This window comes from Sphingomonas sp. CCH15-F11 (assembly GCF_001557005.1).
GTDB lineage: Bacteria > Pseudomonadota > Alphaproteobacteria > Sphingomonadales > Sphingomonadaceae > Sphingomonas.
The window spans coordinates 1-50,974 of sequence record NZ_LSKG01000085.1; the positions used below are offsets into that span (position 1 = coordinate 1).

Genomic DNA, 50,974 nt, shown 5'->3' on the forward strand with positions numbered 1-50,974 from the left:
GCCCTTGCTAGCCCCGGGCGTCGGAGATCGCATAGAAGCGCTGGAGGAGCGCCTGCTCCTGCGGCGTCAGGTGCGGGTTCCAGACGTCGAAGATCAGGACGATCCGGCGTTCGGCGCTGTCATTCCAGGCTTCATGCTCGATCGTGTCGTCGAATGCGAACGCCTCGCCCTCACGCCAATCGCGCGTTTCGCCGCCGACCCGGAAACGGCATCCGGCGGGCACGACGACCGGCAGGTGGATGATCGCGCGGGTGTTGGTCACGCCGGTGTGCGCCGGGATGTGCGCCCCGGGTGCCAGGATCGAGAAGAATGCCGATGGCGCCTTGCCGGGGATGTGGTTGCGGGGCAGCGCGTCGAGCGCGGCTGCGGTTTCAGGACAGCGCGCGCAGACCGCTTCGTTGCGGACGCCATATTCCCACAGGAAGCACGCGCTCCAGTCGAGCGAGTGATCGAGCGCCGACCATTTGTTCTCCGGCGTCCCGGCATCCTGCCGGACATAGGGTCGGATATCCGCGCCGCCCTCGCTCAGCAGCGCCAGCGCCTCGGCCCGGATCGCATCGGTGCGCGCCTCGATTTGGTCCAGCCACGGAAACATGGCGCGATCGAAAAACTCGTCGGCAGGCAGGAAGGGATAATGGATGCCGTGGCACTGGTTGGTATAGATCGCGCGGCGGCCAAGCACATGGTCGATACACGCATTGAATCGGCGGGCCGCTTGCCCCATTGCTGCCAGCTCGGCGCTTAGCTCCGCGTCCAGGCGATCGGCGAGCTGGGCATTGTGCGCAGCCAGGAAGGCCTGACCGCGGGCGAGCGCATCCGCAACCCGCGGCGGGCGTTCGGGGAGCGCGAGCGCCATCTGGACCACGCCGCTCCAGCCCTGCGCCGCATCGGCCAGCCGCCCGCGCCGCTCGTTCAATTCGGCCATGCGCAACGTCGCCATGAAATGAAGCCGGTCGATCGACAGCGCGCGGTCCAGCGCCGCAGCCTCACCGTCGTCATCGCCGATCTGGCGATTGGCGGTGGCCAGGTTCATCCACAGCGCGGGTTCGCCCGGATCGGCCGCGGTGGCGGTGGCAAAGCACCGGCGCGCCAGTTCGGCGTCGCCATCGGCAAGCGCCCGCATCCCGCGCGCATTCGCTGCTCTCGGGTCATCGGGGGCAATGGCGAACGCGGCATCGAGCTGGCGCAGTTCCTCGGCCGCGTTCCCGGCCTGGCGAGCATTCGCGGCGGCGTTCAGGGCAGCCGTCAAACGGGGATCAAGGGTGGTCATTGCGTGTCTAGATCACAGGCTTTGCGGTGCGGCAACCGTTGCGGCGGCCATGCCGGGTAAGGTCTTGCCCGCCAACAAAAAGGGGAGCGGCCATTGGCCGCTCCCCCCATTTTGGTCGAAGTCACCTGTAATTAGAAGGTCAGGCGACCCGTGATGCTGAAGCGGCGACCGATGACGTCATACGTCGCCGGGAAGGTGTTGCCGCTATTTGCGCCGGTGGAGCCGACGTTGCTGCCGGTCAGCGGCGGATCACGATCGAACAGGTTGGTTACCGTACCGATCAACTCGAAATTCTCGTTCATACGGAAGCGGGTCGACAAATCGAAATAGTGATACGCTCCGATCGTGTTGAAGTTCTCCGTGGTGCCGACGAGCGGCGTGGTGCCCGTGATCGTGCCGCTGAACAGCGGCGTCAGACCCGGCTCGTACTCGACCGGGTGAATATAACGCCACAGCAGCGACACATCAGCCGGTCCGAACGACACCGTGGTGCGCTGCTGGAACGAGAACTCCGGTGCGATCTGACCGTTGTCCGGGCTGCAGTTCACGCTGAAAAAGCCGACGCACTGGCGGTTCACCGACGTCGGCAAGCTGCGGAAGCGCAGATTATTGGTCCAGTTGCCGATGAAGGTGAGGTTGAGGCCGATATCGCCAAAGGTCCGAGTGTAGTTGGCCGTCAGGTCGATGCCGTCGGTGGCCAAGCGTCCCGTGTTCGACAGCAGCAGCGGCAGACCGAACGTGTTGGTCGGCGAGCCCGAAAGGCTCCCGTCCGCCGGGCTGCGGCGGATGTTGGTGCACGCCGCCGTCTGAGCGGCAGCCGCCGACACGGTTGCGGGCGTGGCCCCGAAACATGCGTTGATGGCATCGGCGGGCGTGGGGGCCGTGATCGCATCGTTCACGATGATATTGTAGTAATCGATCGACAGCGTGAACCCTTCGAACAGAGCGCCGGGGCTGATGACCGCGCCGATGGTAAACGTATCGGCGGTTTCAGGCTGGATGTTGACATCGCCACCCTGCTGCGACTGGGCTTGCCCGGCGGTCGGCGCAGGAATTCGGCCGATCGTAGCAGCCGGGGCGCCCTGTGCGAGACAGACCGCCGTGAGTCCGGCGTTGCCGACCGGTCGCGTGCCCTGACACGGATCAATCGCGAGGTTGGTCAGCAGGATGTTTCGCGGCGAGAACAGCTCATTGATGTTCGGCGCGCGAACCGCCCGCTGATAATTGCCGCGCAGCTTAATGTCCTGAACGGGCTCCCAGCTCAGGCCTGCCTTCCAGGTGACGGAATCGAAGCTGGGGCTGCTCGCCGCTTCCACATTGTAGGACGAATAGCGGATGCCAGCCTCAAGCGTCAGCGAGTGGAAGAATGGCGTATCAGCGATGATCGGCGCAATAACTTCGCCGAACACTTCCTTGACGTCATAGCTGCCAGCGAAGCGCGGCACCGCGCCGCCCGCGCCACCGAGCTCGCCCGGGATTGCCGCCAGGACGTCGGGAAGGCGTTCATAACCGTAATCGCGATACTCTGCGCCAATTGCGTAGGAAACGGATTCCGCTCCCGACGAGAAAATGCTGCCGACATCGCCGGTCAGGATCGCGCGGACCTGCGACAGCTGGTTCTTGATCGTGATCGTGCTCTCACCCGCGATGAACGCAGCCTGCTCGGGCAGAATGCTGCCCTGCGCACCAAACAGGTTCAGCGGCACACAGCCATTTGCAGTGTTGGTGCAGGTCGTGGTGTTGTTCGCGTTCAGCGCCTGCTGCACACGCGAGCGCAGCACATAGCCCGACTGAATCTGAACAAGATCACTCTCGCCGTACGATGCCGAGACATCCAAGCGCGTGGTGTCGGAGATGTTGATTCGAGCACCGGCGCGATAGTCGAAGAACGTCGTGGTATAGTCCGAAATGCGCGGCCCGAGCTCGACCGTGCGACGGAACACCGCAGACAGCGGGATCGCCGCGTTGGTGTTACAAGCAGTGCCAAGGGCAATACCCGCGGAGGTGCAGAGCTGATCGCGCACGCCAGCCGGCAGGTAGGGATTGTTGCCCGGGATCGTCAGCGCCTCGCCGAAGATACCCGACGGCGCGATGATCGTCGCGACCTCGTTCTTCGAGAACGCGGCGCGCGTGTAGAGCTCGATCGTGTCGGAAACTTCATAATTGGCGGCCGCATAGATATTGAACCGCTTGAAAGGCGTCTGGAAAATGTTGAACGGGTTGAAATTGAACCCGGCATATTCCGGTACCAGCAGCGTGCCGGCGGGGTTGAGCTGGCTGCGGACACCGCCAATCGTCACCGTCGTCGGAACCGACGTCGCCGATGAACCGGCACCGCGCCCGCTCAAGCCGTTGATCTCAAAGATCGAGATGTCGCGCGCGCCCTGATAGATCGGGTCTGCTTCCTGATAGCCGAGGCTCAGCACCGCATTGCCGCGGCCATCGTCGAAATTCGCGCCGATCGTCAGGTCGGCAGTGAAGATATTGCCGTCACCCTGTTCGGTGATCTGGTTCGTGGCCTGCGCGAGCACGCCGGCGAAATCCTTGCGCGTAATGAAGTTCACGACGCCCGAAACCGCGTCTGCGCCGTAGGTGGTCGACGCGCCGCCCGTCAGCACTTCGGCGCGCTGCACCAGCGCGACCGGAATGTTGTTCGGGTCGACGGTGCCAAGTTGGTTCGCGGTGACGAGGCGGTCGCCGTCGAGCAGCACCAGGTTGCGCTGTGCGCCCAAACCGCGAAGGTTGACGGTTGCGAAGCCACCATTGCCATTGTTCGTTTGCGAACCAACTCCAGGAACGACGCCCGGAAGCTCCCGAAGCACTTGTTCGGAGCTGGTGATCGAGCGCAGCTGAAGCTCGGTCTCGCTCACGACGTTGATTGGGCTCGAGGCCTCGAGATTGGGATTGCGGATCAGCGACCCGGTGACGATGATGTCGCCCGACTCGGGCGATTCTTCTTCCGTCGCGGGCGTCGCATCCTGCGCATGGGCGACCGGCGCCAGCGCAGTCAGGCCGATAAGCACGGTCGAAGCAAGCAGATGCTTACGAATATTGAGAGACATTTTTGTTCCCCTTGACCGCGCCGGGGCTGCCGGCGCGCACCAGCGGCTCCGTAATGAAGCCGCAATGGTGTCGCCAATACGCGAAGCATGATTGCGCAGACAACGGCCATCCCGCACGAACCCAAAATCTCCGCTAATCTGTCGCAAATTTGACACAGCCGCCGCGTGCAGTTGCCACACCCGCGCGACCCGTTTTACAGTGATAAAACACAGGAGAGGCCGAGCCCATGACGTTCGAATTGCTGGTTCCGTTGATATTGATGCAGGCAGCAGCAGACGAGCCGAGCGCGTCGGGCGCGGTGGCGTCCTTGCGACGATGCCAGGCGATTGCGGTCGATGCGGAACGGCTGCGCTGCTTCGACGCTGCGGCGGCGGCGCTCGTCACATCGGTCGAGCGCAAGGACGTGATCGTGACGGATCGGCAGGAAATTCGTCGCACCAAGCGGTCGCTGTTCGGCTTTTCGCTGCCGCGGATCGGCCTGTTCAGCCAGCAACCCGACGAGCGCGATGCCGAGGGTGTCGCCAAGCTGACCGGTCCGCTCAAGTCCGTAGGCGTGCTGCGCGGCGGCTTGCTGCGCTTCGTGGTGGAGGAAGGCGCGGTGTGGGAAACCACCGAAATGGTGCCATTTCCGCCCAAGGTCGGGTCGGAGGCAACGATCCGCCGCGCCGCGCTGGGCAGCTATCTGGTGCGCTTCTCAAGCGGACGGACGTTTCGCGCGCGACGTGTCGAATAAAGGAAACCACCGAGTTAAGGCCGGCTGGAGCGGCAAAAGAGCGATCGAGGATAACCATCGATGGTAGCGAAGCGCCGCCGATGCCGCGCGTTACATAATCTCTTACAGAGCGGACCGCAGCCGACGCATTGTCAAAAAAATGGGCCACCTCTCATTAGAGAGGCGGCCCCGAATTTTGCTGCCAAGCGCCTTAGAAATTCACGCCGAGCTGCAACCGCACCGAGCGCGGTGCCTGATAAACCGTCACCTGCTGGTAATCCGCCCGAGGCGCGCCCGATGTCAGCGTGCCACGCTCTTCGAAATCAAGCTCTTGGCTGAGATTGAGTACGTTGAGCACCGAAACGCGGATAAACGCATCTGCTATCTCGGTGGGGAGAGTGAAGACAGCGTCGAGGTTCAGATTGTACAGCCAATCCGACTGGAAAGCCGTGCCGCGGCGTACGATTTGACGCGGCGGCAGAACCTCGCCAGCTGCGGCGGGCGCGGTGCGGACCGATCCGTCTGCGTTCAGATTACAATAGGTACCGTTCGCGCCATAGAAACGTGCCGCATCCGGGTCACGCGACGACGGCACGGTTCCGAGGCAGCCAAAACGACGCGGCGAGGTGATCTGCGCGTTGGCACCCAGAGTTAGCCACGAGAACGGGGCATAGGTCCCGAACAGCTTGAAGTTGTGACGCCGGTGGTTGGGGCCGAAGCCGAAGGTGCCGTCAGCCAGGCCGGGAAGATCGAAATCGACCGTGGCACCGGTATCGGTTTGGCCGTTGTCAGACCGCACGCCCCCTTCGGTATTCCCCTTCAGGTCGGACCAGGTGTACGAGAACTCACCGCCCCACTTGCCGTCGAACTCACGCTGAATCTGCAGCGTGACCGCACGATAGTAACGAACCGCGCGGGGATAGCCCAGCGCATCGGCCGACAGCTCGACCGTCCGCAGCGTGCTTTCGCCATTCACCGGGTCGCTGAGGGTGACGACCGCATTGTTGCCAGGGTTGATCAGCACATACTGGTGCGTGCCATTGAAGATCGTCTGGCAGGTTTCGCCGTCGGCATTCGGGCCGTTCAGGTTGTTCGCGGTACAATAGGCGCGGATCGCCGGGTCGACCGCCGAATCCTCCAGGCTGGCATTGAGATCGCGCCACGTACCAAAGAGGTTGACGCGGAACTTGCCGAAACGGCGTTCGACACCGAGGATATATTCGTCGACGGACTGCGACTGAAGGTTACCCGCGATCAGCGACCGCGGATCCGCGGCCTGGCCATCGGAGCGAACGATACAGGTGCCGGTCAGTCCGTTGAGGCAGGCGCTGCCCCCCAGCGGCACGAGCTGCTGGCCCAGAATAGGCGTATTGTTGGCATCGAGGCCGTTAAAGCGGAAGAAGCGATCCTGATCCAGCTCCGCGCCACCGAGACGATTGTTGGTGTTGGCTGCAATCGGCAGAAAATAGCGGCCAAACGATCCGTACAGTTTTGTCGTATTATCACCAAACACGTCGCCACTAAAGCCCAAGCGCGGGCCCCACTGATCGCCCGAGTCATAATAGACAGTACCGTCGAGCGTCTGGTTCGAGAACTTGTCGTTCCGAATACCAAGCTGAAGCGTCACACGATTGCTGAACAATGACCAGTTGTCCTGCAAATAATAGGCCTCATTGGTCGAACGGAATTCCCCACCATTGATGAACTGTCGAACCGTCGCATACTGGCCGTCGACGATACCAAATTCATCCGTCGGAGATCCATTGCTCAACGTGATCTGACCAATCCCGTTCGCCTCCGTGGTAATATTCGTCGTCAGATTTTCACGATCATATCCACCGCGGATATGGTGGGATCCGAACAGGTTGAAAAAGATATCGACATCGCCGCGGTAGAATTCGCGACGATCGAAGTTGAGTGAAGAATTGGGGGTCGCGTTGCCGATCGACACACTCGTGCCGCCACGCTGATCGATCACCGACGAGACGCCGGGATTGGTCGGCTCGGTCGTATCGCGATCCTCATTCACGCCGTACGCGCCCGAAATGGTGAGCCAAGGCGTGAAAGTGCCGGTGTATCGGCCAACATAGTTGATCCCGCCGGTACGAAACACCGATGTCGACGCATAATTGCCTGGGTCGTTGGTCGTCGGGTTGTAACGACGACCGCTGGCCGCGGTGCCGAAGATGTCGCGTGTGACAACGTTGCGCGTGTCGAAGAACGTCCCTTCCAGACGGTGTCCATCGGTGACGATGACGTCGAGCTTGCCCCCGTAGAACGGGCTGTCTTGGCTGTCGATCCGGTACTGCGTGCCAAGCAGCCGGGGGTCAGCGGGCGTGCCGCCGGTGCCCAGCGCCGTGAACGCGCGGGTTTCCTTCACGTCGCGCGAATTATAAAGCGCGTAGAAGAACACGCGGTCCTTAATGATCGGCCCCGAAAGCTGAACGATCGCATCCGTGCGTTCAAAGCCACGCGCATCGTTGTCTTCAAACAGCGTGTTGGGCGCGTCTGAGCGGAGGTCATCGGCCTCCCAGTTGAACAGTACGCCGCCCTTGAACTCGTTGGACCCCGACTTGGTTGTCGCGTTGACGATACCACCCGTGGCGCGTCCAAACTCGGCCTGGAAACCGCCATTCTTGACTTCGACGGTTTCATAGAAGTCGAACGGAACCGTCACAGCGCCCAGCTGGGTGCGGAAATTGGTGATGTTCAGACCGTTGATGTAAAAGATGTTCTCCGCCACCGAAGAGCCAGAGATATTTGGGAGGTTTCCGAACGCAGTATCACCTGCGGTAGTGCCCGGAGAAAGCTGGACGACCGAGCTGATGTCGCGCGCGACCGGAACTCGGGTGGCGAGATCGCCTAGATTCACCACTGTGCCGACCGTCGTGCGGTCGAAATCGGCGACCTGAACGCGACCCGCGGTCACGATGATGTCGTCGCCGCTCGCGCCTTCGGGCGACACCGTGAACTGGTTTGCGGCCGACTGCTGCGTGATCAACACGCCCGCTTCGGAATAGGGATCAAAACCCGGCGCGCTTACCGTAACCGTGTAACGGCCCGGCGGAAGCTGAGACAGACGGAAGTTGCCGCTGCGATCCGTGGTGGTGGTGCGCTCGAAGCCCTGGGCCTCGGATTTGAGCACGATCGTTGCGCCGGCAACCGGATCGCCATTCGTGCTCTGTACACGGCCGCTGGTCGTAACGTTGGTATAATCCTGCGCCGCCGCCGGCAAGGCCAGCACCGCGCTACCCATCATCCCGGCGCCAAGCAGCGCCAGCGCCTGAAGTGCGCCGCCGGCCCGGAATGCGGAGCGCATGGTCGAATTGGCTTTGATCATTTTCTTACCCTTCACTTTGGCCCAGGCAACGCGAAGAGCCACCCCCCATGAGCCGATCGGACGCCGCATACTCAACTTCGCAACGCGCGGACGTCCCCGACGCAATGGGATGGTCGGAGGGGGCAGGCCTGTAAAGATCGGGCATCGCGATGGCGTCGCTTTGCGCACGACTGTGCCATATCGGCAACAAAAGAATTCGCGAGCGTAACGACTTAGTCGTCTCAGAAACTCGCACGCACCCCGTCGATCACGAACTGGATCGCGAGCGCGGCGAGCAGGACGCCGAGGAGGCGGGTGATGACCGCTTCGATCTTCGCGCCAAGCACCCGCATGATCGGCGCCGCGGCAATCAGCGCGAGCAGGGTGAGCAGCAGGTTGAGCGCCAGCGCGGCGAGGACGACCAACGATTCCGCGGTGCCGTTGGAGCGGCTCATCAGCAACATGATCGATGCGATCGACCCCGGCCCCGCGATCATCGGCATTGCCATGGGAAAGACCGAAACATCCTCGATCTCGGGGGTGTCCATGATCTTCTGCGCACGATCCTCGCGCCGCTGGGTGCGCTTTTCGAACACCATTTCGAGCGCGATCAGGAACAGCATGATGCCGCCCGCGATGCGGAAGCTGTCGAGGCTGATGCCCAGCACGCGCAGCAAGTCTTCGCCGAACAGGGCAAAGACGACCAGGATGAGCGCGGCGATGCCGACCGCACGCACCGCCATCGACCGGCGCTGCGCCGCGCCCGCCCCCGTGGTCAGCCCGGCATAGATCGGCGCGCATCCCGGGGGATCGATGATCACGAACAGCGTGATGAACGCCGATACGAACAATTCGGTCATCGCCCGATGCCCCCGCCCGCGCTCAGGCCGCGCCGACGTCGACGGCGGCCAGGTCGAGCGCGACTCCCGCCCGCCGGTGCGCCGCGATCAACGTGTTGCGCAGCAGGCACGCGATCGTCATCGGGCCGACGCCGCCCGGCACCGGCGTGATCGCGGCTGCGACCGATGCCGCCCCGTCGAAATCGACATCGCCCGTCAGCCGCCCGTCGACGCGATTGATGCCGACGTCGATCACCGTCGCGCCGGGCTTGATCCACTCGCCACGCACGAAATGCGCGCGGCCGACCGCCGCAACCACGATGTCGGCCTGGGCGACGTGATGGGCAAGGTTGCGGGTGCGCGAATGCGCGAGCGTGACCGTCGCATCGGCCGCGGTCAGCAACGCGGCCATCGGACGGCCGACGATCGTCGATCGGCCGATCACGATCGCATCCAGCCCCGCCAGGCTGCCAAGCCGGTCCTGCAGCAGCATCAGGCAGCCCTGTGGCGTGCACGGCACGAAGCCGGGCATGCCCGTTGCCAGCCGCCCGGCATTGACCGGGTGAAAGCCGTCGACATCCTTGGCCGGGTCGATCGCGAGCAGCACCGCCTGCGCATCGATATGCGCCGGCAGGGGCAGCTGGACGAGGATGCCGTCGACTGCTGGGTCGGCGTTGAGCCGGGTGATCAACGCGATCAGATCGGCCTCGGCGATGTCCGCGGTCAGCCGGTGCTCAAAGCTCGCCATGCCTGCGGCGAGCGTCGCCTTGCCCTTGGCACGGACATAAACGCCGGACGCGGGATCCTCGCCGACCAGCACCACCGCCAGCCCCGGCACGCGCCCGCCCGATGCCGCCGAAAAGGCGGGGACATGCGCAGCAATCCGGTTGCGCAGGCCCAGCGCAAACGCCTTGCCATCAATGAGAGCGGCGGTCATGGCGACGCCCCTTAGCCGCTGGCGCGGCCGCACGCCACCCGCGTTCAGGCGACGCCGGTCATCAGCGCCGCCGCGATGCGCGGGATGATGATGTCGCCGACGATCGAGATCGCGATCAGCACGACGAAGGGCGACAGGTCGAGCGGCCCCAGATCGGGCAGGATCCGGCGGATCGGGCGATAGACCGGCTCGGTCAGCGTGTTGAGCCCGCGCCACAGCCCCGCGACGAAATCATTATAGGTGTTGATGACGTTGAACGCGATCAGGATCGACAGGATCGCCTGGATGATGATGATCCACCACACGACGTTGAGCAGCACCTGAATGATGTCGAACAGGATCAGTAGGAAGGTGGTCAAGCCCGGTCTCCAGCGACTGTGTTAGGACCGCGATACAGGAAAGGCTCGACCCGAAACAAGCCCGGCCGGACCGCGCCGCGCGCTGCCGCCGTCGCGCGTGGATTCGCCTATCGCCGCACCAGCGTGCCCGCCCCGCGCCGGGTGAAGACCTCCAGCAGCATGATGTGCGGGACCCGCCCGTCCAGGATGACTGCGGCGTCCACCCCGCCCGCGACAGCGGTGACACAGGTTTCGAGCTTGGGGATCATGCCCCCGGTGATCGTCCCGTCGGCGCGCAGCGCGGCGACGCCGTCCGGATCGAGGTCGGTCAGCAGCTCGCCCGATTTGTCGAGCACGCCGGCGACATCGGTCAGCAGGAACAGCCGCTCGGCCCCCAGCGCGGCGGCGATCGCGCCCGCCATCGTGTCGGCGTTGATGTTATAGGTCTGGCCATCGGCGCCGATGCCGATCGGCGCGATCACCGGAATCATGCCCGCCGCGGTCAGCGTGTCGATCACCGTACGGTCGATCGACTCCGGTTCGCCGACAAAGCCCAGATCGACGACGCTTTCGATATTGCTGTCCGGGTCCCGCGTCGTGCGCGTCACCTTCGCCGCGCGCACGAAACCGCCGTCCTTGCCGGAAATGCCGACCGCCTTGCCGCCCGCCGCGCCGATCCAGGCGACGATTTCCTTGTTGATCGCACCCGACAGCACCATTTCCGCGACACGCGCGGTTTCGGAATCGGTGACCCGCAAGCCGTCGACGAAGCGCGATTCGACGCCCAGTTGCTTCAGCATCGCACCGATCTGCGGGCCGCCGCCATGGACGACGACCGGGTTGATGCCCACCGCCTTCATCAGCACGACGTCCTCGGCGAAATCGCGTGCCAGCTCGGCATCGCCCATCGCGTGGCCGCCATATTTCACGACAAAGGTCGCGCCGGCATAACGCTGCATATAGGGCAGCGCCTCGGTCAGCGTTTCGGCCTTGGCGAGCATCGCCGGATCGGGGCTGTGATTGGTCATGCGCGCGCCCTTAGCGTGGAATGCGGCGGGCGGGAACCGTCGCGCGCACCGGGCTCAGCTGCGCGCCGCCGCCGCATAGAGCGCGATCGCGGCGGCATTCGACACGTTGAGGCTCTCGACCTTCGGCCCGATCGGCAGCCGGGCGAGCGTATCGCAATGCGCCTGGGTGTTGTGGCGCATCCCTTCGCCCTCCGCGCCCAGCACCAGGCAGACCTTGCCCGGCCCCAGCGCCTGGGCGAGCGTCGTGTCGACCGCGCCCGTCAGCCCGATCCGCCAATAGCCGGCCTCCGCAATCTCGTCGAGCGCGCGGGCGAGGTTGACGACGCGCACCCACGGCACGACCTCCAGTGCGCCCGATGCCGACCGCGCGACCGTGCCCGATTCGGGTGGCGAATGCCGGTCCTGGGTGACGATGCCCAGTGCGTCGAACGCGGCCGCCGAACGCAGGATCGCGCCGACATTGTGCGGATCAGTCACCTGGTCGAGCATCAGGATCGGCCGCGTGTCGTTCACCCCCTGCTCCAGCAGGTCGCCGAGCCACATGTCCTCCAACGGCTCGACCTCCGCCACCAGGCCCTGGTGGGGGGCGTCGCCCGGCACCAGCCGGGCGAGGTCGGCCACGTCGGCATAGGTGATCTGCAGCACCGGCGGCAGATCGAGCGCCGCCAAGGCTTCGCGCGTGCCCCACAATTTGCGCACCGTCCGCTCCGGATTGGCCAGCGCCGCCAGCACGGCGTGGCGGCCCCAGAAGCGGGGGCGGCCCGAATGAGGTTGCGAGGGGCGATGGCCGCGCCTTGCCATGGAAACAGGGTCCTTTCGTGCCGAAGATGATCGAGCGTGACGCTAGGGTCGGTGCCGGCGGCGTGCAAGGCGTTGACAGGGGGTGCCCGCTTCGGCATTGGCACCCGCTCGCTTGACAAGGCGGCCCAATGGACAGGTGGCCGAGTGGTTAAAGGCAGCAGACTGTAAATCTGCCCGCGTGAGCGTACGCTGGTTCGAATCCAGCCCTGTCCACCACCAACCTTTCCGCCGACGTTCACCGAAGTCCCTAGAAGTCCCGGAAAACCTAGCGTATCATCCCGAAATCGTCCCCCTTCGTCCGCTATCGTTCGCATGCAGCCGGAGCGAAGTGTGGGGGAAGTGTGGGGGGAAATTGGCTTTCCCCCACACATTGGCCTCTCGAAATGGGGCGTGAAAGTGTGGGGGAAATGCGATGGGCAAGCTTACGGCGCTGGCGGTCAAGGCAGCTTTGGCGAATCCGGGCACCTATCAGGACGGGGAAGGGCTGTTCCTGAAGGTGGATAAACGAGGCGGTGCGTCATGGACCTTGCGACTCCAGCGTGACGGCAAGCGGCAGGATATTGGGCTGGGCAGTGCCAAGTTGCTGTCGCTGGCGGAAGCGCGTGAGAAGGCCAGCGGGTATCGCAAGGCGGTCAAGATCGACCGGCGCGACGTTCTGGCCGAGAAGAAGGGCGAAACCGCTGCCAAGGTGACCTTCCGCGACGCCGCCCGCCAATATCACTCCGAGAACGAAGCGGGCTGGAAAAGCGCTGTCTATGCGCGTCAGTGGCTCGCCAGTCTGGAAAACTACGCCTTCCCGAAGCTGGGCGAGATACCCACCGGGGGAATCACTGCCGCCGATATTATCACCGTGCTGACGCCGATCTGGCAGGAGATTCCCGAAACCGCCCGGCAAGTGCGCAACCGGATTTGCGCTGTGCTCGACTATGCCCACGCCAAGGGCTGGCGTTCACGCGAAGCGCCTTCGGGGAATAGCAGCCTGAAAGCTGGGCGCGGTCTTCCCCGGCAGGTGAAGGCGCGGGAAAACCGCAAGGCCATGCCCTATGTCGCGTTGCCCGGTTTCTTCACCGCGTTGCGCCGCAAGCCATCCTTTGGGCGGCTGGCGCTGGACCTGCTCATCCTGACCGGCGCGCGCTCGCAAGAGGTCCGGCTAGCGACATGGGCCGAATTTGACCTTGAAGGGCGTATGTGGACGATTCCCGCCGATCACATGAAGCGAGGCAAGGCGCACATGGTTCCGCTGTCCGACGCGGCTCTAGCGGTACTGGCTAAGGCCGATGCCTTGCGGCTGGTGGATACCAATGTCGTTTTCCCCGGCGCGATGGGCAAGCCGATGTCGGACATGACGCTTCTGAAGGTGCTGCGCGACATGAGCGAGCCTTATCATGTCCACGGCTTTCGCTCTGCGCTGACCGATTGGGCCGCGAACGAAGGCTTCCCCGATGCCGTGGTGGAAGCCGCGCTAGCGCACAAGACGCCCGACGCGGTGCAGGCCGCCTATCGCCGCACGACGTACCTCGGCACGCCCGGCCAGCCGGGCGCGCGGGTGAAGCTAATGGAAGCGTGGGGGCGGTTCTGTGCGAGCGGAGCCGCTGGCTCAGGCAAAGTCGTGCCGCTGACAGGGAAGAAGGCGGTGTGAACATCCGCCCGCTGTTGCCTGATCTTTCGGTGCCTATTTTCCCCGATATTATGGTGCTCTCCAGGCGTTGCGTATTGAATATTCCCGGTCTGTTCTCCTATGCTGCAATCCGGGGATAGGCAGGCCAGCCGATAAGCACGCATCCCACGTGTTTCCCCGCTTCAACATGGGTGCCGCGAGGGAAGCGGATTGGGCAACGATACCAAGAGAATCAATCCTCTGACGGAGGCAATGCGCGCAGACCCACTGGGTCGAGCGCAAAAGCAGTTGATCGAACTGCGCGAGCATTGGGCGAAACATGGCGTTTCAAACTCGCCCATTCCTTTGTCCCCGAAAGACCCCGAGAAGCCCGGCCGCGACTGGCTTCCTGAGCCTAAGTGGATCAGCGGCGGCGATGCCTTTGAGATACTGCGACTGCAAACCGAGCCGTATGAATACGCGCCGCCCATTGCGCGCATATGCCAGATCATTGCCGACCAATGGGATCGCGAAGAGGCTGGCTTGAACTATGCTTTCGCGACCCTTCCGCCAAGTCATGATCTACTCCAAGATTTTGCTATCGGTTCTGTTCATTGGTTCCGGGCGCTCTACAGCTTGCTGAAATTGGAAGGTGCAGAAGAGATCGACGGGTGGGAAGGGCTGGTCAGCGATCTTTACGAATGGATCGCAATGTATGACTGCCTCCGAATCCGCACGCGCTATGTGTTAGAAAATGCGCTTACGCTCGACTGGGCCTGGCACGAAATATCGCTCCCCGAGGCGAAACAGGAGCCGATCTGGACTTTTCCGAAGGCGTTGGCCTGGATTGCGACCCGAGACTACCTTGCTTTGGCCAGAATGGGCTATTTTCGCCGCGCAGAAGGCGACGACGAACCGGTCGCGACCGATGGAGTTTGCAGATACAACACGCAGGCTTTGGGTTGGCTGCACACCGCGATTACCTACGCGAAGTGCGATTGCGGTGCGGTGCGCGATTTCAGACTGGCCGCGCTGAAGCATTGCACCTGTATCTCTGTCGCCTGGGAGGAACTGGTGCGCTTCAGGGGTGGCCTGTCGCCAGACACACCGGAACTTGTGTTCAATCTCCAAGAGGGCTGGCTATCTATGACGTGGCCTGATGGGGCAGACGAGATTCGCTTTCTTCGCCGCGACATTCTTGATCGCTGGCCTGCGCCGCCTGCCGATCAGCAGATGGCACCCGCAATCGAACAATCGACGACGACCGGCGAGCGGGATTGCCGAGGGTGGCTAGTTCAGGAGTTCGCAGCCGACCCAGAGAAGCGGCGCTCAAAAGCAGATTTCCGCAAGGCGGCGCTGGCAAAATTCGCAGGTCGGCTCAGTGAACGTGGGTTCAACCTGAGGGTTTGGCCCGACCTAGCGCGCGAGCACGGGCGCGATGGCGCCGGGGCAAAGCGAAAATCGTAACGCCGATTCGATTCGCCAGTTTTTCGCGCCGGCTATCCGCTCGATTTTCGACTGCCGATGTTTGGCCTCGTTCAATCCGCAACGAGGTGTTTCCATGCCGTCCGAAAAGCCCGAACTTCCCAAGCTCGCTTATAGCATCCGCGAAGCCTGCCACGTTTCCAGCCTGGGCCGAACCACGATCTACAATCACATCGCGGCTGGCCGGCTCCGCGCCAAACGCATCGGTGGCCGCGTCGTCATCCCGGCGGACAGCCTCCACGCCCTGATCGACGGGCAGGCCTGAGCGTCATGCCCGCCCGCCGGGCCAGTCCCAATCGAGTGAAGCAGCATCGAAGCTACAGTGTCGATGAACTCGCCCGCTGCTGCGACGTACACAAGAACACGGTGCGCAACTGGCAGCGGGATGGCCTCAAGCCGATCGACAACGCCTGGCCGACCCTGTTCCAAGGTGCGGCCGTTCGCGACTTCCTCGTCCGCCGCAACGCTGGCCGGAAGCGTCCGTGCCGGCCTGGCACCCTCTATTGCTTCCGCTGCCGCTGCCCACGTCGCCCCGCGCTGGGCATGGTGGATTTCGTCCCCATGCGGCCTGGAAGCGGTAACCTGCGCGCCCTGTGCGAGAGCTGCGAAGCAATCATGCACCGGCGAGTTCGCGAGGCCGACATTGCCAAGGTGATGCCCGGTTGCACCGTCCAATTCGCGGAAGGCCGGGCAAGCCTAAGTGGGCAGGCTGATCCTTCCTTTGATTGTGACTCCGAAAGGCCGAGCTAGACCATGGCAAAACACAACGCATCGAACGAACGGGTGAAGCGCGACTATTTCCGCTTCCTGGCCGAAGCCAAGGGGCGGGACACGGCGACGGTCGATCGCGTTGCAGCTTCGCTCGCCCGCTTCGAAGCCAGCACCGGGCACAAGGACTTCAAGCGGTTTCACCGCGAACAGGCCGTGGCCTTCAAGCGCCGGCTGGGCGAGAGCATCAACGCTCGTTCCGGCGAGAAGCTGAGCAAGGCGACGGTGCAATCCACCCTGCGCGACCTGAAGGCGTTTTTCGAATGGCTCGCGCGCGAACCGGGCTTCCGATCGCATCTGGACTATGCCGATGCCGACTATTTCAACCTGAGCGAGAAGGATGCTTCGATCGCCCGTGCCAGGCGTGAGAAGGCCGTGCCGACGCTCGATCAGGTCCGCCATGTCCTCGCAGCCATGCCCGTCGCCACCGTGCTGGAACGGCGCGACCGGGCGCTAGTGGCCTTCGCCGCGATTACGGGCGCGCGAGTCATGGCACTGGCGACCTTCCGGCTGGGTCACGTCAATCTCGATGGCGGCTTCGTCGAACAGGATGCCCGCACCGTCGCGACGAAGTTCGCCAAGTCGTTCCGCACCGTGTTCATGCCGGTCTGCGACGGCGCGCTGGGCATCGTGACGGACTGGATCGGCGAACTGCGCGAGCAACATCTGTGGGGGCCGGATGATCCGCTGTTTCCGGCGACCGCCATGGGCCTGGATGGAACCGGCGGGTTCCAGCCGCAAGGCCTGGCCCGCCACGGTTGGGCATCGAGCGGCCCGATCCGCGATCTGTTCCGGCGGGCCTTCGAAGGCGCGGGTCTGCCCTACTACAACCCGCACAGCTTCCGCGACATGCTGGTGCGCCACGCTATGACGCTGGACCTCACGCCCGAGGAAATGAAGGCCTGGAGCCAGAACCTGGGCCATAGCGACGTGCTGACGACATTCACCAGTTACGGCACCGTGCCGCTTCACCGGCAGGCCGAATTGATCCGTGCCAGTCGTCCGGCGGCCGACCGAGATATTTTGGACGATCCCGACATTCTAGAACTGCTGGCCAAGATCAGGCGCAAGGCCGCGTGATCCCCGCTTGTCGCCGTTCCCAAACCGCTGCTACCTCTCGCCACATGTTCGAACAGACCTTCAAGAACCTCGACGATATTCTTCGCAAGGAAGCCGGCTGCGCTTCTGAGCTGGACTACACCGAACAGACCAGCTGGCTGCTGTTCCTGAAATACCTCGACGATCTGGAGACCAGCCGCGCCACGGAAGCGGAACTGCGCGGGCAGGTCTACACCCCGATCATCGACGCCGCGCATCGCTGGGGCCTGTGGGCGGCGCCGAAGGATGCCGCCGGCAAGCTCGATCACAACCGCGCCAAGTCCGGGCCGGACCTGATCGGCTATGTGAACCGCGAGCTGTTCCCCTATCTGGAAGGGTTTAAGGGTCGCGCGACCAGCGCCGATACCATCGAATACAAGATCGGCGAGATTTTCGGCGAAATCCGCAACAAGTTCCAATCCGGCTACTCGCTGCGCGACGCGATCGACGCGATCGACGAACTGTCCTTCGGCAGCCAGAACCAGAAGCACGAGCTTTCGGAGCTGTACGAAGCCAAGATCAAGAACATGGGCAACGCCGGGCGCAATGGGGGGGAATATTACACCCCGCGCCCGCTGATCCGCGCGATGATCAAGGTGGTGAAGCCGACGCTGAACGATACCGTCTATGACGGCGCGGCGGGCTCCTGCGGCTTCCTGTGCGAAGCCTATGACTACCTCCGACCGCTGGCGAAGACCGCCGGCGACCTCGAAAAGCTCCAGAAGCGCACCTTCTTCGCCAAGGAGAAGAAGAGCCTCGCCTACGTCATCGGCACGATGAACATGATCCTGCACGGGATCGAAGCGCCCAATATCGTCCACACCAACACCCTGGCCGAGCAGGTGCTGGACATTCAGGAGAAGGACCGCTTCGATGTCATCCTGGCCAACCCGCCCTTTGGTGGCAAGGAGCGGCCGGAAATCCAGCAGAACTTCCCGATCAAGACCGGGGAGACCGCCTATCTGTTCCTCCAGCACTTCATCAAATCGCTGCGCGCGGGTGGATCGGCGGCGGTGGTGATCAAGAACACCTTCCTGTCGAACACCGACAACGCCAGCGTGGCGCTGCGCCGTGAACTGCTGGAAAGCTGCAACCTGCACACCGTGCTCGACATGCCCGGCGGCACGTTTCAGGGCGCGGGGGTCAAGACCGTGGTGCTGTTCTTCGACAAGGGCGAGCCGACCCGCCGCGTCTGGTATTACCGGCTCGATCCCGGCCGCAATATGGGCAAGACCAACCCGCTGAACGATGCCGACATGGCGGATTTCATCGAACGGCAGGCGAGCTTCGCTGACGGCCCGAACGCGTGGAGCGTGGCGGCGGATACGCTCGATCCCGTGAACCTCGACTTGACCGTGCGAAACCCCAATGTGCCCGAAACCGAGACGCTGCGCAGCCCGCAGGAGATTCTCGACGAGATCGCCATGCTGGATGCCGAGAGTGCTGAGATTTTGGCGCGCGTGAGGGAACTGCTGTGAGCAGCTGGCCTCGCGTGTCGCTTCAGGATGTCTGCCAGACAATCACGGACGGCAGCCACTATTCGCCAGCCACGACAACTGAGGGTTTCCCTTACATCACTGTTCGGGATTTGGATGGTGGAGTGATCGACTTTGTTGGATGCAAGTTCGTTGCGGATGCAGACTACGCGGACCTGAAGCGCAATGGCTGCGCCCCGCGTAAGGGCGACGTATTGTTCTCAAAGGATGGAACCGTAGGAAAGGTAGCATTGGTCAGCACCGATGAGGCTTTTGTTGTTCTTTCCTCGCTTGCCATTCTACGCCCGGACCCCTCGATTATCGATTCCGGTTTCTTGGCGTATTGTCTTCAGTCACCGGACTTTTTGGCCGAGGTGATTGGTCGAAAGACGGGTGTCGCCATACGCCGCGTGATCCTGAAGAATCTGAAATCCATGAGGTTCGCTCTGCCCGCGCTCGATGAACAGCGGCGGATTGTGGCGGTGCTGGATGAGGCCTTCGCCGCCATCGCCACCGCAACCTCCAACGCCGAAAAGAACCTTGCCAATGCGCGGAAGCTGTTGGACGATTTTCTGTCGGCCACTTTTGACGGCACAACCAACGACTGGGATGTTTCCACCATTGGCGAAGTCTGCACTTTGCGAAGCGGAACGACCGTTAGAGCCGAGTTGGAACAGCCATCTGGCGAAATCCCGTATGTCAAGGTTGCCGACATGTCGCACCCGGACAATCTTGATAGAATCACGACCTCATCACGATTTCTGAGGCGCAGCGATGTAGGGCGCAATGCCCTTATTCCGGCCGGTGCGACGATTTTCCCCAAGCGGGGAGGCGCGATCATGACCAACAAGAAGCGATTGGTTGCCACGCCCATGGCGGCCGATTTGAATATTATGTCTGTCATACCGGGGCCGCGACTGACAGCAAGATTTCTGAACTACTATTTCCAGAATGTGGACATGCGTCTTCTTGGAAGCGGATCATCGATACCGCAGATCAATAATTATGACATCGAGCCTTTGAAAATCGCTATCCCGGATGAGGCGACACAATTGGATTTCGTTGCAAAAGCCGACGCTGTGAAATCTGAAATTTTGAAATTGTCGGCGATTTATAGCCGTAAGCTGGAGCAGTTCTCTAAACTGAAGCAATCCCTCCTACATTGCGCCTTCACTGGTGAACTCACCGCCGCCATGCCTGAAACCATCGCTGCATGAAAAACGCCGCGCCGACCCCGGAACGCCAACCTCCTTGCACGTTGGCACCGGAGCGCGTTGCCTACTGGTATTTTCGCCTGAACGGATTCCTTCAGATCGAAAACTTTGTGGTCCATCCGAAGCTCTATGGCGGGCAACGAACTGACGCCGACCTGATTGGAGTGCGCTTTCCCTTCCGCGCTGAGCGCCTAATCGATGATCCAACAGATTTGATGCAGGATGATGCTGAACGGCTTCAATTGCTCGCTGACCGGACCGATATTGTCATCGTTGAGATCAAGACTGGTCGCTGCGCCTTAAACGGCCCTTGGACGAGCGAGGAGAGTCAAAACATCCATCGCGTGCTCGCGGCTATCGGAAGTCTGCCGACCACCATCGTAGCCGATGCGGCCAACGCACTATACTCGGCAGGATCATTCAATGATCCAAATTACCCGCGCATTCGGCTGATATTGGTGGGCCGCGAGACCGATTCGGAGATCGCGAAGAAATATGCAGGCATAACCCAACTGACTTGGACCGAAGTTTTGTCATTTATCTGGCAGCGATTTGATCGATACAAACGGCAAAAGGCGCAGGTCGACCAGTGGGACGGCGTGGGCCGTTCGCTTAAGAAAATTGCGATGCGGGAGGATCACGACGGGTTCGTCGACAAGGTTCGCGACATGATGGGCGTGCGCGCTGATCAGCCGAAGTCTGCCGCATGAACGAAGCCGAGACCCGCGCCGAATTGATCGACCCTGCGCTGCGCGAGGCCGGTTGGGGCGTGGTCGATGGCAGCCGCACCCGGCGCGAGGTGATCGCGCCCGGGCGGATCATGGGCAAGGGTAAGCGCGCTCGTGCGCTCTCCTGCGATTATGTGCTGGTCTATCGCAACACCAAGCTGGCGACGCTCGAAGCCAAGGCCGCGACCAAGAGCTATACCGAGGGCGTCGGGCAGGCGAAGGACTATGCCGCCCGCCTGCAATGCCGCTTCGCTTATGCCAGCAACGGCAAGCAGATTTACCGCATCGACATGCAGACCGGCGCGGAAGCACTGGTCGATCGTTACCCCACGCCGCAGGAATTGTGGGAGGCCACCTTTGCCGAGGCAAACCTCTGGCGTGACCGCTTTGCCGCCGTCGCCTATGAAACCGGCGGCGGGCGCTTCGAGCCGCGCTATTACCAGCACAATGCCATTGAGCGCGTGCTGGAGGCGATAACCGAAGACCGCAGCCGTGTGCTGCTGACGCTCGCCACCGGAACCGGCAAGACTGCCATCGCCTTCCAGATCGCCTGGAAGCTGTTCCATGCCCGCTGGAATCTGTCAGACTGGAAGGCGGCAGGCGAGCCGCAGCGGTATCCGCGCATCCTGTTCCTGGCCGATCGCAACATCCTCGCCGATCAGGCCTATAACAGCTTTTCCGCCTTCGACGATGGCGCGCTGGCGCGGATCACGCCGGGCGACATTCGGAAGAAAGGCGCGGTGCCGAAGAACGCCAGCGTGTTCTTCACCATCTTCCAGACCTTCACCAGCGGCACCGACGCCAACGGCGACCCCGCGCCCTATTTCGGCGATTACCCGCCTGATTTCTTCGACTGCATCATCATCGACGAATGCCATCGCGGCGGCGCGAAGGACGAAAGCGAATGGCGCGCGATCCTCGACTATTTCGCGCCCGCCGTGCAGATCGGCCTGACCGCCACGCCGAAGCGCAAGAACAACGCCGACACCTACGCCTATTTCGGCCAGCCGGTTTACACCTACTCGCTGAAAGAGGGGATCAACGACGGCTATCTGACGCCATTCAAGGTCCGCCAGATCGGGACCACGATCGACGAATATGTCTACACGTCCGATGATGACGTGATCGAAGGCGAGGTGGAGGACGGCAAGCGCTACACCGAAGGCGACTTCAACCGCACCATCGAAATCCGCGAGCGCGAGGCCTACCGCGTCCGTACCTTCATGGACATGATCGACCAGCGCGAAAAGACGATCGTGTTCTGCGCGACGCAGGAACATGCCGGTATCGTCCGCGACCTGATCAATCAGGTGAAGACCAGCACCAACCCGAACTATTGCGTCCGCGTCACCGCTTCCGACGGCGCGATCGGCGACCAGTGGCTGCGCACCTTTCAGGACAACGACAAGACCATCCCGACGATCCTGACGACCTCGCAGAAGCTGTCCACGGGTGTTGATGCGCGAAACGTCCGCAACATCGTGCTGATGCGGCCGGTCAATTCGATGATCGAGTTCAAACAGATCATCGGGCGGGGCACTCGGCTGTTCGACGGCAAGGACTATTTCACGATCCTCGATTTCGTGAAGGCCTATGAGCATTTCAACGATCCCGAATGGGATGGCGAGCCGCTGGACCCTGAGCCGCCCAAGGGGCCGCGTGATGGTAAGCCGGAAGGCGATCCGCCGGAGCCGCCCGAACCGGGACCGGACCCCGAGCCGCCGAAGACCAAGCTGGTCATCCGGCTGGCGGACGGGAAAGAACGCGCCTTCCAGCATATCAGCGCCACGACCTTCTGGGCCGTGGACGGAAAGCCGGTTTCAGCGCAGCAGTTCATCGAAGACCTGTTCGGCCAGTTGCCTGATCTGTTCCGCGATGAGGACGAGCTGCGCACGATCTGGAGCCAGCCGGACACCCGACGCAAGCTGGTCGAGGGCCTGGCCGAACGCGGCTTCACCGGCGAGGCGCTCGACGGCATTCGTCGGGCGACGGATTCGCAGGAGAGTGACCTGTTCGACGTGCTGGCTTTCATCGCCTGGGCGCGCCCGCCCCTGAAACGGATCGAGCGGGCAGATACCCGGCGCGAAGCGATCCTCTCGCGCTACGGCGACAAGCAGCGCGACTTCCTGGATTTCGTCCTGTCGCAATACGCGACCGTTGGCGAAAGCGAGCTGGACGACGGCAAGCTGCCAGCACTGCTGGAACTGAAATACGGAACGCCGTTGGATGCCGTGCGCGAACTTGGATCGGTGGCCGAAATCCGTTCGACGTTCCTCGGATTTCAGCGCGGGCTGTATGAAGGCGAGGGCAAAAACTGAGGCATCGGCTTCGGCGGCAATCACTCGAAATGACTTGGATTCAAAGTCTGCCGTTTGTTGTTAACCTGGTCACGGAATGGCTGATTTGCGCGCTTTTTGAGGGTGCCAAATCGAATCTGATTTGCCGATCGGCCGTCAATTGAATCTGACTGGGAAGCTGCCATCTCTGGAAAGCCGCAGAAATGCTGGCTTTGAGCCTGCGATTTGTTGCGTACGGTGTGTTGTCTATTTCTTCCTATTCGGGGCCAGCTGCCATCCCGAAGCAGATTGCCGAACCTTTATCCCGTTGCCGGCGGGAGCGGCCTCTGATGTCGATCATGATGAATGCTGCTTGTTCTGGACCCCCACCGGTTAGTGCCGCAAAAAGGCGCCGACGGGAGGACTTGTGCGAATCGCAGGGCAATCGACTATTGCCGCCACGGAGCGGGCGCTGGACGTGCTTGCCAAGGCCGCGCCCGGTGAGCCGCTAAAGCTGCCGAGTAATCCGCGGCATCTGACCGGAGGCGCGGAAGCAAGTCTGGCGCAGCTGGTCATTTCCTGGGCGCAGAAGAACCCCGGAACCCCACTCGAAACCTTCATCGAGACCCAAGCGCAGATCGACGATTTCGTTCGCCGCATGCCCGGCCTCATCGCAGCACTATGCGCGGACGAAGCGCTTGGCCAAGGCCCGGTCCGCTCTGTTCACGAGGCGCTACGTCGTGCCGCGCTCGACCGGCTCGAACAGCTTCAAAGCGTGCGGCCCAAACAAGGCTATCGTGGTCCTTCGGCCGAGATCGTCTGCGCTGACCATCTCGGCCGCGACACACCCTATCTTCTCTATCTGCCGGACCCCCGTAGCGGGTCGGGCCTGCGTCCCCGCGAGAACTTCCGCGATCTTGCGGCCTGGCTGTTGCGCGCAGCGATCAAGGGAAGCTATCGCGCGCATGTGCCGCCGGATGCCGCCGACGCGATCGGGGCGATGCTGTATGAGATCTTCAAGAACACAGAGGATCACGCCTTGTCGGACATTGCGGGCGACCTGCTCGATGTGTCGATCCGGGCGATCAAAACCAACCACCACCAGCTTGCGCCCGACCAGCTGGCCCGGATCGTCGGGGAATATCCGCCGCTGGCGCACTATTGCGATGCGCTGATCGTACCGCAGGGCGCGACCTATACGCATCTGTTCGAGCTGTCGGTGCTCGACTCCGGGCCGGGCTTTGCGGCGACCTGGACCGGGACGCCGCTCGATCAGCTGTCGCTCGATGTCGAAGAAGCCGCTGTAAGGGCGTGCTTCGGTCGCGGCAGCGCCAAGGGCGAGAGCCGCTTCGGCGAAGGGCTGCCGCATGTGATGCGGCTGCTGCGCCGGCAGAAGGGGTTCCTGCGCCTGCGCACGGGCCGTCTGTCCTTCTATATCGACTTTTCCGCCGAGGATCAGCCGGCCGAGGCGATTCTGCAGCGCTATGAGCAGGCCGACCTGGCGGCGCTGGCTCCCGTTGCGGGTAGCTTGCTGACGGTTCTCATCCCGATGCGCCGGCCATGATGAATGCGATCTACCCTTTCCGGTTCGAGATCGCCCGCAAGGCATCGCGTTACGATGTCCTGCTAATCTTTGCGGCGACTAGAGAACTCGACCCGGAGGCGCTGGCGACAGCGATCGAGAGCGAGATCGAGCGCAATCTGGTTCCCGACGAGGTTGTGATCGTGGTGCGCGATCCGAGCTTCGTGACGACCCTGCGGCAGCTTGCCGAGGACTCGCAGAATGTCGCGACGCTGGCGCGCCTGGCCGGTCGGGCAAGTGTGACGTTAATCGGATATGATTGTGCTGGTGGTGAGGCCCGGCGCGCGCAGGTAACCGGACCGACGCCAAAGCGCGTCGTCAAGTTCGCCGACTTCCGGCGCCGCGCGGTCACTAACATCTTCAATACTCGGCATGGTTTCGTCGAATCGACCGCGACCTATCATTTCGAGAATCCGTCGGGCCGGCACACCGAGCGGTTCATACGCCTGTCGAACATCCTCGCCCGCGGTGCGGAGATTGCGTTCATCGGCTTCTGCACCTTGCCCAATGTGCCGGAGCGGGCGACGACGGCCTATCTCGACACGCCATCGCTCTATGCGGTCGTGGCGGCGATCAACGAGCAGCGGTCCTCGTTCGAGGGTGCCGTCCCGATCCTGGCCGACAATTTCTCATCCTATGCGGGCGTCGGCGACTATCGCTTCACGCAGCTGGCTGATTCCTGCGTGCTCATCTCGGCCTCCTCCAGCGGCTCAATGGCGAGCAAGTTGATCGCCGCCCATGGCTTTGCACCGGCGCAGGTCACGCATATTCTCTTTCTCGGCGCTGATCAGAGCGGCTCGAACATCGTATGCGATCTGCGTCACGATCCGCGCGAGAACGTCGAAGGCGTAGCCACCCTTCCGTCAGTAGAGGGGCCGGACGGCTGCAAGATATGCAGCGCGGGATCGCATGCTATCAAGTTGCAGGGCGACCAGTTCGACTTCGCCGGGCCACAGCAAGATTCGCTGCTGATTGCCAAAAAGGATGCGCCGGCGGGACTGGCCACGCTCATGGAGCGATATGCCGGCGGTGCATTGTTCGCGATCGGGCTTGGCCGGACGGTGGGCAAGCAGCCGCGCCAGTTCAATGTCGAGCCCGTTACGTTGCTCGCCCATGCGGAGTTCCAGAAGCGCCTCAACTATGTTCTGCGGCGGTCCCTGCCAGCGAGTCTTGGTCATGTGATCGCGGTGGATGAGGCGTCAGAAGGCTTTGCCGATCAGATCGCACGTTTCGCGCCGGCACCCGCGCAGATGGTCCGCCGGACAGAGCTGGGCAGCATCCCGACGCAGACCCAGTCGGCGATCGTGATTGCCGGGCTTGTGATCGAGAGCGGGAGGAGCCTGCTCGATATCAGCCGCGATTTGCGCAGTATCGCGCCGAGTGCGCCGCTGCTCTATCTGGCCGGCTTTTCGAAATCGACCGGGGAGCCGCGCCGCGAGACGCTAGGACAAACGCTTATCCAGACAGTCAATCCCTACCCCTACCAGATGATCGAAGTGGAGCGGATGATCCTGCCGCAGTCGAGCGAGCACAATCCATGGACCGCCGAACTCCGACTGCTGATCGATCCCGACCTTGACGCGCTGATCCCGAGCGGTTTGCAGCCTGCCATCCGTGCGCGCGTCGCCCGGCTGCGCAAGGCGTCGGAGCCGCTTCGCGACGATATCTTCCTGCCCAACGCGACCGGCAGCAAGCTCAGCCTGCAGCCGGGCTTCGTATTCTGGCCCGACGGGGTTCCCGAGCGCACGCACAGCCAAGCTGATGTCTATGTCACGATCGCCTCGGTGCTCCAGCAGTTGCGGGCGAACGCCCATCGCGGACAGCGGCCGGCGATCAAGAGCAACTGGTTCCAGCAGACGATCCTCGCCCCGGAGAATTTCGGCCGTTTCAACGATGATATTATCCAGGCAAGCATCCTGCGCGCGGCACATCCCTTCGAGATGAATTTTGCAGACGCGGCACCGGACAGCCGAGAGCTGGGGCGCCTAATCCGCCGGATCATTGCTGCGTCAAACACCGAGCGTGGTGGCGCCGCTGCCGAGTTCCTGCTTGCGTTGGCAACAGGGAGATTGCGACTTCGCATGGTCGATCTTGACGTCGCCCTGTCGGCTGATCCTGGCAATGTCGCAATGGTCCGCTTCCTTCATGCGGTATGCCGTCAGCGACTGACACCGCCGACGACCGACATCGAAGAGAGGCCCGCCGCAATCTTTGCCGCCGAGCGCGAACATCCGTAACGGGTCGGTAGCTATCCGTGGGGGTAGTCGCGCGGTAACCGGCAATAAAGTTCAGAAAGTGTGGGGGAGAATGTGGGGGAGGATTCTCAATCTTATAAAAAGCATAGATATATCAATGCTATGGTTTGAAAGTTCTATACAAGCCCTGCCACCACCGGCGGCAACGCCCTTTCGGATCGCTGCCGGTCCCGACCGTCGGACGGCCTGTCTCCACCTGCCGACATGAACCGGATGGAGCGACCGGCACCCGCGTGCTATCTGGCATATGCGCGCAGCCGATTTTGCGCGCCGGTATCTTGGCTCGACCCGAAGCTCCGTGCGCCGGCATCGTCAATCCCGCCTGCGCGACAGGATATGAGCCGCATCGCCTTCCCTGCCCCCGCATGAAAAGGAACCGAGCGCATGACTTTCGTGACGACCAGCGACGGCACCCAATTATTCTACAAGGACTGGGGCGCGAAGGACGCGACCCCCATCGTCTTCCATCACGGCTGGCCGCTCAGCGCGGACGACTGGGACAATCAGATGATGTTCTTCCTGCTCAAGGGCTTCCGGGTCATTGCGCACGATCGCCGCGGCCATGGCCGCTCGACCCAGACCGACAGCGGTAACGAAATGGATAGCTACGCCGCCGACGTCGCGGCGCTGACCGATGCACTGGACCTTCGCGGCGCCATCCATATCGGCCATTCGACCGGTGGCGGCGAGGTCGCGCGTTACGTCGCGCGCGCAAAGCCTGGACGCGTGGCAAAGGCGGTGCTGATCGGCGCGGTGCCACCGATCATGGTCAAGTCGGACCGGAATCCGGGCGGTCTCCCGATCGAGATATTCGACGGCTTCCGACAGGCGCTCGTCGCCAATCGCGCGCAGTTCTTCCTCGATATTCCCTCAGGGCCGTTTTACGGCTTCAACCGGCCGGGCGCCAAGGTGGACCAGGGCGTCATCCAGAATTGGTGGCGACAGGGCATTATGGGCGGTGCCAAGGCACATTACGACTGCATCAAGGCGTTCAGCGAGACCGACTTCACCGAAGACCTGAAGCAGATCGACGTGCCGACGCTCGTGATGCACGGCGACGACGACCAGATCGTCCCCTACGCGGACTCAGCACCGCTTGCCGTCGCGCTGCTGCGCCATGGGACGCTCAAGACCTATGCGGGCCTGCCGCACGGCATGTGCACCACGCACCCGGACATCGTGAACGCGGACCTGCTGGCCTTTATCTCGGGATAGGCGGCCGAGTTTGCCGCCGGCGGCGCAGCGTTTTCGTCGCCTCCCGCCCCTCACGCTTGCCGCGAACATCGCCTATTCTGCGCGCGTTTGATGCTTGGCGTGGAGCATGGATGATGCGAGCGGGATTCGTGATGTTGGGCGGCTTGGCACTGATTGCGGCCACGCCGGAACCGCGGGCCGCAGCGGCCGAGGGAGCTGGTGGTTCTCGGTCGGTATTCGGCCCGCCCGTTCCCTATGGCATCGCCACCCACGATGATCGGCGTGGCGGCCTGCCCGTCAACACGGAAGTGTCGCTGCGACTGAACGTAACTTTGTCGAGCAAGGATGCCGAGGAAGGCGATATTTTTGGGCTGACCGTTACCGACGATGTGCAGCTGAACGGCCAAGTGGTGATCCCCGCCGGCACACAGGCGACCGGCCGCGTAATGGGCGTGACCCGTCGAAGCATTCCCGGCCAGCCCGGCCGGCTGCTCATCGAACTGCGCAGCATCGACCTCCCCGGGGGCACCCTCCCGGTGTCCGGCACCTATTATGAGCGAGGGACCGTCGACAATGGTGGCCGGTTCGGCAATCCGGTCGGCGCGGCGATCGTCAGTCTGTTCGTCACGGGCCGATCGGCTGTGTTTTACCAGGGCCAGGTGCTGAAGGCTTATACCCGCCAGTCGATACGACCGGCTACCGCCGCCCGCTAAAGTCGGCTTGCCCGCCGCGCGCGATTTCGGCTAAGGCGCTCGCCTGCCGCGTGCGCGGGTATAGCACAATGGTAGTGCAGCAGCCTTCCAAGCTGAATATACGGGTTCGATTCCCGTTACCCGCTCCACTTCCCTGTCCAGCGCCGTCCGTCCCGAGCTAGACAACCCCCGGAAATCTGCGGTATTTGATGGCTCACAAGCCATGCCCATCCACCGTCGTTCAGCCGCAGTCGTGAGTTACTGGGGGTACGATTGGGGGAAGCCAAAACAGGCTGGGGGTATGGCACGTCACCCTGGGGGTACGGAGAGCCATCATGGCATTGACCGACTTTGCCGTCCGGCATGCGAAGCCTGCCGTTAAACAGTATAAACTGGCGGATGGCGCGGGCCTCTATCTGCTCGTCACACCAGCTGGCGGGAAGCTCTGGCGGCTGAAATATCGGCATTCCGGCAAGGAGAAGCTGTTGGCCTTCGGTGCCTATCCGGAGGTGAGCCTGGCCGACGCGCGCAAGCGCCGCGATGCCGCCCGCGAACAGCTGGCAGCCAGCAAGGACCCTGCGCGGGAGAAGCAGCGTGCCAAGGTCCGTGAGCGTTCGGAGGCGATGAACACCTTTGCCTCCGTCTCTGCCGAATACTGCGCCAAACGAAAGGCGGATGGCCAGGGCGGCTGGTCTCCGGCGACCGTGAAGCGCAGCGAGTATCTGCTGTCCTGCCTCAACGGTGCCTTGGGCAGCCTGCCGATCGGGGAGATCGAGCCCGGTGATGTTCTGGCTGCAGTTCGCAAGATCGAATCAAAGGGGACGCTGGAGAGCGCCCGCCGGACTTTGCAGCTGGCGGGCATGGTGTTTCGGTATGCGGTGGCGACCGCGCGGCTAGCCTCGGATCCGACGCGTGACCTTCGAGGCGCACTCGCGACACCTAAGGTGACGCACTATGCGGCGATCCTGGAACCTACAAAGGTTGGCGAACTGCTGCTGGCGATCGACGGCTATGAGAGCATGGGGCTTACCCGCCTTGCCCTAAAGCTTGCGCCTCATGTGTTTGTGCGCCCGGGCGAGCTTCGCCATGCTCGGTGGGAAGAGATCGACCTCGACGGTGCGCTGTGGACCATTCCGGCCGAGAAGATGAAGATGCGGAAAATCCACCGCGTGCCTCTGTCCCGGCAATCGGTGGCAATTCTTAAAGAGGTTTGCTCGATCACTGGCCCTGCCGGCTATGTCTTCCCGTCGGTCCGGACCCGCGCCCGTCCGATGAGCGAGAACACCCTGAATGCGGGCCTCAGGCGGCTGGGCTACACGACCGACGAAATGACGGCCCATGGGTTTCGCGCCATGGCCGCCACGCTACTCAATGAGAGCGGCAAGTGGCACCCCGATGCGATCGAACGGGCGCTTGCCCATGGCGATCCAGACAAGGTGCGCGCGGCATACACTCGCGGGGCGCATTGGAACGAGCGCGTCGCCATGGCGCAATGGTGGTCGGACTATCTGGACAGCCTACGAGCGAAGGCTGCTGCCTGAGTCGGTTGCAAGCCGCGCCATCAGGGGCGGCGGAAAATGGGCCGGTCGCAGACGGCCCGCACTTAGGCTGGGATGACGTCTTTGGTCGGCCGCGCATCACGCACCCGGCTAACACTCACTCAAGCTTGCTAAACACTGGACACAACGATATAGTTGTGTCCATGATACCGGACTTGATCGAGTTGGGTTCCCCTTGCCCTTGGGCCGTGCTGCCACCCGGCATTCACGACACGACCCTAGCCGAGGTCGAGGCGCGCTTCGCGACCACACCGCATCGCAAGTGGCTGTTCAATGGCTTCGTCCGTATGGCGGAGGCCCTCGCTCTCGCCGGATGCAGCTATGTCTACCTTGATGGTAGCTTCGTGACTGCGAAGCCGCACCCGGGCGACTACGACGGCTGCTGGGAGCATGACGGGGTCGACCCAGCCAAGCTTGATCCGGTCCTTCTCAATTTCGACAACAAGCGAGCAGCGCAAAAAGCAAAATACCTCGGTGAGATGTTCATTGCCGGAATGCCCAACGGGCCGGGCGGCCCCTTTCTCGACTTCTTCCAAGTCGAGAAGTCGTCCGGCCTAGCCAAGGGCATTCTCCGCATCCCGCTCGCGCCGCTGAAAGGAGCGACGCCATGATCACCAACGAAAGGCAGTACAGGTCGACCAAGGCTTCGATCGAGAAGCTGACGGTAGCCGCTGCCGCGCTTGAGGCCCCGACCAGCGACTTCCCTGAAGTGTTCGCGAAGGCGCAGCGCTCGGCACTTCGCAGCCAGATCGACGAACTCGAGGAGGAAGTGCGCTTCTACGAGGACCTTCGCGCGGGCAAGATTTCAGAATTCTCGGCGGACAGCCTGCACGATCTGCCTGATATCCTCATTCAGGCCCGCATCGCGCGCGGCATGAGCCAGAAGGATCTCGGTGATTTCCTCGGCGTCGCCGAGCAACAGATTCAGCGTTACGAGTCGGACCGCTACCGGATGGCAAGCCTCGACCGCCTCACCGAGGTGGCAGACGCCCTCAACGTGCGCATCGTCGAGCGCGCCCAACTGGTCGGCAGCCCGAAGCTCGATAGCGTCGATCCATCAGTCTGGCAGGCATTCCCGCTCGCCGAGATGTTCAAGCGTGGCTGGTTCGAGGACTTCTCGGGCACGCTATCGCAGGCGAAGAAAGCCGCTGGCGACCTGATCCCCGCATTTCTGCACGGAGCACATTCCCAGTTTGTACCGATGGCCCTGCACCGCAAGTCGGTGCGGTCGAGCGGACAAGTTCATGAGGCTGCTATTGCCGCTTGGGAAGCGCGCGTTCGGACACTGGCCGATCGCAATCCCCCCGACCAGGCGTTTGATCGTGACCGTCTCACAGCGGACTGGGTGCGCGGCCTTGTCGGGCTCAGTCTGAAAGACAACGGACCACGCCTTGCAGCCGACTACCTGCGCGATGCAGGCATATCGCTGGTGATCGAACGCCATCTGCCAGGCACATTGCTTGACGGTGCCGCGCTGGCGTCAGCCGATCACCATGCAATTGTCGCGATGACCCTGCGTCACGACCGGCTCGACAACTTCTGGTTCACGCTGCTCCACGAGATCGGCCATCTGAAGCTGCACATCCGGTTGGGTGAATATGCCGCGATCTTTGATGACAATGATTCGCCGGCGGCTGACAAGGTCGAGCAGGACGCCGACTACTTTGCGCAAGAGGCGTTGATCCCGGAGGCGAATTGGAACCTTGCGGTGTCGCGCTTCACCCGCAACGACAAGGCGGTCGTGGCCGATGCAAAACGCTTTGGCGTGTCACCTGCAGTGATCGCTGGCCGAATCCGGCGGGATGCGAATGACTACACCCTGTTCCGCACGCTTGTTGGCAATGGCGAAGTTCGCCGCCAGTTCGATATTTGAGAGGCGACGAAATGCCGATCACGCACACCGACTACGTTCCGATCCTCAAATGGCGGCAGGGCGAATACCAGGCGCTCTTGCGATTGCCGGACGCCGTCAAGGACAGGACCGTTCCTCTTATCGAGGTTACACCCCCCGATTTCGATTTCGAGACCTGGACTCCTTCGAAGTCGATCGACGATCACGTCGCAAAGTTTGCCGCTCGTTTTCGCGCAAAATGGGGAACTCGCCTTGCGCTGCTCGACTGCGGCCTGCTGGATCCGGCTGAGGTGATGCAGGACGGTAAGCATCCAATGCAATTCCTATGCGAGGAGGCATTCGCACGGGGTGCAACGCTTATCCCGGTCATCAGACTCGACAACAACGCGGCCTATCGCGCGGCCGTGACGACCGCGAACGCATTGATGCAGACCGGGGCGGTACTGCGTTGTTCTCTGGATGAAGCCCTAGATCCCGACTTTGACGCCAATGTCGGTGCAATACTTCAGCAGCTCGGTGTGACCATGGGCAACTGCGATATCGTCCTCGATCTCGAAGCACCAGCATGGGACCCACAGGACGTGCTGATCAACATCGTCACCGCTGCGATCCAGGCATCGAATGCGATGGCGACTGCGCGCAGCCTCATTCTTGCCGGTACATCATTTCCCGCTTCAATGGCTGAGGTCACCGGTCCGATCCAATTCTGGCCTCGAAGGGAATGGACGTTTTTCCGGGCGCTACTGGCTGCTCTTGGCGAGACCGTCCGCAAACCGACATTTGCTGACTATGCCATTGCCGCCAATGGGTACTCACAAATGGACATGAGGAAGGTGAAGCCTTCGGCGACAATCCGTTACGCCTGCGACGATGGGTGGATTATTGCCAAGGGCGTCAACGTGCGTGACAACGGGTTCGGGCAGTATCGGGGATGCAGCGGCACTATCACAGGCTCAGCCCATTTTCTGGGCTCGGGTTTCTCGCCCGGCAGCGACTATATCGAGCAATGCCGAGACGGGATTGCCGGCACCGGGAGCCTTTCCACATGGCGTTGGGTCGGCTCGAACCATCACATCACAAAAGTGGTGGCCGATCTCGCCATGATGTTCGGGCCTTGAGAGTTTCGCGGATAGTCTGCGAGAGACGGCGCAGCGGCAGCCTATCGACCAACATCTTGTAGAGCGTCGCGCGTGGAGCGCGGAGTTCTTGCTCCGAAACGCCAAGGCTTTTGAGGATCGCCTGCGCTTCAGGCCGCCACAGCAGACGGGCCAGAACGAGCGGATCGACGCCCTTGTTTGATCGTTCCGGTCGAACGCGACGGAACCGCACCCCTTGGGTCGTTCCGCGCTCGGCGACCATGATGCCCCACCAATCGGGCACCATCGTTAAGGCCGGCGCGAGATGTTTGGGATCGACGATCAACAAGGCCTTGTCGACCACCTCGCCATAGGCAGCCACCTGCCGCGGCAAGCGCTCCAAGGTATCGGCTCCAGCTTTGATTTCAACGCCGCGAATATGGCCATTTATTACGGCAATATCGATCCGGCAGCTACCATGATCGAGACCGAGTTCGTCGATAACGAGGGTATTGGGACAGGCTTGGGCGTGCGTGAGCAACCGCCGATAGGCAGCTTGTCTGACATCACTATCCCGAAGTGGTCTCGACGCCATACCGACACGATAGCTGTGGTCACGGTAGAGTGGCAATGGCCGATGTTCCGATCGTCTCGTGAGTCCGGCGCTGTCATAATGCATGAGCACCGGCGCAAACGGCAGGTTTCGGGATCAAATTGCAATGGGCTGAATGGCCGGTATGGCGCGCTTTGCTGAACGGCAGATTTGCTGAAAGCAGTCGGACGGCATTTGGGCCGCTAGCTGCCTAGCAGCTTTGCGGCAGCGAGGACCCAGTTTCGGCCATTCGCAGCGCTATCCCCGCCGCTGGGAATCGGACATCGGTTTGAAACCGTTCGCTTTCAGCTGGGATACAACTACGTGGGCGACGTCTGAGAAGCCATCGCTCCCAGAAAGCAAAAGTCTGCTTTTGAACGATGCGGACGACCACCTTGCTCGATCTGCCGATCCAGATCATGAAGAGCAAGCGGGAGGGGGTCTTGGACAATAATGAACATATTTCAGTCGCCGTGCAGGACGACTTCGTCGCACGGCAGACCCGCGCGAAGCCGATACCGGCGCTTGCCGAGCTGATCTGGAACGGGCTCGACGGCGATGCGAGCACGATCAATGTCGAGTTCGCGCACGACGATTTGGCCGGCGGGATGTCGCGGATCGTGATCTACGATGATGGCGAGGGGTTCTCCCGCGAGGAAGCCAAGGCGCTGTTCGGCAATCTCGGCGGATCGTGGAAGCGGCTGACCCGCCGCACGCGCAAGGCCGGGCGGATGGTCCACGGCCAGGAAGGGCGCGGCCGCTACAAGGCCTTTGCGCTCGGCCAATCGGTGACGTGGAAGGTCTGCTACAAGGCACAAGACGGCAACCGGGCGTTCGAGATCCGCCTGCTGGACGCCGATCTGACCGATGTCTCGATCAGTCCCGACGTCCCAGCGCCGGAGCGGCAGACCGGAGTGATCGTCACGATCGGCGACGTCCGCCGCGACTTCAAAGCATTCGAAAGCGCCGAAGGGCTGCAGGAGCTCGCCGAAATTTTCGCGCTCTATCTTATCAACTATCGCAGCGTAGCGATCCGGATCGGCGGCGAACGGCTCGACCCCGAGGCCGCGATCGCCAGCCAGCACAAACGCACTCTCGGCCCGATCACGGCCGAGGACGGCACCGAATATCCGGTCGAGCTCCACGTCATCGAATGGCGCAGCGACACAAAGCGCACGCTCTATTTATGCTCGGCGGAAGGCTTCCCGCTCGACCAGGTCGAGACCCGCTTCCACGTGCCCGGTTTCTATTTCTCGGCCTACCTCAAATCGCCTTATGTCGAGCGGCTCCACAATGAAGAGCGGATCGCGCTCGCCGAGATGGACCCTGCACTCAACGGCGCGGTCGACCAGGCGCGGTTCGCCATCAAAGAGTATTTCCGCGAGCGGGCCGCCGAACGCGCGCAGAATGTCGTCGATCAATGGAAGGCGGCCGACGTCTATCCCTATCGCGGCGAGCCGCAGTCGACGGTTGAGAAGGCCGAGCGCCAAATGTTCGATATCGTCGCGGTCCATGTGCAGGAGATTGCCCCCGACATCGGACTGGTCTCGGACAAGTCTAAGGCCCTGCACCTGCGGATGCTGCGAAGCGCGATCGAGCGCGGTCCCGAAGAGCTGCAGATGATCCTGAAGGAAGTGCTCGACTTGCCCGCGCGCCAGCAAAAGGAGCTGGCAGCCTTGCTGCAGGAGACGACGCTGTCGGCGATCATCACCGCCGCCAAGACTGTCGCCGACCGGCTGAAGTTCATCGCCGCACTCGAGAATATCGTGTTCGACCCCGAGACCAAGGGCCTTATCAAGGAGCGCACCCAGCTGCACCGCATCCTCGCCGAGAACACCTGGGTGTTCGGCGAGGAATACAATCTCTGGGTCAGCGACCAGGACCTCAAGCGCGTGCTCGAGCGTCACAAGCAGCATCTCGACCCGGCGATCTCGATCGACGATCCGGTCAAGGTGATCGGCAAGAAGCGCGGTATCATCGACCTGATGTTCTCGCGCGTGACGAGGCGGCACCGCGCCAACGACATGGAGCACATGGTCGTCGAGCTGAAGGCACCGAGCGTCAAGATCGGCGCCGACGCGATCACCCAAGCGAAGAAATATGCGATCGCGGTGCTCGCCGACGAGCGGTTCCACAGCGTAAAGGGGATACGCTGGCACTTCTGGCTCGTTTCGAACGATTATGATGCCTATGCGCGTAACGAGATCGACACCGGCCCCGATCCCGAACGGCGGCTGATCATGCGCGGCGGCAATGTGACCGTCGGCATCAAGACTTGGGGCGAGCTGATCGAGGAAAATCGCGCGCGGCTGCAATTCTTCCAGGAGCATCTCCAGCACACTGCCGACGAAAGCCAGGCGATCAAATACCTCCAGGAAAAGCACGCGAAGTTCCTTGAAGGCGTGCTGGTTATGGAAAACGATGGCGATCCCATCGACGCGCCGGGCGACCCCCAGGACGCGGGCACGGCAGGCACGGCAGGTACGGCCGACTCCGCAGCAGCTGCACAGGCGCACCGGGCGGTCACGGTGCAACCGGCCGGCACGACCAGCACCGACGCCGCGCGCACGTAAGCGCCAATCTTACAGCTTGGCCGCCTAGCAGTCGCTGAGCTGATCGGCGATGAAGGCGCCGAGCTTGCGCTGGAGCTCGGTCTTCTCCGCTTGGGTGAACAGTCGGCCATCCACCGGCCCAGCAACCTCCTCGAAGATCTGCTCGATCGTCGCGCCGCGCCCGCGCTCCTGGGCGATACTGACGACGCGGCCGATGCGTTTGGCCATATCGTCGCGCAGCGCCTGGTCGGCGAGCATGTGGGTCGCAGACCAGGGCAAAATCGCGAGCATTGCTTCGTCGATCGTGACATTGGCGGTCTGGCCGGTGAGGACATCAACGGCATAGGTCGCGCGATAGGGCTCGGTGCCGGTAAAGGGCAGAAGCAAGGCGACGCAGGCGATGTTGAAATATTCAACAAAAGCCAGCATCCGGCCCGCCGCCGGATCGCCGACCAGCGCGACGATATGCGAGACGCTTGCGTCGACCTTGAACCAGGCGGGATTGTGCCAGAGGAAGGTGTCGGGCGGCAGCGTGGCTGCGGTGCCTGAGGTGATAGAGCCGACATAACCGGCAAAGTCGGGATGGGGCGCGAAGCCCATGTGCGCGGCATAGAGGCTGGCGGCAACATACGCGGCGGGGAAGGTCACGGCCGGCCCCACTTGCAGCTGGTTGCGCAGCTTGCCCGTCGGCCGGGTGCGGGTGAGCTCTGCCTCGACGACCGCCGCCTCGATATCGAATTCGGCGAAGCGCGCCTTGACCCGACCGAGCACGGTCCGGAGTTCCTCGACCGACCGGGCCGAGACGCTGACCTCGACGCTGCCGTCAGGCTGATCGACCATCGAGAATTCGGGGCGGGTGAGCTGGAGCGTGGCGCCGAACCTGACCCAATAGTCGCGTCCTGCCTCGTCGGTCATGCGAACGGCCTGATTGGTGCCGCGGTCGCGCGAGCCGTCGAGATGCGACATGATCGGCTCGAACGCGCGGATCAGCGGCAGGTCGACCGCATCGCCCAATATGGTGTTGGCGTCGGCGCAGATCAGCCCCGTGGGTTTGAGGCGGCCGCCCAGCGCGCTTGGGACGATATGGGCACGGGAATCGTTGGCGTCGGTGATCGGAGCGCCGGTCAGGAGGCAGATTTTGGTCATGGAAGTTCAAGTCATCGTCAGTTGAATACCAGTCTTACAGCCCGGGTGTCGCCCGGCGCATTATCAATCGAACACGATTTTTCAGGCCCGCAAAACTGCCCTTGCTAGCGACAAAGCCCTTTCCCGGCGGATGCGGAGCATGCGCCACCGCTCCCGGCCCATGGAGCGGCAAGGACGCACCTTTGCGAGGGGCCGGCCGTCGCGGCGGCGTGCGCGCGCCTGTGGGCCAGCCGCCGCCACGCCCCCGCAAGTGTGCAACGCGGACCAGTAAAGGCGCGCGGACTTCTGGCGGCCTCCGCAGAAGCCCGCCAGTGTGCGCTCCATTGATCCGCGTTCCGCACCCGATGTTGATAGCGTCCGCACCGCGGACACGTCATGCGCGGCCGACACTGAAGAACTGAAGGCATCATGATTGTCGAAATCAACGAATCGATGGACGACTATTTCGACACAACCGACGCCATCACTGCGGCGTTGCGCGAGGAGAACAGTCCGATCCTGCAGACGCTGCACGGGTTTGACGGCTATTTCCGCAAGACGCTGTGGCGCGACGCAGGCGGGGTCGGGCCGATCGCGATGGTCCTGTCGATGAACGCCTACATGCTGTTCCTTGCCGGGGTTCGAGTAGCGATGACCGGCCATGTTACCGCATGCTTTCCGGTGCTGCGGACCGCGCTCGAATCCGCCTGTTATGGCTATCTGATCGCAAAGGATTCCGAGCTGAGCGCGGTCTGGACCGACCGGCATAAGGATGCGGACTCCAAAAAGGCCTGTCGCAAGGCGTTCGGCAGCGCCGTCACCGATGTCGCGAAGCGGGTCGAGCGCGAGCAGCCGGGTGGCGGGCAATGGCTGGCCGACGCCTATGACGCGGCTATCGATTTCGGGGCGCATCCCAACATCAAGTCGGTATTCGGGCATGTGCGGATATTGGAGGACGTGCCGGAGGATCCTTATTTTCGCGTCAACCTGGCGGGGCTCTATGGCGCGGACCATTGGGAGACCTACCGAATGCTGATCGGCTGCCTAGATTTCGCGCTGGCGATCGCAGTGGTGCTGACGCGCGCGCTCGACAATCCGGACCAAGAGCATCAGGAACAGCTGCAGGCGCTCAACGACGAGAAGAACCGTGTCAGCAAAGCGTTCTTTTCCGGCGGGAGCGAAGCTGACGACGACGACGCGGCGCAGACCTGATCAACCGATTGCCGAAATCGTAACGGTATCGTTCTATTCTCTAGATTGCTTACGATCGTTAGGCTTGACACCGCGAGTCGGTCTTCAGCCAGCCTAGCTCTCGAGATTGCTGCGCTGGACGTTGAACAGCCGAATTCAGGGTGCATAGCTGAGACGGCGCGCTTGATGAACCAGTGCCGGGTTTAGCTAACCCTCCCCCGAAAGCAGCCATTCCGCTTCCCGCCATTTCGGGTCCGCTTACACCACCTGAACGAACGACGGCTTTCGGGATCAACTGCCGGCTGGGCGAACGACCGAAATTGAGGCGCAAAGCTGTCACGGGCGTTTCGTCGACCAACAATCCCCCAAGACGCCGCTGCAGGACAACCGGCAACGGCGACACCCAATCTCCACTATCGCCATCCGGCAACCTGAGGCGGGTTCATCGCGCCCCGTCGCGCGCTTTCGCTCGCTCGATCATTTCTTCAACGCTGCGCATCGACACCAGGGTCATGGTGCCTAGCTTGATGACCTCGATCTCACCGGCCTTGATCAGCTCATAGAGCTTGGACCGCCCGATGCCGGTGATCCGGCAAGCCTCTCTGATCCTTAGCGTGATTGGCTTGACGTCGATCGTGTCGCGGCTCTCATGCGGATGGGCGTTGGGCTCAGTCACCGGTCCGTCCCTTGTCCGATTGCCCATGCGTGAGCCGTGCCTCGCTATCGCCGCGCGCCAGCAAGCGTCCGACGAGCTTGACGAACTCGTCATACCGCACGCGGCCAAGGCGGCTGGTCTCCGGATCGAACGCGGGCTGATGCGCGGTGAGCGTCAGCTGGTGACGAATGAACAGCCCCAGCGCCTCGGTCAAATAGTCGATCTTCTGCTCGGTGCGGTCAGCGATGCGGCTCTGCCGGTCGAGCCGGATGCCGAACCTTTGGTCGAGCTCATTGGTAGCCCGCCGGTCGAACCAGGCGGTCAGCGCATCGGTCAGGATCGCGGTCTTGGACGCGCCCGGTTTCGCCGCCATGGCGTCGAGCTTCTCGGACAGCGCGTCGGGCAGGTAAAATTGGTGGCGGGTCTTGCGGGTCTGCATGGGGCTAGCATGATTGGCGACCGGCCTTCGCGACAGATGCTCGCCGGGGCACCCTGGGCCATTGGCGATGATCAGACCCCACCGATGCTAGGCCCGGAGCGCCGGCGCCCCAACGTCCAGCTGATCGTGCCGCCGCGATCGATGCCGGACACTGGCCGTCCGATCTCCTTCTCGAGCACCGGTCGCCAGGGCACGAGCGTGAACTCGCGCGACTTCTCGATCACCGCGAAGCGCTCGGTCCCGACCTGTACCGACCCGCGGTAGATGCCCTCGACCGTCCCGCCCTGATGGGGCGTGTATTCGAGGCCCATTTCCTTTGAAAGTTGGCCAGCGACCTGCTGCAGCTCGCGTTGTCGGAGCGTGGCGATCAGGTTGGGCTGGTAGGTGCTGGTCGCGCCATCGCGCCAGGCGAGCCCCTGCTCCACCAGCCATTGCCGACGAACCGCAAGCGCCTGGCGCACCTGCGCCCCGAACCCACGCCCCAACGTCTCCGGTTCCCTGGCTACGCATTGCTCGTCCAGCCAAGTGACGCCCTGATGCCGGGTCAGCCGCTCGAGCGACTGGGTCGCAAGCGGTGCGATCTCGACCGGCCGTGCCGCCGCTGCGCCTCGCTCGAACACAAGCACACGGTCGAGATGGTCAGGTGCAATTTTCCAACTGCCATCGGGGAGCCGCTCGACCGCTCCCCGGCCCCGCCGGATCGCCTCGAGCCGACGGACATGCGCCTCGGCAAAGCGCTCGCTGGCGCTTGCGTCATGCCGCAGATGATGATCGACGCTGTAGATGCCCTGATTGGCAGCAGCGACCTCAGCAATGGTCCGGTCCACCTCGCGCACCTGCGGCACCATTGGGTCGACCCTAACGATCTCGGCTCCGCGCGTTCCATCCAGAATGGATCGATCGCCAACCGCGACATAATGACTCCGCCCATCAGTCGCAGCGACGATCAGATAGGGTCGGTCATGGTGGTCGCCCGCAAGACCCTGCGCGGCGATGCGGCCGATCAGCGGCTTGCCCTCGGCCGGATCGTAGATGGCATAGTCCTGGGGCGAGACCTCGGGGGCCGCGCGCTTCAACCGTCCTTGCATGATGGCGATGATGTCGCCACGCCTGCCCATTGCGCGAAGCGTCGGCTCGAGATCGTCGGCAAGCCGGTACCGGCCCCCGCCCTCTTCGGTGGCGAGGCCCATGCGGCTCAGCATGTGAAGCCGCCCTACCCGCAGGCTCTGCTCCTCGCTATTCGCATGCCAGGACGATGCCAATCCATCCGGGTCGCGGGATGCGAGCAAGGTGCGGTCGATCCGGGTGAACCGCTCCTGCACCATCTCGCGCTGGCGCGCCTCGAAGATCTCGCGGTCGGTGCGGGGACCGAGGTCGAGGTTGACCAACTCGGCGGCGCGCCCGGCCAGACCCCGGCTGATATATTCCCGGGCAATGACCAGGTCCTGCCCGCGATCATCGACCCCGCGCAGCAGGACATGGCTATGGGGATGGCCGGTGTTGAAGTGATCGACCGCGACCCAATCGAGCCTGGTGCCGAGGTCCTGCTCAACCTGTGCCATCCAGCGCCGAACGAGCGGCTTCAGGTCGTCGTACAGCGCGCCATCCTCGGCCGCGACGATGAACCGGAACTGGTGCCGATCACCCGCGCTGCGCTCGAGAAACGCCTTGCCGTCCACCGCATCGCTCGCCGGGCCGTACAAAAGCCCGCGCCCGCCCTCGCGGGTGGTGCCGTCGCGCTCGAGATAGCGCAGATGCGCGTGAGCCGCCCCCGCGCCCCTGCCGGCCAGCTTCGCGAACCGCGCCTTCACAACTACCCGGCGCGTGCGCATGCCGCCCGAGCGGGCCGATGTACCGAGCATCCGGCCAACCCCTGACCCGCGCCCGATCCGGCTGCCGTCGAAGCTGGCGCGCCGGCCTCGCAACCGGGCATTGCCACCCGCGAGGTTCGTTGCCTTTCGCAGCTGGTGCGCGAACGGCCGGTCAGCACCCACCCGCCCCAACCAAAGTCCGAACTCATCCTCGGCCATCGCCCTGCTTCTCCGCAAAGACAGCAGATGAGGGTGCGCCGTGGCTTTGCTGCAAGGGCCTCCACTCGCATCGGCTGGAAAGCCGCAGAGTCGCGCCAGTTTTGGGTCGTCAGCAGTTATTTGGAGGCACCGCCCAACCCATGCCTCCATCCAAAACGACGTGCAGACGCCAAGTTCGCTGCCGCTTGGAGGCAGCGCTTTTATCTTGCCTTACATTCCCACCGTCCCTGAGCCGAACCTGCCTTCTCAATGTTCCTGTTATGTTCTATCGATCAGCCCACAGTGATTCGATCAGGGGGCACCGACATGGCGATCAGGATTACACCGCTCGAGGACGCCCGGCTGCAGCTATCGGGCGATCTGGATGACGTGATCAGCCTGTCCGCCAGCGCTGCAGGCGACGGGTTCGTGATCGCGACATCGGACGGAACTTTGCTGCAAGGCGATGTCGATTCCACCACTCGGGCATGGCGGTTCTCGGTGCTCGTCGAAGGTGCCGGGATCGTGACGATCGGCCGCACTGATCGAGGCGATGTACTCGAGCTGGCATGGCGGGTTGAGTGGATCAGCGTTGCTCGGACGAGCAATGCGCGCTGCCGACAGAGTGCCGATCCGCTCCACGATCAGCGCGAGTTTATGTTCGATAATGGCGTGAGAATGGCCGCCTAGACGGCGGCCTCGAGGCTCGCGATGTGGCGCTCACAGGCCTGTTTGACCAGCGACTGGAGCAGCTCGATCCGCTCGGCCAGCCATGCCAGTTCCTCACCCGTGATCTTGTAATGCGGGGAGTAGCGGGCGTTGACATAGGCCTGCCGCAGCAGTTCGAAGCAGCGATTGCCGAACTTTGTGTTGCGCGGCCAGACCTCGATCAGCTCGGGCACCAAAGGCTCGGCCTGGCTGCGCAGGAAGTTGAGCTTGTGCGACTTCGGGCTGTACAGCGAGCGGGTCAGTAGCACGCAATGGTAAAGCCTCTCGGCTGCTTGGTGCAGGTTGAAAGCCGCCTCGTTGCTGTCACCACGCTCTTTCAGAAAGCGACCAGATGCAAGAAAGGCGTCTGCACTTGGGAACCATTTCGCGAAGTGAGTTCGAGATTCAGACAGCACTTCTGCTGGCAACACGGTCTCTGGTCGTGAGAGCGGGTAACCCTCCACTTCATACAGCATGACGCCATCGCGAACGATGTCGATGAAGAAGGGCCGCCCGCGCTGAAGCTGGTCGTTCACATCGGCGAGGCTGTGGACGATGAAGTTGACCGGTGCCGAAATACGCTGGGCGATCGTCACCTCGCGGGTGAGATGCTCGTCGGCCTTGGCCCAGAACTCGAGCGTGTCCGTGAGCCGCTCGTCGCTGACCACGACCAGGATGTCATAGTCGGAAAAGTATCCGCCGACCGGGTCCTCGACCCAGTCCCCGCGCGCGTACGATCCGTAGAGGATCACCTTGAGGATGCGGCCCTGCTTCTTCCATTTCTGGGTAGCGAGCGCGGTCGCATCCTCGAACTCGGCGAACAACAGCTGCACGACGCGCTCAAGATCGCGTCGTTTCCGGTCAGGCAGATGATCGAGGCTGGTCTTCATGATGGCTACTCAACCTTGAGGCATAAGGGACCGGGGATACAAGAAAAAGCTCGCCGGACGTGAAGCCCGGCGGCACCAACGCCGCCGGGCATTCGGATCAAGCATCGGGCTGGACCGGTTCGGCCTGTGGCTGGGCAGATGACTGCAGACCGATCAGCATCGCGACCGCTCTGGTGCGATCCACCGCCCCTACCCCGCCCCGCGCGGTGTAGCCGGATGCCGGGAACCGCAGCCAGCGCGGCACCCAGCCCTCGACCTTTGCCCGTCCGTTCTCACCACTCAGACAGTCCCGGATGATTGTCTTGAGCACCTTGCCGGTCGCCTTGGCATTAGCCTCGGCGACGGGTTTGCCCGCCACCTCCTCGACCATGGCAAGCAGCACCTCGCGGTCGCGGATCAGGTCGAACAGGACATTGTCCGCCTGCCAGACCGCTGCCATGTCTATGTCTAAATGCTGGCCCAGTTGGTCCACCATTTCGCTGCGCGCATGGAGCGTCTCGCCCATGATGATGGCGAGGATGGTGAGCACCTGCTCGTCGGCAAGCGGCAGCAACCGGGTGAACAGCGTTGCCAGTCCAAGCCCCTCCCCGCCGGCAAGGGTCGGCGTGTCACCGTCGAATCCGAGCACCGCTAGCATGGCCCGGCGTTTGGCATCGAACGCGGCTTCCGATGCGGAGAGCTCGACGCTTTCGACGATGGGTGTCGCGGCCCGCTGCTGCTCAATACGCACCGACCAGAGAGGCGAACCTGCGATCATGTGCGCCACCGCAACCCGCAGTGCGATCCCCGGCGCTTCGGCGAGTCTGGCGCGAACCGCCGCATGGCGATGAAGGTCGACATAGTCGTTGCAGGCCGCGCTGATCTCCGTGCGACCGGGCCTGTCGGCGGGTGCCTCGGGGGCGTTGCCCTTGGCCAGCTGTCGCGCTTCCTTGTGGCTCAGATAGCCTTCGTGGAAGGTCACCTCGCCGCGATGGCCGATGGCGATATAGACCTTGCCGCCCTGCCGCTTTGACCGCTTCTCATGGTCCCAGCTCTGGAAATGCTGTCCCGGCTCAAGGATCACCACCTCGGCCCAGCCCGCCGCCCGATAGGCCTCGGCCCGCTCAGCGATGGCCGCATGCTGCGCAGCCCAGAACGCGTCGGCATCGGCAAAATAGCTGTCCTCGCCGAACAGGTCGGCGACGATCTCGTCCTTGAACCCGGCAAGGTCGAACAGCGCAACCTTGGTCGAGATGGACGCCCCGCCGAACAGCCATGACTTGAGCGCATGGCCGGTGGGCGTCCGGGTATCGGGGTCGTCCAGCATCGCCAGCCATTCGCGCTGGCGGGCTTTGGAAGCGAGGGTCAGGTACCGGACGGTCAGGGCATCGATCGCTTCGCTGCGATAGAGGCTGCGAATGCGGGGCAGCAGGTTGCCGAGCGCGAGGGTGCGCTTCACCTGCAGCTCGGTCAGCCCGAACACCGCCGCGATCTGCTCGGGCCTGCGCCCTTCTTGGACCAGCCGGGTGAAGGTCTCCCACCGGGTCACCTCGTCGGGATCGAGCCGGGCGATGTTCTCGATCAGCGAAGCTTCGAGCGCTGCGGCATCGTCTCCGGCATCGATGACCGCGCAAGGGAGCGCATCCACGTCCCCGCCCTCCTCTGCAACGGCCAGCGCGGCATGATAGCGCCGCTTGCCTGCGACGATCTCATAGGTGTCGGGCGATCCGTTCTGCCGCACGATCAGCGGGACCAGCACGCCCCTCGCCCGGACGGACGGCAGGATGTTGGTGAGGTCGGGGGCCTTGCGGCCTGCCCGCATGTTCACAGGCGAGACGCTCAGCTTGGCGATGTCGATATGCTTGAGTTCCATGGTCCTTACTCCTTTTCGAACACCGCACCGCCCCCGGAAAAGGGGGGTGGGCGGCAAGGAGCGAACCGGCGGTCCCGCTCGAGCGGCGGGCTGCACCCGGAGGGCCGCAACGCAGTGGAGGACCTGGGCGAAGCCCGGGTTGCAGACCGCCGCGGCGGGACTAGAGGGCAGCGACGCCCACCCCCCTTGGCCGCGGCCGGCGGACCAACGCCAGCGCGTCAGCGCTGTCCGCATCCCCGGCACTTCGCCGGCCCTCCGCGTTAATGATCGCCACCCCGGCAGGGGCCGAGACCCGCCAGGGGCTCGGTGGAGCGTCAGCGGAATAGAGCATGATCGCGCCTCAGGCGCGAAACGCCATTACAAATTTGGACTTTTTGTCAGCTTTGCGCCTCAATCTACGTCGTAGCCAGCCATGTGATGTTTTCCTAAGAGCTGACATTTAAATGCCAGAGGAAGGATGCTTCCGCACGGCCGACTGTGTTTGGCGACCCGCAGATGACCACCGCGCTGCTTGACCGCGTCGCCCATCACTGGGATCTCGCCGAGACCGGCAGCGCTATCTATTGCTTCAAGAACCGCAGCTGATCGCCACCTTCGGCCACTTAAAAAACCTATCTAGCTGGGCGCGCCTCGGGTCATGCTACGGACTCGATGACAGCGTCTTCGCAACCTAGCACTTCTTGTGCCACCATCGTCCCGGCGATCGCGTTTCGCTGTTCGGATTCAGCGGCGGCGCTTGTATGCGGCTGTCTCCCGCCGCCCGGCATACCCGGCGCTATTCCTAATGCGCCAAGAGGAGCCCACGACAGTCCACGCCGCGGTGGCGGGCAATAGATCTAATTTCGACTAATCAATGCTACCGTCCTTTCGGAAATGCCTTTCTTCCTTCGTCAATCATCATTAAAATGTCCGGATATATATTGGGGGAGTTCGAATGTCGGACATGAAGAACGTCTTTATCAGCCATGTGCACAAAGACGACGCAGGACTGGGTAAGCTTAAGGATCTGTTGGCGCCGAAGGGAATGACGATAAGGGATTCGTCGATCCATACAGGCAAGTTCAACAACGGGTCGGACGAAAATTATATTAAGACCCAGATACTTGCGCCCGCGATCAATTGGGCCGGTGTGTTCATCTGCTATGTTTCGCCGCAGACCAAGGACAGCGCGTGGGTCAATTGGGAAATCGAATATGCGGCCAAGCAGGGGAAGCGCATCGTCGGTGTTTGGGAACATGGTGAGAAGGAGTGCGATTTGCCGGCCGCTCTCAGCGAATATGCCGATGCGCTCGTGGGCTGGAACGGCGATGCCATCATCGACGCCATCAACGGCAAGGATAGTTGGGAAAAGCCCGATGGCGGTCCGTGCGATACGGTTGGTCTCAAGAAACACCCCTGTTGATGCCGCGGCTCCATTCGTACGTCGTGCGCTATGATAGCGGCTTCGCGCCGAACCCTTTTTACGGCTACTGCACGCTCGCGACTTGCAAACCCGATATCCGCAGATCGGCCAGTATCGGTGACTGGATCGTGGGTACTGGTAGCAATGAGCGGCGTATTCAGCGCGGCGGCCATCTTGTCCATGCAATGCGCGTGACCGAAATCCTGAGCTTTCAGGACTATAATGCCGATCCGCACTTCGCAAGGAAAAGGCCCTATCGCAGCGGCAGCCGGAAGCAGAGCTGCGGCGACAATATCTATTTTCGCAATCCGGATGACGATGGGTGGTTACAACGCGATTCCTTCCACACAACCGATACGGGGGATCAGCACGAACGCCACATCGCGCGGGACACGGGCGTTAATCGCGTGCTGATCAGCGAGGACTTCATTTACTTCGGTGGATATGGGCCGAAAATTCCTGCGAACCTGGTTGATGGGGGTGGCCGTCAGGTCTGCAAATCGGGGATCGGTCGGAATGTTTTCGACGACCCTAGATTGATCGGTGCATTCGAGGCCTGGGTGCGCTCGCTCGGCGACGGCGGATATCAGGATGCCCCTTATGAATGGAGACAGCTTCGTGGCGGCGTCCGGTACTGACACTGTGCGCGGTTCGGTGCCGCTGCGCGATTATATCGATCGGATCGAGGGCACCGATGTGCTGGATCCGAATAGTCTCGAACCGGTTCTGCTCGGACTTTTCGGCGAAGTCGGCGGCATCATGTCGACATCCAAAAAGCATGAGCGCGAAGGCGACGCCTTTCCCGGCTTCCGCAAGGCGGCCGAGGAAGAGTTCGGAGACACGCTCTGGTATTTCGCCGCCCTTTGCCGCCGTACCGACTTTTCTCTGGAGGAGATATTCACCGAAGCGAGCGCGAACGGGACCTATCGGCAGATCGGCGCAGCGAGCGATTACAGCCCAGGCGCGATCGCCCATATCATGGTACCCGACACGAATGTTCATCTCGATACCGCGCTGTTTGATTTGGGCCGTGCCGCGTCGGCGCTACTGGGGAAGTCGCCCGCGCGCGCTGACCTTGTAACCTTCGCTGGCCATTATCTACAGGCACTCAGCGGCGCAGCGCTCGATTTTTCCACCGTGGTCCGCACAAACATTAAAAAAACGCGCGGCGCTTTTCTGGTCCCCGATCCGACGGACCTCTGCGATTTCGATGAGGGCTTCCTGCCAGAAGAGCAGCTTCCCCGGCAGTTTCGCATCAAGGTCAGCCAGCGGGCGAGCGGCAGGACCTATCTGCAGTGGAACGATGTGTTCATCGGCGATCCTTTGACCGACAATATCGCGGACCGCGACGGTTACCGCTTCCACGATGTCTTCCATTTCGCAAATGCGGCAATCCTTCATTGGTCGCCTGTCGTGCGCGCGCTCATCAAGCAGAAGCGAAAGAGCCGGAAGGACTATGATGAAGAGCAGGATAGCGGGCGCGCGATCGTCGTCGAAGAAGGTCTGACGGCCTGGATATTTTCGCGAGCGAAGGATCTGAATTTCTTCAAAGATCAAAAGCGCATCTCTTTCGGTGTCCTCAAAACGATCAGCGAATTCGTCGAAGGTTATGAGGTTTCGCGCTGCCCACCCAAATTGTGGGAGCGCGCCATTCTGGACGGATATGCGGTTTTCAGGCAAATGAGTGAGGCGCAAGGCGGGTGGATCGTGGGTGATCGCGATGCGCGCACCATCCGTTACGAGCCGCTTGAGGAGCCAAAATGAATACCCAGTCCTTTGTTCGCGCGGTCTCCGATCTGACCTTCGACCATTGCTTCAACCCCTATACGGACCGCTGCGAAGCCTTTGATCGAACCGATGCGGCAAAAACGCGCTCAGCCGCGTTGGCGGCGATGCTCGAAAGCGCAATGTCGGCCCCGGTCGATGCCATCTGGGTCGGGCGTGATCTCGGGTATCGCGGGGGTCGGCGAACCGGCCTTGCATTGACGGACGAAGTCCATGCCGGTGCGCACATGAGCCGGTGGGGCGTCGAGGTCGAACGGCCAACCGTTGGAGACGTCGTGGGCGAACGCACCGCTGCGGTCATCTGGACGATGCTGGCGCAGATCGACGCGCGCATTTTCCTCTGGAATGTGTTTCCGCTACATCCGCACGAACCCGGACGGCCCTTTACCAATCGCACCCATAATTCCAAAGAGCGCCGGGCGGGCGAGGAAATCTTGTCTCTCCTGATTACGCTGCTGCGACCGCGAAGAATTTTCGCGATCGGCAATGATGCCGCGCAAGCGGTAGTTCGTATTGACGACCGTCTCGAGATGATCCCTGTTCGACATCCCAGCTACGGCGGGCAGACGCAGTTCCTCAGCCAGATACGGGAAGCCTATGAACTAACGGTAGCTGAGGAGCCGGAAATGCGCCTGTTGCTTTGACGGCGGGCGGCAAGAACGGGCAGTCTGGCAGCATGCCGTGCCCGCGTCCCTAACGAACAAGGTGGATGGGGAATGACCAAAGCGGCGATGACGCGCTTCCTGAAGGAATATCCGACCGCCTTGGCCGATGGCGTCGGCGCGGTGTTCGTCGGAGCAGGGATGTCGATGGCTGCCGGCTATCCGTCCTGGGTCTCTCTGCTGCGTGAAATCGGCGACGAACTTGGCGTAAGTTCGCGCGATATCCAGGATCTGGCGGCCCTTGCACAGTGGAGCATTCAGGAGAGCGGCAGCGCAACGCGCGTCCGCAATGTCATCAAGGAGCAGATCGGTAAGGACCATGACGTCCCCGCTACGCTCGAGGTGATAGCCCGGCTGCCAGTGCATCATATCTGGACGACCAATTACGATCGCTTGGTTGAACGCGCTTTTGCGGCGATCGACCGGCCGCTCGACGCATTGTCGGGCGCAGCGGATCTGTCGCTCAAGCCGACGCCGGGCGCCGCACGGCTTTACAAAATGCACGGTTCGATCGACCGGCTCGATGACATCGTGATCTCAACCGACGATTATGAGCTATTCCGCAGTCGGCGAGGGGCATTCCTGCCGCTCCTTCAGGCCCATCTCACGAACAAATCAATACTGTTCGTTGGTTTGAGCTTCACCGACCCGAATATCCGACATGTTCTCTCGCTGATCCGCGAGAGCTTTACCGATGCACCCCCCGAGCATTTCGCGATCGTTCGGCCTCCGCATCCGGACGATTTCGATACCGAGGACGAGTATAAGGCGCGGCTGGCGCAGCATAAGCTATGGGCGAAAGATTTGAGGCGCTACGGGTTGGTTGCCGTCGAAATCGACAGCTATGACGAAGTCCCCGGCCTGCTTCGCCAAATCGAGCGGCGCGTGGCGGCCCGGCGGGTATGGGTGAGCGGGAGCTGGCCGCTCGAAGATGGTGATGGCGCTGCCGCGCGTTATTCTTTGGCCGAAGATATCGGGCGCTGGATCGGACACACGGCGCGCGACCTTGTCAGCGGCGCGGGCCTCTTGGTGGGATCGGGCACCATTGCCGGTTTCTTAGAGGCGCTGCGCGACCGCGGCGGATGGGATCTGAGCCGTAGGCTCATTGCCCGGCCGTTTCCGCAGCCCTTGGCGGGCCGGGCGGCCGATCAAGCTAAATGGACGATGTTGCGCCATGAACTCGCGCGTCAGGCGGGCGCGGTGATATTCATCGGCGGAGCCAAAATAGACGGCGGGGACTTGGTAGTGGCTCGCGGGGTGATGGAGGAGTTCGAAATCGCGCGCGAGGCCGGCGTGTTTCTCTTGCCCATCGGGGCGAGCGGCGGCGCGGCCGCAGAGATCGCCGCTGCAATTCTCGGATCCAAGCTCCCGGCGATCGGGCCAGAGGCCGTCAGACCCACCGACGCGGAACTGCAATTGCTGATAGACGAGAGCGTCGAGCGAAAGGCCGTCCTCGAGTGCGTTGCCGCGATCCTCGAACGGGTCGGAAAGGCTGCATGAACCCCGGCAGGACCAGCGGCGCGCGGCGGTGATCACATCAAAGACTAACCAACTCAACGTCAGCTTTGGCAATTTTTGCGCCTATAGCCGTCAATCCACTATCGGCCCAACAGTGGACGCTCATTAAATGTCGGGCGACTGGCACTCCTGAAGCGCATCACCTTTTGTGACATGCACGACAGAGGCTTGCTTCAGGGGGTATAATTGGGGGTGTAAGCGAAAGTCTACATCAGCCAAAACCTCGGAAATCTGCCGCGTTTGCAGTCTTTTCGATTCCCGTTACCCGCTCCACCGCCCCCTTCCCGAAACGTCCGAGCTCCTAGTATCCGCTGTCATATGAGAGCTTTACCGGCACGTTGTCACCCGAGTCTCTGGTAGAGCGCATCGGGGACTGACTGGTAGCAGACGGGGCGGAGGAAGCGGTCGATGGCGAGGGTGCCGACGGAGGTGGAGC

40 protein-coding genes and 2 tRNA genes are annotated in these 50,974 nt (G+C 62.5%); 27 read left to right on the top strand and 15 right to left on the bottom strand.

The features are described 5' to 3' along the window. Positions 1 to 7: 7 nt before the first annotated feature. Positions 8 to 1,270, bottom strand: a complete 1,263-nt coding sequence (locus AX709_RS07900; protein ID WP_066548517.1) for an aspartyl/asparaginyl beta-hydroxylase domain-containing protein — start codon at positions 1,268 to 1,270, stop codon at positions 8 to 10. A gap of 131 nt (positions 1,271 to 1,401) precedes the next feature. Next, on the bottom strand, positions 1,402 to 4,512 hold the full coding sequence (locus tag AX709_RS07905) for a TonB-dependent receptor domain-containing protein (RefSeq protein ID WP_331709705.1): 3,111 nt from the start codon (positions 4,510 to 4,512) through the stop codon (positions 1,402 to 1,404). 47 nt (positions 4,513 to 4,559) lie between these two features. Between AX709_RS07905 and AX709_RS07910 the strand changes: the two genes are divergently transcribed. Continuing rightward, complete coding sequence (locus AX709_RS07910) at positions 4,560 to 5,066, top strand: hypothetical protein (RefSeq protein ID WP_066480267.1); 507 nt, start codon at positions 4,560 to 4,562, stop codon at positions 5,064 to 5,066. Positions 5,067 to 5,256: 190 nt separating this feature from the next. On the opposite strand, the gene AX709_RS07915 is transcribed toward AX709_RS07910, so the two are convergent. From AX709_RS07915 to rlmB, 6 genes are all read right to left on the bottom strand, one after another. After that, positions 5,257 to 8,385, bottom strand: a complete 3,129-nt coding sequence (locus tag AX709_RS07915; protein ID WP_066548519.1) for a TonB-dependent receptor — start codon at positions 8,383 to 8,385, stop codon at positions 5,257 to 5,259. A 221-nt stretch (positions 8,386 to 8,606) separates the two neighbouring features. After that, a complete protein-coding gene (locus tag AX709_RS07920) occupies positions 8,607 to 9,224 on the bottom strand; it encodes a MarC family protein (RefSeq protein WP_066548527.1) in 618 nt (205 codons plus the stop codon). 22 nt (positions 9,225 to 9,246) lie between these two features. After that, positions 9,247 to 10,140, bottom strand: coding sequence for a bifunctional methylenetetrahydrofolate dehydrogenase/methenyltetrahydrofolate cyclohydrolase FolD (gene folD / locus AX709_RS07925; protein WP_066548530.1), 894 nt, complete (start codon positions 10,138 to 10,140; stop codon positions 9,247 to 9,249). A gap of 44 nt (positions 10,141 to 10,184) precedes the next feature. Next, a complete protein-coding gene (locus AX709_RS07930; RefSeq protein ID WP_066548533.1) occupies positions 10,185 to 10,499 on the bottom strand; it encodes a YggT family protein in 315 nt (104 codons plus the stop codon). Positions 10,500 to 10,606: 107 nt separating this feature from the next. Continuing rightward, positions 10,607 to 11,506, bottom strand: a complete 900-nt coding sequence (gene argB, locus AX709_RS07935; RefSeq protein ID WP_066480276.1) for an acetylglutamate kinase — start codon at positions 11,504 to 11,506, stop codon at positions 10,607 to 10,609. A 54-nt stretch (positions 11,507 to 11,560) separates the two neighbouring features. Next, positions 11,561 to 12,307: a 23S rRNA (guanosine(2251)-2'-O)-methyltransferase RlmB gene (gene rlmB / locus AX709_RS07940; protein WP_066548535.1), complete on the bottom strand. Its 747-nt coding sequence runs from the start codon at positions 12,305 to 12,307 to the stop codon at positions 11,561 to 11,563. Positions 12,308 to 12,437: 130 nt separating this feature from the next. Between rlmB and AX709_RS07945 the strand changes: the two genes are divergently transcribed. The 18 genes from AX709_RS07945 (at position 12,438) to AX709_RS08030 (ending at position 33,200) form a co-directional block, all read left to right on the top strand. Beyond that, a tRNA-Tyr gene (locus tag AX709_RS07945) sits at positions 12,438 to 12,523 on the top strand. Between the two features lie 196 nt (positions 12,524 to 12,719). After that, on the top strand, positions 12,720 to 13,946 hold the full coding sequence (locus AX709_RS07950) for a tyrosine-type recombinase/integrase (protein ID WP_066548538.1): 1,227 nt from the start codon (positions 12,720 to 12,722) through the stop codon (positions 13,944 to 13,946). Positions 13,947 to 14,135: 189 nt separating this feature from the next. Continuing rightward, positions 14,136 to 15,371 (top strand): hypothetical protein, encoded by a 1,236-nt coding sequence (locus tag AX709_RS07955; RefSeq protein WP_156454200.1) that lies wholly within the window; start codon positions 14,136 to 14,138, stop codon positions 15,369 to 15,371. After that, positions 15,343 to 15,654, top strand: coding sequence for a helix-turn-helix domain-containing protein (locus tag AX709_RS18900; RefSeq protein ID WP_197418929.1), 312 nt, complete (start codon positions 15,343 to 15,345; stop codon positions 15,652 to 15,654). The genes AX709_RS07955 and AX709_RS18900 overlap by 29 nt, the downstream gene beginning before the upstream one ends. 488 nt (positions 15,655 to 16,142) lie before the next feature. Further along, complete coding sequence (locus AX709_RS07965; RefSeq protein ID WP_066548554.1) at positions 16,143 to 17,237, top strand: tyrosine-type recombinase/integrase; 1,095 nt, start codon at positions 16,143 to 16,145, stop codon at positions 17,235 to 17,237. Between the two features lie 44 nt (positions 17,238 to 17,281). Continuing rightward, the gene (locus AX709_RS07970; RefSeq protein ID WP_066548563.1) at positions 17,282 to 18,733 is read left to right on the top strand and encodes a class I SAM-dependent DNA methyltransferase; all 1,452 of its coding nucleotides are present in this window, start codon (positions 17,282 to 17,284) and stop codon (positions 18,731 to 18,733) included. Further along, positions 18,730 to 19,947 (top strand): restriction endonuclease subunit S, encoded by a 1,218-nt coding sequence (locus AX709_RS07975; RefSeq protein ID WP_082731681.1) that lies wholly within the window; start codon positions 18,730 to 18,732, stop codon positions 19,945 to 19,947. Before AX709_RS07970 ends, AX709_RS07975 begins: the two co-directional genes overlap by 4 nt. Further along, a complete protein-coding gene (locus tag AX709_RS07980) occupies positions 19,944 to 20,654 on the top strand; it encodes a hypothetical protein (protein ID WP_156454201.1) in 711 nt (236 codons plus the stop codon). Before AX709_RS07975 ends, AX709_RS07980 begins: the two co-directional genes overlap by 4 nt. Beyond that, positions 20,651 to 22,990 (top strand): EcoAI/FtnUII family type I restriction enzme subunit R, encoded by a 2,340-nt coding sequence (hsdR, locus tag AX709_RS07985; protein WP_066548572.1) that lies wholly within the window; start codon positions 20,651 to 20,653, stop codon positions 22,988 to 22,990. The genes AX709_RS07980 and hsdR overlap by 4 nt, the downstream gene beginning before the upstream one ends. Positions 22,991 to 23,375: 385 nt before the next feature. After that, positions 23,376 to 24,512 carry a hypothetical protein gene (locus tag AX709_RS07990; protein WP_156454202.1) on the top strand — a complete coding sequence of 379 codons (1,137 nt, stop codon included), beginning with the start codon at positions 23,376 to 23,378 and terminating at the stop codon, positions 24,510 to 24,512. 161 nt (positions 24,513 to 24,673) lie between these two features. Next, the gene (locus AX709_RS07995; protein WP_156454203.1) at positions 24,674 to 26,767 is read left to right on the top strand and encodes a hypothetical protein; all 2,094 of its coding nucleotides are present in this window, start codon (positions 24,674 to 24,676) and stop codon (positions 26,765 to 26,767) included. A 402-nt stretch (positions 26,768 to 27,169) separates the two neighbouring features. After that, positions 27,170 to 28,000: an alpha/beta fold hydrolase gene (locus tag AX709_RS08000; RefSeq protein ID WP_066548579.1), complete on the top strand. Its 831-nt coding sequence runs from the start codon at positions 27,170 to 27,172 to the stop codon at positions 27,998 to 28,000. A 128-nt stretch (positions 28,001 to 28,128) separates the two neighbouring features. Next, positions 28,129 to 28,692 (top strand): hypothetical protein, encoded by a 564-nt coding sequence (locus tag AX709_RS08005; RefSeq protein ID WP_156454204.1) that lies wholly within the window; start codon positions 28,129 to 28,131, stop codon positions 28,690 to 28,692. 54 nt (positions 28,693 to 28,746) lie between these two features. Then, positions 28,747 to 28,820: transfer RNA gene (locus AX709_RS08010), tRNA-Gly, on the top strand. 186 nt (positions 28,821 to 29,006) lie between these two features. Further along, entirely contained in the window at positions 29,007 to 30,212 is a 1,206-nt protein-coding gene (locus AX709_RS08015; RefSeq protein WP_066548581.1) for a tyrosine-type recombinase/integrase, read from the top strand. Between the two features lie 173 nt (positions 30,213 to 30,385). After that, positions 30,386 to 30,841: a DUF6932 family protein gene (locus tag AX709_RS08020; protein ID WP_197432024.1), complete on the top strand. Its 456-nt coding sequence runs from the start codon at positions 30,386 to 30,388 to the stop codon at positions 30,839 to 30,841. Then, positions 30,838 to 32,103 (top strand): XRE family transcriptional regulator, encoded by a 1,266-nt coding sequence (locus tag AX709_RS08025; RefSeq protein ID WP_066548586.1) that lies wholly within the window; start codon positions 30,838 to 30,840, stop codon positions 32,101 to 32,103. Before AX709_RS08020 ends, AX709_RS08025 begins: the two co-directional genes overlap by 4 nt. An 11-nt stretch (positions 32,104 to 32,114) precedes the next feature. Further along, the gene (locus AX709_RS08030) at positions 32,115 to 33,200 is read left to right on the top strand and encodes a beta family protein (protein ID WP_066548589.1); all 1,086 of its coding nucleotides are present in this window, start codon (positions 32,115 to 32,117) and stop codon (positions 33,198 to 33,200) included. Here AX709_RS08030 and AX709_RS18590 read toward each other — a convergent pair. Further along, positions 33,157 to 33,837 carry a sce7726 family protein gene (locus AX709_RS18590; protein WP_156454205.1) on the bottom strand — a complete coding sequence of 227 codons (681 nt, stop codon included), beginning with the start codon at positions 33,835 to 33,837 and terminating at the stop codon, positions 33,157 to 33,159. The genes AX709_RS08030 and AX709_RS18590 overlap by 44 nt on opposite strands. Positions 33,838 to 34,130: 293 nt before the next feature. Between AX709_RS18590 and AX709_RS08040 the strand changes: the two genes are divergently transcribed. Next, positions 34,131 to 36,323 carry an ATP-binding protein gene (locus tag AX709_RS08040; RefSeq protein WP_231727459.1) on the top strand — a complete coding sequence of 731 codons (2,193 nt, stop codon included), beginning with the start codon at positions 34,131 to 34,133 and terminating at the stop codon, positions 36,321 to 36,323. Between the two features lie 24 nt (positions 36,324 to 36,347). Here the strand turns inward: AX709_RS08040 and AX709_RS08045 are convergent, their stop codons facing one another. Next, complete coding sequence (locus AX709_RS08045) at positions 36,348 to 37,448, bottom strand: HNH endonuclease (RefSeq protein WP_066548598.1); 1,101 nt, start codon at positions 37,446 to 37,448, stop codon at positions 36,348 to 36,350. Positions 37,449 to 37,856: 408 nt separating this feature from the next. Here AX709_RS08045 and AX709_RS08050 point away from each other — a divergent pair, with 408 nt between their 5' ends. Continuing rightward, positions 37,857 to 38,639: a hypothetical protein gene (locus tag AX709_RS08050; RefSeq protein ID WP_066548599.1), complete on the top strand. Its 783-nt coding sequence runs from the start codon at positions 37,857 to 37,859 to the stop codon at positions 38,637 to 38,639. Positions 38,640 to 39,060: 421 nt separating this feature from the next. Here the strand turns inward: AX709_RS08050 and AX709_RS08055 are convergent, their stop codons facing one another. From AX709_RS08055 to rlxS, 3 genes are all read right to left on the bottom strand, one after another. Next, a complete protein-coding gene (locus AX709_RS08055; RefSeq protein WP_066548601.1) occupies positions 39,061 to 39,294 on the bottom strand; it encodes a helix-turn-helix domain-containing protein in 234 nt (77 codons plus the stop codon). Continuing rightward, complete coding sequence (locus AX709_RS08060) at positions 39,287 to 39,712, bottom strand: CopG family transcriptional regulator (RefSeq protein WP_066548612.1); 426 nt, start codon at positions 39,710 to 39,712, stop codon at positions 39,287 to 39,289. The genes AX709_RS08055 and AX709_RS08060 overlap by 8 nt, the downstream gene beginning before the upstream one ends. 71 nt (positions 39,713 to 39,783) lie before the next feature. Then, positions 39,784 to 41,742, bottom strand: a complete 1,959-nt coding sequence (gene rlxS / locus AX709_RS08065) for a relaxase/mobilization nuclease RlxS (RefSeq protein WP_066548616.1) — start codon at positions 41,740 to 41,742, stop codon at positions 39,784 to 39,786. A gap of 306 nt (positions 41,743 to 42,048) precedes the next feature. On the opposite strand from rlxS, the gene AX709_RS08070 reads away from it, so the two are divergent. Continuing rightward, positions 42,049 to 42,411, top strand: coding sequence for a hypothetical protein (locus tag AX709_RS08070; protein WP_066548618.1), 363 nt, complete (start codon positions 42,049 to 42,051; stop codon positions 42,409 to 42,411). Here the strand turns inward: AX709_RS08070 and AX709_RS08075 are convergent. Both AX709_RS08075 and AX709_RS08080 read right to left on the bottom strand, forming a co-directional pair. Next, entirely contained in the window at positions 42,408 to 43,319 is a 912-nt protein-coding gene (locus tag AX709_RS08075; protein ID WP_066548621.1) for a HEPN domain-containing protein, read from the bottom strand. The genes AX709_RS08070 and AX709_RS08075 overlap by 4 nt on opposite strands. Positions 43,320 to 43,416: 97 nt before the next feature. Further along, entirely contained in the window at positions 43,417 to 45,171 is a 1,755-nt protein-coding gene (locus tag AX709_RS08080; protein ID WP_066548623.1) for a ParB/RepB/Spo0J family partition protein, read from the bottom strand. A 934-nt stretch (positions 45,172 to 46,105) separates the two neighbouring features. Between AX709_RS08080 and AX709_RS08085 the strand changes: the two genes are divergently transcribed. The 5 genes from AX709_RS08085 to AX709_RS08105 all read left to right on the top strand — a co-directional run bounded on the left by AX709_RS08085 (position 46,106) and on the right by AX709_RS08105 (position 50,520). Then, the gene (locus tag AX709_RS08085; protein WP_066548625.1) at positions 46,106 to 46,573 is read left to right on the top strand and encodes a TIR domain-containing protein; all 468 of its coding nucleotides are present in this window, start codon (positions 46,106 to 46,108) and stop codon (positions 46,571 to 46,573) included. Further along, complete coding sequence (locus AX709_RS08090; RefSeq protein WP_066548626.1) at positions 46,573 to 47,211, top strand: hypothetical protein; 639 nt, start codon at positions 46,573 to 46,575, stop codon at positions 47,209 to 47,211. Before AX709_RS08085 ends, AX709_RS08090 begins: the two co-directional genes overlap by 1 nt. Continuing rightward, on the top strand, positions 47,174 to 48,337 hold the full coding sequence (locus tag AX709_RS08095) for a nucleoside triphosphate pyrophosphohydrolase family protein (RefSeq protein ID WP_066548629.1): 1,164 nt from the start codon (positions 47,174 to 47,176) through the stop codon (positions 48,335 to 48,337). Before AX709_RS08090 ends, AX709_RS08095 begins: the two co-directional genes overlap by 38 nt. Continuing rightward, on the top strand, positions 48,334 to 49,002 hold the full coding sequence (locus AX709_RS08100) for a uracil-DNA glycosylase (RefSeq protein WP_066548633.1): 669 nt from the start codon (positions 48,334 to 48,336) through the stop codon (positions 49,000 to 49,002). Before AX709_RS08095 ends, AX709_RS08100 begins: the two co-directional genes overlap by 4 nt. Positions 49,003 to 49,074: 72 nt before the next feature. Beyond that, a complete protein-coding gene (locus AX709_RS08105; RefSeq protein WP_066548634.1) occupies positions 49,075 to 50,520 on the top strand; it encodes an SIR2 family protein in 1,446 nt (481 codons plus the stop codon). Positions 50,521 to 50,974 lie beyond the last annotated feature (454 nt).

Excerpts from the sequence above, each read along its gene's own strand:
- AX709_RS07900 (WP_066548517.1), bottom strand. The coding sequence starts at position 1,270 with ATGACCACCCTTGATCCCCGTTTGACGGCTGCCCTGAACGCCGCCGCG.
- AX709_RS07910 (WP_066480267.1), top strand. The coding sequence starts at position 4,560 with ATGACGTTCGAATTGCTGGTTCCGTTGATATTGATGCAGGCAGCAGCA.
- AX709_RS07915 (WP_066548519.1), bottom strand. The coding sequence starts at position 8,385 with ATGATCAAAGCCAATTCGACCATGCGCTCCGCATTCCGGGCCGGCGGC.
- AX709_RS07920 (WP_066548527.1), bottom strand. The coding sequence starts at position 9,224 with ATGACCGAATTGTTCGTATCGGCGTTCATCACGCTGTTCGTGATCATC.
- folD (WP_066548530.1), bottom strand. The coding sequence starts at position 10,140 with ATGACCGCCGCTCTCATTGATGGCAAGGCGTTTGCGCTGGGCCTGCGC.
- argB (WP_066480276.1), bottom strand. The coding sequence starts at position 11,506 with ATGACCAATCACAGCCCCGATCCGGCGATGCTCGCCAAGGCCGAAACG.
- rlmB (WP_066548535.1), bottom strand. The coding sequence starts at position 12,307 with ATGGCAAGGCGCGGCCATCGCCCCTCGCAACCTCATTCGGGCCGCCCC.
- AX709_RS07950 (WP_066548538.1), top strand. The coding sequence starts at position 12,720 with ATGGGCAAGCTTACGGCGCTGGCGGTCAAGGCAGCTTTGGCGAATCCG.
- AX709_RS18900 (WP_197418929.1), top strand. The coding sequence starts at position 15,343 with ATGGCGCCGGGGCAAAGCGAAAATCGTAACGCCGATTCGATTCGCCAG.
- AX709_RS07965 (WP_066548554.1), top strand. The coding sequence starts at position 16,143 with ATGGCAAAACACAACGCATCGAACGAACGGGTGAAGCGCGACTATTTC.
- AX709_RS07970 (WP_066548563.1), top strand. The coding sequence starts at position 17,282 with ATGTTCGAACAGACCTTCAAGAACCTCGACGATATTCTTCGCAAGGAA.
- AX709_RS07980 (WP_156454201.1), top strand. The coding sequence starts at position 19,944 with ATGAAAAACGCCGCGCCGACCCCGGAACGCCAACCTCCTTGCACGTTG.
- hsdR (WP_066548572.1), top strand. The coding sequence starts at position 20,651 with ATGAACGAAGCCGAGACCCGCGCCGAATTGATCGACCCTGCGCTGCGC.
- AX709_RS08000 (WP_066548579.1), top strand. The coding sequence starts at position 27,170 with ATGACTTTCGTGACGACCAGCGACGGCACCCAATTATTCTACAAGGAC.
- AX709_RS08015 (WP_066548581.1), top strand. The coding sequence starts at position 29,007 with ATGGCATTGACCGACTTTGCCGTCCGGCATGCGAAGCCTGCCGTTAAA.
- AX709_RS08025 (WP_066548586.1), top strand. The coding sequence starts at position 30,838 with ATGATCACCAACGAAAGGCAGTACAGGTCGACCAAGGCTTCGATCGAG.
- AX709_RS08030 (WP_066548589.1), top strand. The coding sequence starts at position 32,115 with ATGCCGATCACGCACACCGACTACGTTCCGATCCTCAAATGGCGGCAG.
- AX709_RS18590 (WP_156454205.1), bottom strand. The coding sequence starts at position 33,837 with ATGCATTATGACAGCGCCGGACTCACGAGACGATCGGAACATCGGCCA.
- AX709_RS08040 (WP_231727459.1), top strand. The coding sequence starts at position 34,131 with ATGCGGACGACCACCTTGCTCGATCTGCCGATCCAGATCATGAAGAGC.
- AX709_RS08045 (WP_066548598.1), bottom strand. The coding sequence starts at position 37,448 with ATGACCAAAATCTGCCTCCTGACCGGCGCTCCGATCACCGACGCCAAC.
- AX709_RS08050 (WP_066548599.1), top strand. The coding sequence starts at position 37,857 with ATGATTGTCGAAATCAACGAATCGATGGACGACTATTTCGACACAACC.
- AX709_RS08060 (WP_066548612.1), bottom strand. The coding sequence starts at position 39,712 with ATGCAGACCCGCAAGACCCGCCACCAATTTTACCTGCCCGACGCGCTG.
- rlxS (WP_066548616.1), bottom strand. The coding sequence starts at position 41,742 with ATGGCCGAGGATGAGTTCGGACTTTGGTTGGGGCGGGTGGGTGCTGAC.
- AX709_RS08070 (WP_066548618.1), top strand. The coding sequence starts at position 42,049 with ATGGCGATCAGGATTACACCGCTCGAGGACGCCCGGCTGCAGCTATCG.
- AX709_RS08075 (WP_066548621.1), bottom strand. The coding sequence starts at position 43,319 with ATGAAGACCAGCCTCGATCATCTGCCTGACCGGAAACGACGCGATCTT.
- AX709_RS08080 (WP_066548623.1), bottom strand. The coding sequence starts at position 45,171 with ATGGAACTCAAGCATATCGACATCGCCAAGCTGAGCGTCTCGCCTGTG.
- AX709_RS08085 (WP_066548625.1), top strand. The coding sequence starts at position 46,106 with ATGTCGGACATGAAGAACGTCTTTATCAGCCATGTGCACAAAGACGAC.
- AX709_RS08090 (WP_066548626.1), top strand. The coding sequence starts at position 46,573 with ATGCCGCGGCTCCATTCGTACGTCGTGCGCTATGATAGCGGCTTCGCG.
- AX709_RS08095 (WP_066548629.1), top strand. The coding sequence starts at position 47,174 with ATGAATGGAGACAGCTTCGTGGCGGCGTCCGGTACTGACACTGTGCGC.
- AX709_RS08100 (WP_066548633.1), top strand. The coding sequence starts at position 48,334 with ATGAATACCCAGTCCTTTGTTCGCGCGGTCTCCGATCTGACCTTCGAC.
- AX709_RS08105 (WP_066548634.1), top strand. The coding sequence starts at position 49,075 with ATGACCAAAGCGGCGATGACGCGCTTCCTGAAGGAATATCCGACCGCC.